The organism is Thioalkalivibrio versutus, assembly GCF_001999325.1.
Taxonomy (GTDB): Bacteria; Pseudomonadota; Gammaproteobacteria; order Ectothiorhodospirales; family Ectothiorhodospiraceae; genus Thioalkalivibrio; species Thioalkalivibrio versutus.
Genome location: NZ_MVAR01000022.1, coordinates 1 through 57,671, shown reverse-complemented (window position 1 = coordinate 57,671; position 57,671 = coordinate 1). Strand labels below are relative to the sequence as shown.

Below are 57,671 nucleotides of genomic sequence, written 5' to 3'. Positions count from 1 at the left end.
CGCAGTCCACCACCGGCCGTGGCTGTTCCCGCTGGACGCGATCCGGCACTGGAACCGAATCTATGGGCACAACGGCTTCTACCAGTACCAGTGCGTGCTGCCACCAGCGGCTTCAAAGGACGGCGTACAGGCCCTGCTGGATGCCATCGCCGCCAGTGGCCAGGGCTCGTTCCTCGCGGTGCTCAAGACCTTCGGCGACCGCGCCGCGCCGGGCCTGCTGTCCTTCCCGCGCCCGGGTGCCACGCTCGCGCTGGACTTCCCGGAAAAGGGCCGCGACACCGAACGCCTGTTCGCGCGCCTGGACGCGATCGTGCAGGAGGCCGGCGGTGCCCTGTACCCTGCGAAGGACGCACGCATGCCGGCCGACGTCTTCCGCCAGGGGTTCCCCCGCTGGGAGGCCTTCGCCGAGTATGTGGACCCCGAATTCTCCTCCGGCTTCTGGCGCAGGGTGACTGCATGAACCCAATGAACAACGTTGTCCTCTTTGGTGCCACCTCGGCCATTGCCTCCGCGGCGGCGCGGGAGTTGGTGGACACCGGTGCCCGGCTGTTCTGCGTGGCCCGCGACGGCGAGGCGCTGGAGGCCCTGCTGGCCGACCTGCGGGTGCGTGGCGACGACCCGGACGGCGCCCGCATCCTCGGCGCCACGGCGGATCTGGCCGACGTCGACGGCCACGCCGCCATCTGGCAACAGGCGCAGGAGGCCCTGGGCGAGGTGGACAGCGTGCTGCTGGCCTGGGGCACCCTGCCCGACCAGGCGGCCTGCAACGCCTCGGTGGACGAGACCCTGCAAGCGATCCACGTGAACGGCACCAGCGCCATCGCCCTGCTCGCCCGCATCGCGCCGGACTTCGAGGCCCGCGGCCGGGGCGTGATCGCCGCCATCGGCTCGGTCGCCGGCGACCGCGGGCGCCAGAGCAACTACGCCTATGGCACGGCGAAGGGCATGCTCGCGATCTACCTGCAGGGGCTGCGCAACCGGCTGTTCTTCAGCGGCGTGGACGTGGTCACGCTCAAGCCCGGCTTCGTGCGCACCCCGATGACCGAGGGCTTCAACCGCGCCGGCGCCCTGTGGGCCGAACCGGAAACGGTCGCCCGGGGCATCGTCCGCGCCATGCACCGTGGCCGCGACGTGGCCTACCTGCCCGGCAAGTGGTGGGTCATCATGACCATCATCCGCCTGATCCCCGAATACCTGTTCAAGCGCCTCAAGCTGTAACGACCATGTCCGCCCCCACCCGGCCCGGCCCCGCGCGGCAGATCGTGCTGTTCGACTTTGATGGCACCCTGACCCGGCGCGACAGCCTGTTCCCCTTCCTGCGCCACGCGCTGGGGACAGTGGAATTCCTGCGCCGCCTGCCGGACTGCCTCCCCGCGCTGACCGGCCTGGCGCTGAAGCGCCTCTCCAACCAGGACGCGAAGGAGGCCGTGCTGACCCGTATGCTGGCCGGCGAGACCCTCGCCCACCTGCAGGCAAAGGGCCGCGAGTTCGCCGAGGGCCGCCTGGACCGTCTGCTGCGCCCGGCGGGCATGCGTGCGCTCCAGGCCCACCAGACCGCGGGCCATGACTGCGTGCTGGTGTCCGCCTCGCTGGATCTCTGGCTGCAGCCCTGGGCCGAGCGCCACGGCCTTGCCGGCGTAGTCAGCTCGCGCCTGGCGGTCGATGACAGCGAACGCGTGACCGGGCGCCTCGACGGTACCAACTGCCGGGGCGCGGCCAAGCCGGCCGCCATCGCCGCCTGGCTGGCGACCCTGCCCCCGGAGGAGCCGGTGGACCTGGTCGCGGCCTACGGCGACAGCGACGCCGACCAGCCAATGCTGGAGCTGGCCCGCAGCGGCTACCGGCTGCGTCGGGGCCGCTTCCGGCGCGTCCACGGACCCGCCCTGGAGGGTGCCCCCGAGTGAGACCGACACCCAACTCGTGGCCGTGGCTCGCGCGCCACTACGGCGCGATCCTGCTGGCCGTCCTGCTGGTCAAGATCGGCATGGCATGGGCGCTGCCGATCACCGGCGACGAGGCCTATTTCCTCATCTGGGGCCATAACCCGGATCTGGGCTATTACGACCACCCGCCGATGATCGGCTGGTGGCTCGGCGCCATCCTGCCGCTGTCGGACCACCCGCTGGCGATCCGCGCACTGGGCATCTTCGCCTCCATGGCCCCGGCGCTCGCGGTCTTTCTCTGGTGGCGGCATACCGATCCGGTCCGGGCGCGCCTGGTCTCCCTGCTGGCGCTGTTCATGCCGCTGTTCTTCATCGCGGTCATCACCGCGACGGACACCCCGCTGATCCTGTTCGCCCTGCTCGCCACCGGCCTCGCCTGGCTGGCGCTCCGCACCGGGCGCGCGGCCTATTTCCTGCTCGCCGGGCTGGCCCTGGGGTTGGCGTTCCTGTCCAAGTACTTCGCGGTGCTCCTGGGCATCGCGCTGGGGCTGCACATCCTGCTGTTCGCGCGGCAGCACTGGCGCGGCCTCTTGCTGATCATCCTCGGCGTGGTGCCGGCGGTCGCCCTCAATCTGTACTGGAACTGGGACAACTGCTGGTACAACGTGATGTTCAACGTCGTGAACCGGCATGGCGACGGCGGCTTCGACCCGGGCAACTGGCTCACCTACGCGATCCTGCTCGTCTATCTGTTCACGCCCTGGCTGCTGTGGTTCTACGCCCGCCAGTGGCGCGCCCTGGCCGCCGGCATCCGCGAGTACCAACTGGGCGTGTTCCTCTCCGCCGGGCTGATCCCGCTGATCCTGTTTGCCCTGCTCGCCCCGTTCAAGAGCATCGGGCTGCACTGGCTCGCCGCCTTCGCGCCCTTCCTGCTGCTGCCCGCGCTGTTCCTGGCCCGACGCTCGCTGACGCTCGGCGTCTGGCTCTCCGGGGCCCTCGCGATGCTGCACGCCGTCGCGATCCTGACCCTCGCGCTGATGCCGGTGGAATGGCTGAAGGGCCAGGACCGCTACGCCGACGCCGTGTTCTACCTGGCCCCGGAATCGGTGGCCGGGGTGGTGGGCGAATACGACGCGGACTGGCACGTCTTCACCCGCAGCTACTCGCGCTCGGCGGTACTGGGCTACTACGCCGGCCGCGAGGTCGGGGTGTTCGGCCCCGGCTCGCACTATGGCCGCCAGGACGACCTGCTCACCGACTTCCGCGCGCTGGACGGCGCCAACCTGCTCTACGTCCCCACCCGCGGCGAGCTGGACCCGGCGCATGTGGAGCCCTTCTTCGACGAGGTGCGCGTACGCGAAGTGACCATCCGCGGCGTCGCCTGGGCCCTCGCCGAGGGCCACGGCTTCGACTACGCCGCCTACCACGACCAGATCCTGCAACCGGTACTCGAACGTTACTACGACCTCCCGGACTGGCTGCCCGAGGGCCGCTGCGACTTCGTCGAGCGCTATACCACCGGGCCATGAGAGGCTACGCGGGCACCACCGGAACCGAGACCGGTTCAAAGCAGTCCCTTGCCTGGCGCGCTAGAGTAGGACCACGTTTCAACATCGGAGACCACCCTGATCATGCCTATGGCCATCCAGTCTTTTCGACACGTCCGCCGCAGCCCATTCGTTGCCATTGTTGCGCTGTTGCTCACGGCCCTCGCCGCCCCGGGGGCAGCGCAGGACATGGGACAACCCGGCCAACCGCAGCAGCCCGTGCAGCAGGAGCCGGAAACCACCGTCTACCAGGACTGGGAGGTCGCCTGCATCGACACCCCGAACGGCGAGCGCTGCCAGATGCAGCAGACCCTGCAGATTCAGGACGAACAGGCGCAGGGACTGTTTCTGCAGGCCACCATCCGCCGTGACGGTGACCAGCATGTGATCGAGGTGCTGGTGCCGCTGGGCGTGGATCTGCGACCCGGTATCCGCATGCAGGTCGATGACGCGGGCGAGGAAATGGACGCCGGCTACGTGACCTGCGTGCAGCAGGGCTGTGTCGCCGGACGCGAACTGAACAGCCAGCAGATGAGCTCGCTGCGAGGCGGGCAGGCCCTGACCGTGGCCTTCCGCGCCCTGCACCAGGAGCAACCGTTCGTCTTTGACGTGTCCTTGATGGGGTTCACCGACGCCAGCAACGAGCTGAGATAAGAGCGCCAGGATCACCTCGGCACCTCCGCCAGTCAGCGACTCGATGACGCCCGCGTCTCGCTCCTCGCAACCGAACCCCGGCTTCCCGGGACGCGCGCGGTCACGTGGCAGGCGGGCGATCGGGACTGCGGCCGCGGCCGCGCTGCTGTGGTGGGTACTCGCGGGCCACGAGGCCCTGCTGGAACCGCTGGCCCTGCTGGCGATCGTTCTGGCCGGTAGCGCCAGCCTGCTGCTGCCGACCGGCCGGCCGCTCCCGTTACGCCTGCGCGCCCTGCCCGGCCTGCTGGGCTTTTTTCTTCGCAACTCGTTTCTGGGCGGCCTGGATGTCGCGCGCCGCGCCCTGGATCCGCGCCTGCCAATCCATCCGGCGTTCGTCACCTACCGAACCGAACTGGCCCATGGGCCGCCGCTGACCCTGTTCATGGCGGTCATTAGCCTGTTGCCCGGCACGCTCAGCATTCGGCTGGAGGGCCGGTTGTTGACCCTGCATGTGCTGGATCGCGACGCCGACACCCGGGCGGCGCTGATCGCTCTGGAACGACGCATCCGGGCCGCCTTCCGCGACCCGCGTGACCACCGCGACAAACGCAACGGGCAAACCTCGTGAGCGTCTTCTACCTGGCCGCGGCGCTGTTCCTGCTGGGCACCATCCTGCTGGGTCTCGTTCGGGTACTGCGCGGGCCGGGTTCCGGGGACCGGATGCTGGCCGCGCAACTATTCGGCACCACCGGGGTGACGATCCTGCTGCTGCTGTCGCTGGCACTGGAGGAATCCGCCCTGGTGGACGTAGCCCTGGTCTTCGCACTGCTGGCGGTGGTCGCCGCCGTGGCCTTCGTCCGCCAGCACGGCCTGCCGGAACCGCCGGATACCCCGACCCACCGCCAGCATCCCGAGTCCACGGAATCAAGGGAGTCGAACGATGATCGCTAATACCCTGACCGTACTCCTGCTCCTGGCCGGGCTTGTGTTCTTCGCCGCCGGCACCGCCGGGCTGCTGCGCTTCCCCGACGTCTACTCGCGCCTGCATGCGCTGACCAAGGCCGACAACGTCGGGCTCGGGCTGGTGGTACTCGGACTGATGTTCCAGGCCAGCGGTCCGGCGGACATCCTCAAGCTGCTGCTGATCTGGCTTCTGGTCCTGGCCGCGGGGACCACCGCCGCGCACATGGTGGCGCAACGAACCTGGACCCACGGGGAGTTCGAGTCGGATCGATGAACGGGCTGCTGGTCCTCTTCGATCTGGTCCTGCTGGCCGGCATCGTCGGGGTAGCCTGGCGCTGCCTGGCGAGTACCGACCTGTTCCGGGCCGTGGTGCTGTTCATTACCTTCGGATTGCTGCTGGCGCTGGCCTGGGTGCGGCTGGAGGCCCCGGACATCGCGCTGGCCGAGGCCGCGATCGGCGCGGGCATCACCGGGGCCCTGCTTCTGGTCACGCTGGAACGCCTGCGCAGCATCATGGCCGAGCGGCGCAGTGGCCGCCCGCATACGCCCCCGCCCGACCCCACCGGGCCGCATGCCCTGCTGCGGGCGCTGCACGACCCACCGCCCGAACGCCGGACCTTTATCCCCGCGCTGAGCTTTGCCCTGGTGGTCGGTGGACTGCTGGTCACGGCGCTGTGGCACCAGCCGCATTCCACCGGGCTGGAACCGGTAGTGGATGCCCACATGGACATCTCCGGCGTCGATCACCCGATCACCGCGGTGCTGCTGAACTTCCGCGCCTACGACACCTTCCTCGAGCTGGCCATCGTGCTGATCGCGCTGCTGGGCGCCTGGTCCCTTGGGCGACATGACCTGATCCCGGCGCGTCCGGCCCCGGGCCCGATCCTGCCCGGCACCCTGCGCCTGCTGGTCCCGGTCGCGATCGTCACCGGGGTGTACGTGCTGTGGGCCGGGAGCCACGCCCCCGGCGGGGCCTTCCAGGCCGGGGCCATCCTCGGCGCAGCCGGGATCCTGCTGGTACTGGCGCGGCCCCGCCAGCTGCCGATGGCGCCGGGGGTGCCGCTGCGCCTGGGCCTGACCGCCGGCGTCGCCCTGTTCCTGCTGGTGGGGCTGTACGGCCTCGTGGCCGGACACGGCTTTCTCGGCTATGCGGACGCCTGGGCCTACCCGCTGATCCTCCTGATCGAGGTCGCGGCGACGCTGTCCATCGCACTGGCCCTGGTGGCCCTGTTCGTGGCCGGGCGCCCGGCCGGGGACGACGCATGAACGGCCTGGCCGAAACGCTGGCCCACACGCTGGCACCGGGCCTGTTGTACCCCACCGCTGGCGCCATCCTGTTTGCCCTGGGGCTGTACGGGCTGATCCGCCGGCACCATCTGGTCCTGCGCATCCTGGCCCTGAACATCATGGGCTCGGGCGTGTTCATGGTGCTGCTGGGTGTGGCCGCCCGCGGCGAGGGCCCGCCGGACCCGGTGGCGCAGGCCCTGACCCTGACCGGCATCGTGGTCGCGGTCAGCGCGACCGCCTTCGCCCTGGCTTTGGTGGTGCACCTGACGCGGCTGACGGGCCATGCAGTGATGCTCCCCGGGCCACCGGACGACGACGCCCCGGTGGAAGACATCTCGCGCGGAGAACATCACGCCGACGGCGGCCCCGCCGCCTCGGACGAGGATCGGCCCTCGTGACCCCGGCAAATGCCGAGTGGCTCCCGGCGGCGATCGCCGGGCTGGTCGCGCTGTCGCTGGTAGTGGCCGTATTGGCGACGGCCTGGCCGCGCCAGGCCCATCGCGTCGGCCTGCTGGGGGCGCTCGCGATCACGGCCTGGGTGCTCGGTCTGAGCGCGCTGTTCCTGAACGCCGGACCGGATCCGGAGGCCGCCGCGACGCGGGTGGCACTGGGGGGCTGGGAGGCGCCACTGGGCCTGATGCTGCATCTGGACGGGCTGTCCATGACCCTGCTGGTGCTGACGGCCGTCGTGGGGCTTGCGACCAGCCTCTATAGCCTGGGCTATGTGCATGATCGCATCGAGCGGCGCCAATTCTGGCCCTTGTGGCTCTGGCTGTGGGCCGGCCTGAACATGCTGTTTCTCTCCGGCGATGCCTTCAACCTGTACATCACGCTGGAGGTGGTCTCGCTGTCGGCAGTGGCATTGGTCGCCTTCACCGGAACGGCCGCCGCGGTCTCCGGCGCGGTGCGCTATCTGCTGGTCAACATCCTCGGCTCGCTGAGCTTCCTGATGGGGGTGGTGCTGCTGTTCGGAGAGCACGGGGTCCTCGACCTGCTGCTGCTGGAGACGCGCACCGAGGCGGGCCCCACAGAACGCATGGCTGCCGTACTGATGACCGCCGGGCTCATGCTCAAGGCTGCGCTGTTCCCGCTGCATGTCTGGCTGGCGCCGGCCCACGGTTCGGCCCCGGCGCCGGTCAGCGCGGTGCTCTCAGGGCTGGTGGTCACCGGGTCGTTCTATCTGATCCTGCGTCTGTGGATGGGCGTGTTCGCCCCGCTGGCCACCCCGGCCTTCGGCATCCTCGTCGGGATGCTCGGCGTGGCGGCGCTGGTCTGGGGCTCGCTGCAGGCCCTGCGCGCCGGCCGCCTCAAATCGATTGTGGCCTATTCCACCGTGGCCCAGTTCGGTTATCTGCTGGTGGCCTTCCCGCTGATGCTGGTGGATCCGGGTGCCTGGCGGGTGGTGGTGTTCTTCGCGGTCGTCCACGCGCTGGCCAAGGCCTCGGTCTTCCTGGCGGCCGGCACGCTGCAGCACGCCGCCGGGCATGATCGGCTGGCCGATCTCGGCGATGTACTGCGGGCGCGGCCGCGCACGGTCTTCGCCCTGGGGCTGGCCGGCGTCAGCCTGATGGGGCTGCCGTTCACTGGCGGCTTCATCGCCAAGTACCTGCTGCTGGAGGCCGGTCTGGGCACAGTACTGGCCGGCAGCGTGATCGGCGTGCTGTGGGTGCTGGCGATCGCCGGCGGCGGCCTGCTCGCGGCGGCCTACATATTGCGGATGGTGGCCCCGGCCTTTCACCGCGGACACGAAGATGCCGGCGAGGCGGTCTCGCCGTGGATGGACTGGGTGCCACTGGGCCTGGCGACTGTCGCGGCGCTCGCCGGGCTGGCCGGGACGCTGACCCTCAACACGCTCGCGCTGACGCCGGGGGCCCCCTGATGGACGGCGGCTGGCTGCTGCTCGCGATCCTGTTCAGCTCCCTCGGGCCGGGGATCGCGATCTTTTTCCTGCCCGAGCATCGCCAAGGCCTGCGTACCGCGCTGAACCTGGGTGGCGCCGGCACCAAGCTGGCACTGGTCGGAGTCCTGCTGGCCGGGGTGCTGCGCGGCGACGAATACCGCTTCAGCCTGCCGCTGATGCCGGGCATCGACCTGGTCCTGGCCGCCGATGCGTTGTCGCTGCTATTCGCCAGTCTTTCGGCCGTGCTGTGGTTCGTGACCACCGTCTACGCGATCGGCTACCTGGAGGGTTCGCCCCGGCGCAGCCGCTTCTTCGGGTTCTTCTCGTTGTGCGTCAGTGCCACGGTGGGCATTGCTCTGTCCGGCAACCTGATCACCTTCCTGATCTTCTACGAGATCCTGACGCTGGCGACCTGGCCGCTGGTGGTCCATCGCGGTACGCCGGCGGCGCTGCGGGCCGGACGGCTCTATCTCGCCTACACGCTGACCAGCGGGCTGGTGCTGTTCACGGCGATTGTCTGGCTCACGCTCCTGGCCGGAGCCGAGGGCTTCACCCCGGGCGGGTACCTGGACGGTCTCGCGGAGACGCACGCGACCACCCTCCAGATCCTGTTCGTGCTGCTGATGATCGGCTTCGGGGTGAAGGCGGCGCTGGTGCCGCTGCATTCGTGGCTGCCCATTGCGATGGTCGCGCCGGCGCCGGTGAGCGCGCTGCTGCACGCCGTGGCCGTGGTCAAGGCCGGCGCCTTCGGCATCATCCGCGTCGTCAACGACGTCTATGGAACCGAGCTGGCCATCGAACTGGGCCTGACCGCCGGGCTTTTGGTGGTGGCCGCGATCACCATTGTCTACGGTTCCATCCAGGCCCTGCGCACGGACGACCTGAAACAGCGCCTGGCCTTCTCCACCATCAGCCAGGTCTCCTACATCATCCTCGGCGTGGCGCTGGCCGGGCCGCTGGGCATCATCGGCGGGCTGGTGCATCTGGTGCATCAGGGCATCACCAAGATCACCCTGTTCTTCTGCGCCGGCAACTTCGCCGAGACCCTCGGCATCCACCGCATCAGCGAGCTCGACGGGGTCGGCCGGCGCATGCCGCTGACCATGCTCGCCTTCACCCTCGGGGCGCTGGGTATGATCGGCCTGCCACCGCTGGCGGGATTCGTGACCAAGTGGCATCTCGGGCTGGGGGCGCTGGAGGCCGGCATGCCCTGGGTGCTGGGCGTGCTGGTCCTCAGCAGCCTGCTGAACGCCGCCTATTTCCTGCCGCCGGTGATCCGTGGCTGGCTCGGTGAGCGCCGCGAGCCGTGGCACGAACCGCTGCAGGCGCATGCCGGGCCGACCCGCTTCGAGACCCACTGGATGCTGCTGTTTCCGGTAGTCTTCACCGCTGCGCTGGGCCTGCTGGTGGGACTCTTCGCCGGGCTGGGGCTGAGCCCGCTGGGCTGGGTCAGCCTGATCGTGCGGCGCGACTATTCGCTGCCGGAGTTCGGGCTGTGAGCAGCATCCTCCTGCTCGCCGTCCCACTGCTGCCGTTGCTGCTGGCGGTATTCATCGGCCTGCGCCCGGGGCAGGCGCGGCTGAACCGCCTGGTCCCCTGGGCCGCGCTCCCCGGGCTGCTGCTCGCCGCCCTGGCCCCGACCGGGCTGGAGGCGACCTTCGATAGCCTGCTGATGGGGACCCACCTGGCCGTCGACCCAACCGGGCGGGCGTTTCTGGCCCTGACTGCAGGCCTTTGGCTGGCAGCCGGACTATTCGCCCTCGGCGAGCGGCGTGACGACGTCCGGCGCGAGCGCTTTTACGTGTTCTGGCTGCTGGCCCTGGCCGGGAATCTGGGCCTGGTCCTCGCGCAGGACGCGGCATCGTTCTACCTGTTTTTCTCCCTGATGAGCCTCTCCGCCTACGGGCTGGTGGTCCACTCCGGAAAGCCGGAGGCGTGGCGCGCCGGGCGGGTGTACCTGATCCTCGCGGTACTGGGCGAGGTCCTGCTGCTCGCGGGCCTGCTCCTGGCCGTCCACGCCGCAGGGCAATCCAGCCTGGCGGCGGTGGCAGCGGCCCGCCCCGAGGGCTGGGCGCTCGCACTGCTGGTCGTAGGCCTGGGGATCAAGGCCGGCATGCTGCCGCTGCACTCCTGGCTGCCCCTGGCCCACCCGGCGGCCCCCGTGCCGGCCAGCGCCGTGCTGTCCGGGGCGATGATCAAGGCCGGGCTGCTGGGCTGGATGCGGTTGCTGCCGCTCGACGCCACCGGGCATGCAGTGCTGGGCGAGACCCTGGTCCTGCTGGGCCTGGCAGCGGCCTTCCTCGGGGTCCTGGTGGGCGTCCTGCAGGTACGACCGAAGACCATCCTCGCCTACTCCAGCATCTCGCAGATGGGACTGATGACGGTCGGCATAGGCCTGGCCCTGTTGCTGCCGGAGGCGCGCGGCTGGCTGCTGGCCGCCGTCACGCTGTACGCCGTTCACCACGGCCTGGCGAAGGGCGCGCTGTTCCTGACGGCGGGGATGCAGAACCAATGGCCGGGTACGCGCCTGGCCCGGGCCGCGTTTGTCCTGTTCACCCTGTTGCCGGCCCTGGCGCTGGCCGGGTTGCCGTTCACCAGCGGCGCGCTGGCCAAGAACACGCTAAAGGGCCCGCTGGCCCCCGACGCGCTGCCCGGCTGGCTGGCGCATACGGAGTTGCTGCTGACCCTCGCCGCAGCGGGCACCACCGTACTGCTGCTGCGTTTCCTGTGGTGCTGGCAGGCCGGGCTGCGGGCACCCGCCAACGGACTTGACCGGCACCGGTGGTGGGCCTGGGGCAGTCTTGCACTGACGGGGTTGTTGCTCCCGTTCGGGGTCCTGGTCGTCGGGCCCGGCGGCCTGCCCGTCGAGCCACGGGATCTGTATGGCCTGGCCCTGCTGTGGCCGATCGCCCTGGGGCTCGTCCTCGCCGGCATCGCCTACCGGCTGATCCGTGACCGCGAGACCCCACGCGTGCCGGAGGGCGATCTGGCCGTGCTGGCCGAGGCCGCCTGGAGTGCCGCCCGCCGTACCCACCGAAGCCTGGCCCTGCGACCACCCCGGCCGCACCGGATGCCGGCACGCCTGCGGCTACTGCGCCTGAAACTGCGCCAGCGTCTGGAAGACGCCGAACGCGTCCTGACGCGATGGGAGACCATCGGGCTGCTGTTCTCCGCCGCGATGCTCGGGCTCTACCTGACGTTGCTGGTCGGATAGCCCCTAACACGGGCACGAAAAAGGCCGGCCCGGGGAATTCCCGGGCCGGCCTTGCACTAGCGCCGACTTGTTCTTGAGGGCTTACCGATCAGTTCTGATCGATGAAGTCCGCGGTGAAATCGGCCACGTCATCCGCGAAGAAGTCGCGGAAGAAGTGATCGGCACCGTCCACGGTCATCAGGGTGATGTCGCCGCTGTCCTTCACCGCCTCGACCTTCTGCGGCAGGTCCGGCACCACGTCATCCTCGGAGCCGACGATCACCAGCGTCGGAATCTGCATCCCGCGGATCACCGAAGGGGTATCGTTCTGGCGGGTCGGTTCGTAGTAGCCAAGAAAGGCGCGCGGGGTCACGTCCAGCTCCTCGCAATAGAGGAAGCGCACGTCCTCCATCAGGGTCTCTTCCTGGTTCATGCGCTGCAGTTCGCGGGCACGATCCAGCATCACCTGCAGCGGCAGGCCGCTTTGCTCCTCGAAATCCGCCGCAGCCTCATCCTCGTCAAAGGTGGAAGCCGCCACCAGCACCAGGGCGCGGATGCCGTCCGGGTCGTGCTCGATCAGGTAGCGGGCGACCTGATTGGCGCCACGGGAGTGCCCGAACAGGGTGACTGGACCGTAGCCTTCGTCCTGCAGCCATTCGTGCCACAGGCTGACCTCCTGCAGGTGATCGTCGACCCCGTGACGCACCGGGGCGTCACACTCGAACATCCCTTCACGTGCATCGATCCCGTAGCTCAGGTTGATCGACAGGGAGTTCAGTCCGTGCTCGGCCAGCAGGTCCTGCACCCCCGCCATCACCTCCATGCGCCCGTGCGCCAGGGTGCCGTGCAGCATCAGCACCACACCGTCGGAGGGGCTCGCCCCCATGCCTTCCTTCATATGCCCGACCAGGGTCAGATCATCGCGTTCCAGCGTGACCTTCTCCGCAGCCAGCGCGGCCGGGGCCACCAACAATGCTGCGGCCGCAAGGGCGGCCGTGGCGATCCAACGGGACATGGGGAACCTCCTGGGTGGTTAGCGTGATCCAATAGACTCAGTAGCGGTGGGAAAATTCCGCCCGAACGGGCGGGCGTAGTCCTGACAGCGCGACCTGCGCAGCGCATGATAGGCAAATCTGGAACGGCCCCGCCGCCGCCACCTTGACGGTAGACGCATGAGCAATCGTGACCCATCCCTCGACTGGCACGCCCTGAAGACCGACGAGGTCCTCAAGCGCCTGGAGGTGGACGAGCACGGGCTCAAGTCTCCGGATGCCGAACAAAGGCTGCAGGACGTCGGCCCCAATCGCCTGCCGGAAACCGCACGCACCGGACCCATCCGGCGTTTCCTGCTGCAGTTTCACAACGTGCTGATCTACGTACTGATCGCCGCGGCCATCGGCACCGCTTTCCTCGGGCACTGGTTGGATACCGGCGTGATCCTAGGGGTGGTACTGATCAACGCGATCATCGGCCACATCCAGGAGGGCAAGGCGGAAAAGGCGCTGGATGCAATCCGCCAGATGCTCTCGCCGAAGGCGCAGGTGCTGCGCGACGGCCAGCGCCGGAGTATCCCTGCGGAAGAGCTGGTCCCCGGCGACATCGTCTACCTGCAGGCGGGAGACCGCGTCCCGGCGGACCTGCGCCTGACCGGGGCGCACAACATGCGCATCGACGAGGCCGCGCTGACCGGCGAATCGGTCGCCAGCGAGAAGCAGACCGCCCCGGTGGAGCCAGAGGCCGACCTCGGCGACCGCGTCTCGATGGCGTATTCCGGCACACTCGTCGCCTTCGGCCAGGGGCGCGGCGTGGTGATCGGCACCGGGGCCGATACGGAGATCGGGCGCATCTCCACCATGATCGGCGAGGTGGAGACCCTGACGACGCCGCTGCTGCGCCAGATCGCGCAGTTCGGCCGCTGGCTGTCGGTGGCGATCGGCATACTGGCCGCGGCCACCTTCGCCTTTGGCTTCTGGGTGCGCGACTACGACCTGGTGGAGACCTTCCTCGCGGCGGTCAGCCTCGCGGTCGCGGCCATCCCCGAGGGCCTGCCGGCGATCATGACCATCACCCTGGCGATCGGGGTACAGCGCATGGCCGCGCGCCACGCGATCATCCGCCGCCTGCCGGCGGTGGAGACCCTCGGCTCGGTCACCACCATCTGCTCGGACAAGACCGGCACCCTGACCCGCAACGAGATGACGGTGAAGAGCATCGTCACCACCGCGGCGGAGTACGAGCTGACCGGGGTCGGCTACGAGCCGCACGGCGGGATTACCCGCGACGGCCAGGAGGCCGACCCAGAATCCGACCCGCTGCTCGCGGAGATCCTGCGCGGCATCCTGCTGTGCAACGATGCCGAGGTCTACCCGAAGGACGACGCCTGGACCATGGAGGGGGACCCCACCGAGGGGGCGCTGATCACTGCGGCGATGAAGGGCGGGCTGGACCCGAAGGAGGTCAACGAGCGCTATGTACGCGACGACGTGATCCCCTTCGAGTCGTCCTACAAGTTCATGGCGACCCTGCATCACGATCACGAAGGCGGGGCATTCGTCTTCCTGAAGGGCGCGCCGGAACGCGTGCTGGCCGTCTGCAGCACCCAGCGCACCGCCGACGGCGAAGAGCCCCTGGACGCCGAACACTGGCAGCAGTGGATGGACGGCGTCGCCGCGCGCGGCCAGCGCCTGCTCGCCCTGGCCACGCGGAGCATGGAGGATCATCGCCGGGAACTGGAGTTTGCCGACATCGAGGATGGCGGTCTCACCCTGGTCGCCGTCTGCGGCATCATCGACCCGCCCCGCGAAGAGGCCATCAAGGCAGTGGCCCACTGCCAGGAAGCCGGCATCCGCGTAAAGATGATCACCGGCGATCACGGCGTCACTGCGCGCGCCATCGCCGACGAACTGGGCATCCGCACCGAGGGCGGCGTGGTGGTGGGCCACGAGCTGGAGAACGCCACCGACGAAGAGCTGGAGGAGCAGGTCCGCCACGTGGACGTGTTCGCCCGCGCCACGCCCGAGCACAAGCTGCGCCTGGTGCGCGCCATCCAGAGCCATCACGAGGTGGTGGCGATGACTGGCGACGGCGTCAACGACGCCCCGGCGCTCAAACGCGCGGATGTCGGGATCGCCATGGGCATCAAGGGCACCGAGGCCGCGCGCGAGGCCTCCGAGATGGTGCTGGCCGACGACAACTTCGCCTCCATCGCCAACGCGGTGGAAGAAGGCCGCACGGTCTACGACAACCTGAAGAAGGCCATCCTGTTTCTGCTGCCCACCAACGGCGGCCAGGCCTTCACCATCGTCGCCGCCATCCTGCTCGGCCTGACGCTGCCGCTGACCCCGGTGCAGGTGCTGTGGGTGAACATGGTCACCGCCGTGACCCTGGCGCTGGCGCTGGCCTTCGAACCGACCGAACCCGGCGTGATGCAGCGCTCTCCACGCCCGCCGCGCACCCCCCTGCTGTCCGGCTTCCTGATCTGGCGCGTGGGGTTCGTCTCGGCACTGCTGGTCGCCGGCACCTTCGGCCACTTCCTGTGGCTGGAACAACAGGGCGTGGCCGACGAATTCGCCCGCACCGTGGCGATCAACACCCTGGTCATGGGCCAGTTGTTCTTCCTGTTCAACAGCCGCTACATCCTGGAACCGTCCTGCAATCGCGAGGGCCTGTTCGGCAGCCGCCCCGTGCTGATCGCCGTCGGCGCCCTGATCCTGCTACAGGGCCTGTTTACCTACGCCCCACCGCTGCAGTTCCTGTTCGGCACCACCGCCATCGGCCTGGAGGAATGGGGCCGCATCCTCGTGTTTGGGATCGTCCTGTTCACCCTCGTCGAGCTGGAAAAGGCCTTCCTGCGCCGCCGCGGCTTCAACCCGCACCAGTAAATCCCGGTGCTGCGCAGGAACGCCATAACCAGGGGAAATCCGATCTGGAGGGATTGCGGCTTCAACCCGCGCTGACTTCTACCCGGTTGCGCCCGCCCTCCTTGGCGGCATACAGACCCAGATCAGCACGCTTGACGATTCCGCGTCTCTGATCACCCTCCCGGTATACCGCCACGCCGAAACTGGCGGTCACACTGCCGTAGTCACGGATCTCCAGGCCCGCGATCGCCGCGCGCAACCGTTCTGCCAGGCGGGTTGCACCCTCGAGACCGGTATTGGCTGCCAGTACGAGGAATTCTTCACCGCCCCAGCGACCCGCAAGATCGGCATCGCGCATGAAGGTCGAGACGGTCCGCGCCACCGTGACCAGCACTTCGTCACCGGCATCGTGACCCCAGGTATCGTTGAAGCGCTTGAAATGGTCGATATCGAACATGACCAGCGCGCAAGGTCGCCCGTAGCGTTCGGCCACGGCGACCTCCTGGTCGATCGCCTCCTCCATGCGGTAGCGGTTCCACAGGCCGGTGAGATGGTCACGGGTGGCCAGGCGCTCGAGCCGCTGGTTAAGCTGACTGATTTCGCCGGCCGCGATCAGCACGGCCAGATCGCTGGCCAGGTCGGTCGCCGCACGCAGCTCCGCCGATTGCCACGGGACACTCTGTCCGCGCACGATTTCCTTCCAGGAGGCGAAGCTCTCGCGCGGCGAAATTCGCCCACTTTGTCGGTCGAGTGTCTTTTCGGGGTTGCCCGCCCAGATGCGCGTTTCGGCCTTCTCGGATCGAAAGAACAGCAGCCAGGCGTCACGCGGGTTCCGGATCGGCAGCGGTACCGCCAGCAAGCCCGAGGCCCGGGCGGGTTCGCAGAACCTTCCCAGTTCGGTCCGGCCGAGTTCTCGCGATGACCAGGCCAGATCGCCGGAGTGATGCCTGTTCAACCAGGCGACGATCCCGTCGATCGATTCCGCATCCGGCACCGTGCCCACGCCGGCGCTCTGATCACCGGCGGCCAGAACCGCACCACTGGCCCGGAAGATCCGCAACCATTCCTTGCCGTGGCTTGCCAGCAGTTCTTCCGGTTCGGGAAACTCCCCACGCTGATCGACCAGGACGTCACGACTGTCGTTGGCCCGTTGAATCAGCGCGGCCTCCTCGCGGGCCTGGACCAATTCGAGCTGAACACAGGTGGTCTGCACCATGGCGCGCAGGGCATCACGCAACGCCGGCGACAGGATATTGCGTGCCGCTGCATGGCAGGCCAGCAACCCCCACAACCGTCCATCGAGGTGCAGGGCGATCGACATCGAGGCAACCACGCCCATGTTGGCCAGGTAGGTGACATGGATCGGTGCGACCGCCCGCAGGATGCCGCACGAAAGATCGAGGGGAGAAGCGTCGGCCGGGTCGCTTGCCGGGACGAGCGGCACGGCTGCCGCCGAAGCATCCGGGATGTCGCGCACCCGCATGATGCTGTAGAGCTGCCGCACCTGGGCGGGAATGTCGCTGGCCGGAAAGTGGTGACCCAGGTAGGTGTCGGCACCGTCGGCCAGGCTTTCGGCGACGACGCTGCCGTTCCAGTCCTCGTCGAACCGATAGATCATCACCCGATCGTAGCCGGCCAGCTCACGCACCAGGGCGGTGAGCGCGCGCAGCAGCCCGTCACGGGTCGTATGGCCGGACAGCTCGGTCTGCCAGTCGGCCATCGCGCCGAACAGCCAGCGTTCGGGATTGCCGGAAATCGGTTCGAGTTCGACCACCACGCGCGCACCACTGCGATACGACAGCAGGCGAAAACGCTGCGACCGGCCACGGCTACGCAGCGACACGATCAGCGCACCGTAACGGTTCCGTGAGTCGAGCTGGATGCGGATCTGATCGAGCCAGCGGCGAGTGAACATCCGCTCGGGTGTCATGGCAAGGGCATCGGCCGGCGCCACACCGAGGATGGATTCGAGGTTGGCGCTGACCTGGCGCACTTCCTGGAGCTGCTCGTCCATGGCAACCAGCGCACCATGCGGCTGAATCGCTCCCGGGATATGCACCGGCTCGCGGTCGCAAGCCTCGAGCGCGGCGTCCAGTTCCGGCTCGTCCATATCCTTCGTCTCCTTCGCGGAGTGACAGCGGGCCGTTAATTTACCGCATTTCGACAGCGCGTTTCCTGCTGTCGAAGGCATCCAGCTCGGCCTTGTAGTCGGCGAACGCCTCTCGGGCGCCTGCTACAGCCTGCGCGAGAGCGTCCTCGACTTCCAGCTCGCGCTCGAGCGTCGCCAGCAAGCGACCAAAATCGTCGGGCACGATGGTCTCACCGAAAAAACGGCAAGGCACCGTATCGCCCAGGCTGGAATGGATGCACCGGGCAATCAACGCACTGCCCTGACGCGATCCCTCCAGTACGTAAACCCGGCCCCACCAGGCCGCACGTCCATCCGAAAGGTCCGGCGGCGTCTGCGAGACCGGGGGGACGGGCTGGCCCAACTCGACCAGGTCCGCTTCCAGTCGCGCGAGACGTGGTGACAGCTCAAGTCCCGACTCCGCATGATGGCGGCTTGCATGAACCTGCCGCTCCAATCGGGCATGCGGTCGGCACATGGCCGCAAGTAATTCGGCGTACTGCTCGCGGGTAAGATCACTGCCGGTCAGGCGTCGCATCAACCGGTGATGGTCCAGCGCCTTGTGCGCCGCCGCCGTGGCCCTACGCAAGGTCTGGTGCACGTATCCCCGCTGATGCCTGTTCATGGATTCAAGATACCCGTTTTGGCCGAACCTGTGCTGCCCGGCAGCCCCAGTGCTGGGGTTTTCCTTCCACCATGCCAACAGGATCATTCAGCCGCTCGCCAGAACAATGCCCAGTGCGACGGCGTAAACAGCCAGGACAAGTGCGCTTTCGAATCCGATTCGGCCGACCCCATAGGTCTCGCGTCGCACCATGCCCAGTAGCAGAATGGCGGTCATCAGAATGCTGATCAGGCCCCAGGTCATCTGCACCGGCGCCATGTCGTGGTAGATGGATCCACCGGGATAGCCACCGTCGGCGGCCGCCACCACCAGAATGTTGAAGCAGTTGGTGCCGAAGATGTTGCTCACCGCCAAAGTCAGCGCCCCGCGGCGGATGGCCGCGATGGTCGTCACCAGCTCGGGCGAGGAGGTGGCAAGCGCCGTCAGCAGGCCCCCGACCATGGTTTCGGAGAGCCCGGTCTGGTCACTGATGACCTTGGCGGCCTCCATCAGCACCCAGCCGGCGATTCCGGTCACAGCCGCCAGACCAATAAAGCTGATCCAGGCCCTGCCCAGTCCACCATGACGGTGGCGTTCGGGCTTATCCGGAACCGTCTGGCGGGTACGTCGGGGAAACCACATGGGTTTGTTTTTTGTGCTGCGAACCAGATACAGCCCGAACAGGTACGCGACGACGATCACCGGGGTAATCGGGTGCAGGCCCCACATCGACACAGGCGGGGAAGCAATAGCAAGCAACGGCAGCGCCAGCAGCACGATCAGTAATGCAGCCTGCATCAGGGTGGTGGGTGAGGCGACCGCATGTTCCAGGTTCGCCTTGCGGTAGACCACGTCCGCGATGCCCAGAAACGCGAGATTCGCTGCCATGCTGCCCATAGCGTTGCTCATCGCCAGGTCGGGCCGGGCATCCAGCGCAGCAGTCAGGGTCGCGGCAAAGTCGGGCACCGAGGTCACGCCCGCCAGCAGGAAAATTCCGAACAGTGCCTCGCCCAGGCCAGTGCGGTCGGCCAGTTCATCGGCCACCCGCGCCAGCCGACTCCCCGCAATGATGATGACCACGGCCGCGATGCCAAAGGCGATCATGCTGGGGATCAAGGATGAAAGCATTCTGGGCCTCGAACTCCTCTATCGCCAACACGGTCGCGACGAGGGCTAACGCGCGTCACAGGCGCAAAGTTGCAGCACAGTGGAACTCTTGTCCCCCGTGTCGTTGGAATGCCGGGGTCTACCTCCGAATCTAGCAGGCCGGCCGCGTCCGCGGAATTGACCGGGAATCGGCAGACGACGAAGTGGTTGGGCACGAATGTCCGGAAGCAGCGGCCGCCGAGGGGTACCGTGCCGACGTCGGCACGAGCCTGCACCCCCCTCGGGGTGGTAAAGTGCCGACCCAGCGCGGGCCACGAGTGGCCAGCCCCCTCATCCAAACCGAATTCGTCGCAGGAGCACCATGGCGCAGTACATCTTCACCATGAACGGCGTGGGCAAGATCGTCCCGCCGAAGAAGTACATCCTCAAGGACATCAACCTGAATTTCTTCCCGGGCGCCAAGATTGGCGTGCTGGGCTACAACGGCGCGGGCAAATCTACCCTGCTGCGCATCATGGCAGGCGTGGATACCGACATTGTCGGCGAGGCGCGCCCGCAGCCGGGCATCCACATCGGCTACCTGTCGCAGGAGCCGCAGCTCGACGAGAACAAGGATGTCCGCGGCAACGTGGAAGAGGCCGTGGCCCCGGTCAAGGAAGCCCTGGCCGAGCTGGATCAGGTGTATGCCGCCTATGCCGAGCCGGAGGCCGACTTCGACGCCCTGGCCGCGAAGCAGGGCGAGCTGGAGGCGAAGATCGAGGCCGCCGACGGCCACAACCTGGAGCGAAAGCTGGAGGTGGCTGCCGACGCCCTGCGCCTGCCGCCGTGGGATGCCGACGTGAAGAACCTCTCCGGGGGGGAACGCCGCCGTGTGGCGCTGTGCCGGCTGTTGCTGTCCAACCCGGACATGCTGATCCTCGATGAGCCGACCAACCACCTGGACGCCGAATCCGTGGCCTGGCTGGAGCGCTTCCTGCAGGAGTTCCAGGGCACCGTGGTTGCGGTGACCCATGACCGCTACTTCCTCGACAATGTGGCCGGCTGGATCCTCGAGCTGGACCGTGGCCAAGGCATCCCGTTCCAGGGCAACTACTCGCAGTGGCTGGAACAGAAGGAAAAGCGCCTGAAGCAGGAAGAAAAGTCCGAGGCGGCCCGCGTGAAGGCGATGGAATCCGAACTGGAGTGGGTGCGCTCCAACCCGAAGGGCCGTGGTGCCAAGAGCAAGGCCCGCCTGAAGCGCTTCGAGGAGATCGCCTCCACCGACTACCAGAAGCGCTCCGAGACCAAGGAGATCTACATCCCGCCGGGCCCGCGTCTGGGCGACAAGGTGCTGGAGGTGGACAACCTGTCCAAGCACTTCGGCGATCGCGTGCTCTACCAGGGCCTGTCTCTCTCCGTTCCGCGCGGTGCGCTGATCGGCGTGATCGGCCCGAACGGCGTGGGCAAGACCACCCTGTTCCGCATGATCGCCGGCCAGGAACAACCGGACGAAGGGACCATCGAACTGGGCGAAACCGTGCAGCTGGCGTATGTCGACCAGAGCCGCGATGCCCTGCAGGACGAGAAGACGGTCTGGGAGGAGATCTCCAACGGCCAGGACATCATCCAGGTCGGCAACTTCCAGATGCCGTCACGCGCCTACGTCGGCCGCTTCAACTTCAAGGGCACCGACCAGCAAAAGCGCATGAAGGATCTCTCCGGTGGGGAGCGCAACCGCGTGCACCTGGCCAAGCTGCTGCAAAGCGGCGGCAACTTCCTGCTGCTCGACGAACCGACCAACGACCTGGACGTGGAGACCCTGCGCGCGCTGGAAGAGGCGCTGCTGGACTTCCCCGGCTCCGTGATCGTGATCTCGCATGATCGCTGGTTCCTCGACCGCATCGCCACGCATATCCTCGCGTTCGAGGAAGACGGCAACGTGGTGTTCTTCGACGGCAACTACCAGGAGTACGAGGAGGACCGCCACAAGCGCCTGGGCGCCGCGGCCGACCAGCCGCACCGGGTCAAGTACAAGCGACTCGCCTCCTGATCCACCCCGAACGCCCGGCACCCGCCGGGCCTTCGCCTTTCCGCGCCCCGGCACGCCACGATCCGTTCACGGGCAATGCCCGTTTCATCGGGCGCCCGGCCCGGCTGGAGACTACGGGCCCTGCGGCCGGGTCTTCTCCTCGAATTCCGTGGTAAACGCTTCCAGCTCCGCATCCTCGATCAGCCCCTCGCGCCGCATGCACGTGAACTGGTCAAGCGCCTTCGAGCGGGCGTGGCCATCGAAGATGAACGCAAGCCGCTTGTCCGCTGCGCGCACTTGCTCGTACAGGTCCAGAAAGCGTTCGTGATTCGACCGGTCGTCCTGTTCCATAGTCGCCCGACAATCGGCCAGGGCTCGTTCGCAGTAACGATCCAGCGCGGTTTCCTTCAACCGGCTGAACCGCTTCCAGTCCGACTCCTTGATCATTCCGGCCGCCTCCTGAAACTCGACACGTCAGGTGGTCAGGCGAGTGCGCGCCCAACAGACCGAAAATAATGCAACGGCAGCGATAGGCCCGCCAACCCTATCGGTGATCGCAGGTTGCGGTCAGGCGCCCGTCCACCGGCTCCCCCGTCATCTCCATATCCACGAATCGGCCGTCGGCCTGCAGTTCGCTTCCGTCGATCTGGAGCAGCGGCTCGGCAGCCCCTCCGGCGGCACTAATCCACTGCTGGCCCATGCGGGTCCGATTGGCCTCCAGCACCTCGCCCCCCGCACGAAAGTCCCCAAACTGCAGCGACACCGAGTGCGTCAGCATCCCCGCAACCGCATTGCGCGAGGCAAATACCCGCAGCGGGCCGCGATCCGTATCCGCGCGCGCCACCAGCGTCTGGTAGCGGTCATCCGACTCACCCGAGAAATCACAGACCTCCATCTCCAGCACGTACTCATCGCCCTCCAGGACCAGTATCGCGGCCCCGGCCGCGTGGGCATTCCCGGAAACCAGCGCAACGGAAAACAACGAGACCAGACAGGCGGGCAGGACCAGCGCTCGACGCATACGGGAGCTCCTTCGCATGGGTGGGGGTATGCCGGAAGCTTACCCCATCACCCCGCGAAGCTCCTGCCTCCTGCCATGCGGTCCATCCCGACGGCCGTGCCCCAGTTTCTGGGCGTTGGCCGGCGATGCGGATTCCCTTCGTTCGGGATGTGGTCCATATTCGGGTTAGCGGTCGGATTGCCCGGCCGGTCTGCCTTCGGGACGGAGGGCGATGCAGGGATCCATCAGCAGTACAGGAAGCGCGGGGTCTGCGGACGGCCGCGAGAGGCGACAGGCCCAACCCGAGCGAATCGCGACTTGTCGCCTGCAGCTGCACCCGGGGTTCACGCTGGACGACGCTGCCGCGATTGTTCCCTATCTCGCGCGGCTGGGGGTTTCGCATGTCTATCTTTCGCCGATCCTGCAGGCGGTGCGCGGCAGCACCCACGGCTATGACGTGGTCGACCCCTCGCGCGTCAACGAAGAGCTTGGCGGCGAGCCAGCACGCCAGCGCCTGTGCGCGGCGCTGGCGGCGGCCGGGATGGGCCTGGTACTGGACATCGTGCCCAATCACATGGCGGTGGCCGGGGACCAGAACCCGTGGTGGTGGGATGTGCTGGAGAACGGCCCGTCCAGCCCGTTTGCGACGTACTTCGACGTCGACTGGGAGTCCTCGGAGGAGCGCTGGCCAAACAAGGTCCTGCTCCCGGTGCTGGGCGATCATTACGGCCGTGTCCTCGAGGCCGGCGAGATCCGCCTGCAATATGGCGCCGGGCTGTTCGACCTCGCCTATTACGAGCACCGCTTCCCGCTAGACCCCTCCTCGCTCAACGAGCTGCTCGCCCGCGCCTGTCGCGCCACGGGTATCGAACTGCTGGGCTTTCTCGCGGAATCCTGTGCACGCCTGCCACAGCCGCATCTGATCGCACACCATTCGGTGCAACGGCGCCACCGCGACCAGGACGTGATCCGCCAGCTTCTGGACGACACGACCCGCCAGAACCCGGCGGCCGCCGAGGCGATCGCGACCGAGGTCGAGCGGATCAACGCCGACCCCGATGCCCTGGATGCGCTGATCGAGAAGCAGAACTACCGGCTGGCCTGGTGGCGCACCGCCGGCCGCGACCTTGGCTACCGGAGGTTTTTCGACATCAACGACCTGGCCGGGCTGCGGCAGGAGAAGGAGGAGGTCTTCCAGGCCCTGCATGCGTTGCCGGTCCGCTGGGTGGCGGAAGGCTCGGTGCACGGCCTGCGGGTCGACCACCCGGACGGACTGCGCGACCCCCGGCAGTACTTCAGCCAGTTGCACCGCGCCTGTCCGGACACCTGGATCGTCGCCGAGAAGATCCTCGAGCCCGGCGAGCAGCTGCCGGACGACTGGCCAATCGCCGGCACCACCGGCTACGACTTCCTCAACCGCGTGCAGGGGCTGTTCGCGGACCCGGCCGGCGAGACCCCGCTGACACGGCTGTTCGCGGAGCTCACCGGCGAGGAGGCCGACTACCCGGGACTGATCTACGAATCCAAGCGACAGATACTCAAGGACCTGCTCGGCAGCGAACTCAATCGCCTGAGCTCGCTGTTCGTGGATATCTGCGAACGCCACCGCCGCCACCGCGACTACACCCGTCACGAGCTGTACCTCGCCCTGCTGGAGGCGGCGGCCTGCTTCCCGGTCTACCGCACCTATGTCACCCCACGCGAAGGCGGCGTGACGGCGGCCGACGTCGGCTGCGTGGAGACCGCGATCCAGCAGGCCGCCGAGCGCCGCCCGGAGCTGGACAGCGAGCTGCTGCAGTTCCTGCGCAACCTGCTCCTGCTACGCATCCCCGGCGAGCGCGAGACCGAGCTCGCCCTGCGCTTCCAGCAGCTGACAGGCCCGGCGATGGCCAAGGGCGTGGAGGATACCGCGCTGTACCGCTTCCACCGCCTGACGGCACTCAACGAGGTCGGCGGCGACCCGGGAAGCTTCGGGTTGTCGGTGGACGAATTCCACGAGGCCAGCGCCCGGGCCCGGGCGCTGCACCCCGAGGCGATGCTGGCCACCTCGACCCATGACACCAAGCGCAGCGAGGACGTACGCGCTCGCCTTCTGCTGCTCTCCGAGATGCCGGAGGCCTGGGCCAGGAGCGTGCGTCGCTGGATGCGTCACAACGCCCGCCACCGCAGTGGTGGGTGGCCGGACCCGGCCACCGAGTACCTGTACTACCAGACGCTGGTCGGTGCCTGGCCGATCGACGCCGAGCGCATGACGGCCTACATGGAAAAGGCCGCACGCGAGGCCAAGCAGCACACCAGCTGGACCCATCCGCAGGAGGACTACGAGCAGGCCCTGCGCGATTTCGTGGCCGGCACCCTGGACGACCCGGGGTTTCGCGAATCGCTGGAGTCGTTCCTGCAGCCACTGGTCGGCCCCGGCCGCACCAACAGTCTGGCGCAGACCCTGATCAAGCTCACCGCACCGGGCATCCCGGACATCTACCAGGGCAGCGAGCTGTGGGACCTGAGCCTGGTCGACCCGGACAATCGCCGCCCGGTGGACTTCGACACGCGGACCCGCCTGCTGGAGGAACTCGCGCACCTCTCGCCGGCACAGATCAACGCCCGCGGCGACGAGGGCCTGCCCAAGCAGTGGGTGGTGCACCAGGCCCTGGCCCTGCGCCGCCGCCACCCGGAGTGGTTCCGCCCGGACGCGGCCTGTACCCCGCTGCGCGCCAGCGGCGAACGCGCCGGGCACGCGGTCGCCTACCTGCGCGGCGAAGGGGCGCTGGTGCTGGTGCCGCGCCTGACACTCGGGCTGGCGGGCGACTGGGGCGGCACCCGGCTTGCGGTTCCACCCGGCACTTGGCACAACCGCCTGTCCGGCGCGGCGTTGCAAGGCGGCGACTACCCGGTCGCGGAGATCCTCGATGCGTTTCCGGTGGCCCTGCTCGAACGCGAGGAGGCCACGTCATGACCACCGTTAGCGTGTGGGCCCCCGAGGCGCATCAGGTCGAACTGGAGTGCGGTGGCAGCCGCATGCCAATGGACTGCCGCGCGGACGGCTGGTGGTCGCTGCAGACCTCGCGGGTGGTGCACGGCAGCGACTATGCCTTCCGCGTCGACGGCAACGGCCCGTTCCCCGACCCGCGCTCCGCCTGGCAGCCACAGGGCGTGCACGGCCCGTCGTGCTGGCTGGAGCATTCCCGCTTCGTCTGGAACGACGCCGGCTGGCAGGCGCCGCCGCTGGCCGCGGCGGTGATCCAGGAGATCCACGTCGGCACTTTTACCCCGGAAGGCAGCTTCGACGGCGTAATCGACCACCTCGATCACCTGGTCGACCTCGGCATCACCCACCTGGAGCTGATGCCGGTGGCGGCATTCCCCGGCGAGCGCGGCTGGGGCTACGACGGGGTCGACCTGTACGCACCGCACCACGCCTACGGGGGCCCCGATGGCCTGAAAAGGCTGGTGGATGCCTGCCACCGCCGCGGCATCGCGGTGCTGCTGGACGTGGTCTACAACCACCTCGGGCCGGACGGCAACTACCTGGCGCAGTTCGGCCCCTATTTCACCGACCACTACCAAACCCCCTGGGGCGACGCGATGAACCTCGACGGCCCGGACAGTGACCCCGTGCGCCGCTTCTTCGTCGACAACGCCCTGATGTGGCTGCGCGACTACCACATCGACGGCCTGCGCATCGACGCGGTACACGCGATTGTCGATACCTCGGCCACCCATTTCATCGAGCAGCTCGCCACCGAGGTGCAACGCCTCGGGCGCGCGCGCGGGCGGCACCTGGTGGTGATCGCGGAGAACGACCGCAACGACCCGCGCGTGGCACGGCCGGTCGAGGCCGGCGGCTACGGGCTGGACGCGCAGTGGAACGAGGACTTCCATCACGCACTGCATGCCCTGCTGACCGGGGAATCCGACGGGTACTACGCGGACTTCGGACGCCTCGCGGATGTCGCCCGGGCGCTGACGCGCGGCCTCGTCTATGACGGGCGCTACTCCCACTACCGCCGGCGTACCCACGGGCGACCGGCCTCCGACCTGCCCGGACGGCGTTTCATCGGCTGCCTGCAAAACCACGACCAGATTGGCAATCGGGCCCTGGGGGACCGAATCAGTGAAGGCGTCTCGCCGGGACTACTGAAGATTGGCGCAGCCCTGGTGATGACCAGTCCCTTCGTGCCCATGCTGTTCCAGGGGGAGGAATGGGCGGCCGCGACGCCGTTTTTGTATTTCACCGATCACACGGACACCGACCTGGGGCGCGCGGTGACCGAAGGCCGCCAGCGCGAGTTCGCGGCCTTCCGCCGGGGCACCGATCCCGGCAACGTCCCGGACCCGCAATCCATCGAGACCTTCGAACAATCCCGCCTGGACTGGGACGAGCTCGGACGCGAGCCGCATGCCGACATCTTGCAGTGGTACCGGGCCCTGATCGCCCTGAGGCATGCCCACTCGGCGTTCGGCGACGACCGTCTGGAGGCGATCGAGGCGCATTTCGACGAGGCGGCACGCTGGTTGATCGTGCACCGGCCCGGACTGCGGGTGGTGTGCAACCTGCACCCTGCCCCGCAACGGCTGGCCTGCCCGGGCGCCGCGGCCGGTCACCTCCTGCTCCAGTCCGATACAGGTATCGTGGTGGGTCCGGACACCCTGGAGCTGCCCGGCGAGTCCGTCGTGATCCTGGACGCGCCTGCCCCCTCCTGCCTGCCCTGCCAACCGTCCATGTCAAAGGAGTGATCCAGTGACCGTATCCGACCGCCCCGTACACCGCATTGACGGCTACCTGCCGATCGAGGAGCACGGCCTGATCGGGAACTGCACGACTGCCGCCCTGGTCGGTCGCGACGGGACCATCCCCTGGATGTGCGTCCCCCGCTTTGACTCCGAACCCTTGTTCTGCGCGCTGCTGGATCACCAGCGCGGCGGCGCCTTCACCGTGGCCCCGGAACCCCTGGTCACCTCGCACCAGCGCTATATTCCGGATACCGCCGTCCTGATCACCGAGATGACCGGACCAGAGGGGCGCGTCCGGGTGACCGACTGTCTGCCCCTGCGCGCAGGGGCAGACCTCTCTGAGGACGCACCCGCCGGACGGAATGAGCTGCTTCGCCGGATCGAGGTGCTGGAGGGCCGGGTACACCTGCGGGTCCGCGTCACACCCCGGGGCGGTGCGGATGTCTATCCGCACGGGGCCGGGCTGGGCCTGGCGTTGCACCGCCAGCCGGACCTGGAACTGGCCCTGAGCTCGTCCCTGCCGCTGGAGGACGCGGACAGCCTGCATGAACTGGAGGCCGGGGAGCAGCACCACGTGCTCCTCGGGTGGGGGCCGCATACGCATCGGTTCCAGCCCCGCACCCCGCAGGACCTGCTCGAGGCCACCCTGCTGGTCTGGCGACGCTGGATGACGCACTTCAGCTATGAAGGGCCTCGCGAGGACCTCGTCCGCCGCTCGGCTGTCACCCTCAAGCAGATGGACTACACCGCGACCGGGGCCATGATCGCGGCACCGACATCCTCCCTGCCGGAGGCGATCGGCGGCCCGCGCAACTGGGATTACCGCTACGCGTGGATCCGCGATGCGGCGTTCTCGGTGTATGCGATGAGCGATATCGGCATGACCCACGAGGCCGCCGGGTTTATCGGCTGGGCCCTGGACGCCGTCGATCGCGCGGGCTGGCCCCGGGTGCTGTACGACGTGGACGGCCACCTCCCGCAACCGGAGCGCAGCGATCCCGAACTGGAGGGCTACCGTGGTTCGGGGCCCGTGCGCTGGGGGAACGGCGCGGTCGAACAGCGCCAGCATGACGTGTTCGGGGAGATCCTCGATTGCGCCTGGCGCTGGGTACGCTGGGGCGGCACGCTGGACGATCACCTGTGGCAGCGCCTGCGGCGCCTGGTCGAGTCCGCCAAGACCGAATGGAAAAACCCCGACCACGGGATCTGGGAGGTCCGCACAGCCGGACGACCGTTTACCTACTCCGCCGCCCTGTGCGCGGTCGCGCTGGAGCGCGGGGCTGCGCTGGCCGAGAGCAACGGCGTGCAAGGCGACAGTGCGCTCTGGCGCTCCGAGGCGCGGCAGATCCACGAGGCGATCCTGGAACAGGCCTGGGACCCCGAACTCCAGAGCCTGACCGAACATCTGGGCGGCGGCGGCATCGACGCGAGTCTGCTGGCACTACCCGGACGCGGCGTCATCCCCGCGGATCACCCGAAGATGGTCGCCACTACCGAGGCCGTCGTCCGGCGCCTGGGTGCCGGCAACGGCCTGCTCTACCGCTATCTGCCGGAGGAATCCCCGGACGGACTGCCCGGGCACGAGGGTGCGTTTGTGCTGTGCAGCTTCTGGCTGGTCGACAATCTGGTCGGGCAGGGTCGACTGGAGGAGGCCCAGGCGCTGTACGACTCCCTGTGCGACCGCACCAATGCGCTGGGTCTGCTCCCGGAACAGATCGACCCCGCTAGCGGCGCTTTCCTCGGCAACTTCCCGCAGGCGTTCAGCCACGTCGGCCTGATTTCGAGCGGCATCAAGCTCGCGCGGGCGCTGGAGCGAAGCCGGGAGCGTTGAGAACAGTCAACTTACGTTAAGCGGTGCCCGAGGCCCGAAAGGCCTCCGTACTGGGGAGACACCCTCTTCAGGCGGTCGGCATCATCGAGGAGTGGTGATGGACGATCTTCCATCCCCCGTCACGGTTCTCGTAGACGAAGGTGTAGCGCGCGGGGACTTCCTTGGTCTCACCGCCATCCGTCACGCGAAAGGTGTAGGTGCCGGCATCGGTGAGCTTGTTGCAGCCAAGCTTCACGTTGCGGGTGTTGATCGTCCCAAAGGGCTTCTTCTCCAGGAAGTGCTCGAAGTAGTCCTGGATCTCGGCGTGCGTGGTGCGCGGGACGTTGGAGACGGTCGGGAGCAGAACAGCGTCCTCGGCATAGCGCTCGGCGACCTTGCGCGCGTCACCCGTCTGCAGGGCCGCGTTCCAGCCCTCGAACAGTTCCTCGGCCAGTCGGCGGGTCGCCGGCGCACAGACCACGCAGCTCTCGTTGGCTGGGGTATCGATCGCGCCGAACCGGGGATCACCGCCGGTCCCGGTCACCGGATGGTGCTGGTCGCGGTGCGAGGCGCTCAGGCTCAGGCGCGCGCGCGGCGCCTGGTCGGCGTTGATGAACTGGGTGCCGCTGATACGCGGTCGGCTGCTCGTGGTCACTGACTGATCTCCGAGTTCGGCCGTTAGCGGCCGGGTAATCCGTGAATTGTAAGGTACGCTCCCGGGCCTGTCATTCCGGGCCCGCCCCGAATGACTCCGCTGTCAGCGCCCCCTGCAGATTGGGCCGCTGCGCTTGCAATGGCCGTTTGTGGTCAGCTCGCCTGGGCCTTGAAGGCCGCAAGGAGATCCTCGACCTGGCCGCGCACGCGCGCCTCGTCCTGGATCGCGAAGTCGAGAAAGGTCTGCGCGACCACCGACAGGACCTTCTGCCTGGGGTGAACGATGTGCCACTGGCGGTGAATCGGGAAGTGCTCCACATCCAGCAGTGCTACCGGCCCGCCCGCCCCCTCCGCGCTGAGGGTGTGCAATGACAGCACCGCAATCCCCAGGCCGCCGATTACCGCCTGCTTGATCGCCTCGTTGGACCCGAGCTCCATGCGCACCGTCGGGCTGATCCCGTGCTCCTGGAACAGCTTGAGCGTTGCCTCGCGGATCCCGGAGCCCGGCTCGCGCATCAGGAACGTCTCCTGTTCCAGGCGTTCGATCGGGATGTTGCGCTGTCCGACGAGCGGGTGATCGCGGCTGGCCATCACCACCAGCGGGTTCGGTGCGAACGGATACACCGCGATGTCGGTCAGCCGCTCGGGCACGTGTCCAATGATGTACAGATCGTCATCGTTGTTGGCCAGGCGCTGCAGCACGCGATCGAAGTTGCTGACCTCCAGCGACAGTTCGATGTCCGGATAGCGCTTGGCGAACTGCCCGAGGATCGTCGGCGCGAAGTACTGCGCGGTGGTGATCACCGCCAGGCGCAGCCGCCCCCGCTTGAGCCCGTGCATTTCCGCGAGCTTCATCTCCAGGTTGGTCAGCGCGCCGAGCATCTCGCGACAGGTGTCGTACAGCAACAGCCCGACCTCGGTGGGGAAGGCCTTGCGCCCAACGTACTCGAACAGCGGCAGGCCGAGGGCGCCGGAGAGCTTCTTGATCTGGATGGAGACGGTGGGCTGGGTCAGGTAAAGCTCTTCCGCCGCGCGGGTAAAGCTACCCAGGCGCACGATCGCTTCGAACACCTGCAGCTGGCGCAGGGTGGCGTGCCGGATCAGGTGCGCCGGCAGTTCGGATTTCAGCATCACCTGCGGAAGGCCGGACTCCTTCTGCGGTGTCGTGCCGGTCCCTTTCCTGGCCATGCTAGTACCCGTGACCCCTACCGGGTGAGACCGGCGTACAGCATCGGCAGCTTTTCCGGGAGCCGTTCGATACGATCCAGCACCATGAAGTGCTGTGCCCCGAAGATCCGTTCGACGTACTCGTCGGCGTTCGGGTCCAGGCTGATACAGAAGCTGTAGACGCCGTTCTTTCCCACCTCTTCCACCGCACGTTTCGCGTCCTGACGCAGGTACTGCGGGTCGCGCACATCGGTATCCGCCGGCTCGCCGTCGGTCACGATCAGCAACAGCTTCTTCTGCGTCCCCTGTTGCTGCAGCAGATGCCCGGCATGCCGAACGGCCGCGCCCATGCGAGTGGAGAGCTGTCCCTTCATCCCGGCCAGTCGTGCCCGGGCGTGATCGTCGTAGGGGGCGCCGAAGTCCTTGAAGCGGTAGTACTCGACATCGTGGCGACCATCCGAGGCAAAGCCGTGGATAGCGAAGGGATCGCCAATCTTGGAGATTGCGCCGCCCAGCAGAGCGGTGGCCTCGCGCGCCAGCTGTACCACACTGGTATCCGTACCCTGGACCATCTCGTTGGTGGACTCGGACAGATCCAGCAGCACCAGCACCGACAGATCGCGCACCTGGCGGATATTGCGCACGTAGATGCGCTCGTCGGGCTGCCGCCGCATGCGCAGATCGATCTGTGCATCGACCAGCGCGTTCAAGTCCAGCTCGTCGCCCTCGGCCTGCTTGCGCAGACGCTGGACACCCTGCGGTTGCATCGCCTCGATCAGGAACTTCAGGCGCGAGATCAGCGGCTTGTGCTTTTCGTTAATCGCGTCGATCTCGGCCACGTCGCCCTTCTGCGGACGCCGCTCCAGCAGGGTGACCCAGTGCGGCCGTTCCAGCTGCATCTGGTAATCCCACTCATGGTAGTGATACGGCAGCGAGATCGGCTCCTTGCCCTCCTGCTGGTTGATGCTTTCCTCTTCGCCGTCCCGGAACCATTCGGTCGCCAGCACCATGATCATCTGGGCATCGTCCCCAGCGCCAGGGACATCGAGGGTGTTGATCATCTCCATGGGGGTCACGTAGACGCGTTCCTGGTTCGAACCGCTGGCCATCAGCGTCTCGAAGTCGTCTTCCTCGCGCCCGAACGCCCACATGTAGCGATTGTCGTCACGGTAGAGCACATCCGGCGCGACCTGCCGCGGGTTCATGTAGCCCTGCTCCGGAAATTCCGGCGCCAGGGCCTCGGCCAGGGCGCGCGCCAGGCCGGGGGCCTCGAGATCCTCCGTCCGTTCGGCCAGCGCCGCACGGGCCCTGGTCGCGAACGGATGGTCGTCGCGGTAGTCCGGGTCCAGCAGGGCCCGGGCGGTGCGGGCCAGCAGGGCCTGCGGCGCTTCACCGTCGTCCGGGGTCGCGGTATGCAGGGGTGTCCAGAGGTTGCGCAAACCCGGGAAACCCTGGCTTGCCAGGGCCTCCACGCGGGCATCCTCGAACAACTCGGTCAGCACGCCGGTCACGCCGCGCGGCGCCTCCTCTGGCTGCATTTCCCGCGTGTAGACCACATGGGCCGCGGCATGGGCCGCCGCCGCACGGTAGAGATCGAGCCCGGTCAGGCCTTCCCAGTCGTCGAAGGCATCCGGCAGGAAGATCGTGAAGCCCTCGATATAGGGCTTGTAGCCCTCGCGCGACTCGAAGTCGCCACTCGTCGGCCGCATGAAGAAATCGCGCGCCCAGAGCGAACGCAGGTAGAGGTTGATGCGCCGCTGCACATCCACGAACAGCGTGCCGCGTCGCTCCTTCTGGAATACTGAACGGGACTCGGGCGATTCCAGACCAAAATAGGCGATCTGTTCCTCGAGGTCGGTACGGTGGGCCTGCGCGCCCCAGGTCGCCCAACGGCGCAACCCGCCCAGCGTCAGTTGCGAAAGCAACTCGTCGAGGCGTTCCAGCATCGGCCGAACGCCGCGTGGCGCCTGCCCCAGCAGGTTGTCGACCAGGCGCAGATATCCCCCGAACAGGCGCAGGTCGCCCAGGCGTCGCGCCGCAATCGGGCTGGTGGAGATCAGCAGGGTAATGACCGCCCCACTCGTCTTGGAGTACATCTTGATCGCCGAGCTCACCAGCTCTCCGACCGCATCCTCGCCCAGCTCCTGCGCCAGATCCGGCGCCTCCTGGACGAAGGCCACGACCATCTCCGAACCTCGCCCCAGGGAGTGCAGGCTGCGTGCGCCTTCCAGGTAGTAGCGCTTCAGACCACCCGTACTGAAGGCCCGCGTCGCTTCCTGCCACGAGGCCTCGAGTACCTCGGCGGCCTGCCCCCCGAGGTCCTCGAGGAGGTCCTGGTATTCCTCCAGATGGATGCTCATCGTGTCCGGCGCACGCGCCTAGAAGAACGTCGTGACGGCGGAGTCGAGGGCGTCGCGCATGTCCGGATCGTCCGTGATCGGACGCACCAGGGCCATGCGGCAGGCGGCCAGCGGCGCGACTCCCTTCGCAATCAGCGACGCGGCGTACACCAGCATGCGGGTCGAGATCCCCTCGTCCAGCCCGTGGCCCTTCAGATTGCGCGCGCGCTCCGCGACGCTGACCAGCTTGCTGGCCATGTCCTCGTTGACCCCGCCTTCGTGGACCACAATCCGCGTTTCGGTTGCGTGATCCGGGTAGTTGAAGTCCAGCGCGCCGAAGCGCTGCTTGGTCGACTCCTTCAGATCCTTCATCAGGCTCTGATAGCCCGGGTTGTACGAGATCACCACCTGAAAATCCGGATGCGCCTCGACCATCTCGCCCTTCTTCTCCAGCGGGAGCATGCGACGATTGTCGGTCAGCGGGTGGATCACGACGGTCGTATCCTGGCGCGCCTCGACGATCTCGTCGAGGTAGCAGATCGCCCCGTGGCGTGCCGCCTGGGTCAGCGGGCCGTCCTGCCAGCGCGTGCCGTTGGCATCCAGCAGATAGCGCCCCACCAGATCCGAGGCGGTCATGTCCTCATTACACGAGACGGTAATCAGCGGCTTGCGCAGCTTCCAGGCCATGTGCTCGACAAAGCGCGTCTTGCCGCAACCCGTGGGGCCCTTGAGCATCATCGGCATGCGCACCGAATAGGCAGCCTCGTACAGCTCCACCTCATCCGCCGTGGACTGATAGTAAGGCTCCTCGGTGATCAGGTGATCGCGTAGTTCGTCCTGCATGTTTCGACTCCTCAATCAGAAAGGCCGGGGCGCAGGCCCCGGCCACCGGCACGCATCGGCGTCAGTCAGGCCAAACCCGATCCGGATGCAACGCGTTGCCGCCCTTGTTCGCCTTCGGCTCCTTCTTTGCAGCCGGCTTTTTCCGGCCCGGGGTTGCCTTGGCCTGGGTCGACTGGGCGGTCGTCCCCGTCTTCCTCGTCGCTGCCGGCTTCTTGCGCGCCGTGGCCGCCTTGCGGGCCGGAGCCTTGCGGGTCGTGGTCGCCGCCTTCTTGGTGGCGGCCGCCTTGGTACTCGCGGCAGCCCGCGGGCTGCTGCTCGCCGGCTCCTGGCTCGTGTCCTTCTGTGCCGCGGCCGGCGCGTCGGCCGTGGCCGTGTTGTCCGGGCTCTTGTCCTTGTCCTGGTCCTCGCGCGCACTGCGCACGCCGGCTGCCAGCTTGTCTTGCAGATTGCTCATTGCGACACCTCCTCGATGATGGCTTCGATCTCCGCCGCCGCCGCCTCGCCCGGCTTGCCCAGATCAAAGACGGAACAGCCTTCCAGCGCAGAACGCCGATATATGGCCCGCCGGCGGAGCGACTGCTCCAGGGCGGGGATGTCGATCTCCATCAGTGCGTGTTTCATCGCACGCGACAGCGCACTGCGGACTTCGAGCTGATTAATCACGATGTAGGGGCGCAGGGCGGGATTCCTGAGCTTGGCCTCTTCGAGCCCGCGCCCCATACGGACGCTACCCCACAGATCCACCGGCGACGGAAGCACCGGGATCAGGACCTCGTCCGCGGCCGCCAGGGCACCGGTGACGGCCCCGCCCTCGAGCGTCGGCGGGCAATCCACCACGATGTGGTCGTAGTCCTTGCGCAGGGCCTTCAACTCGCGGTCGAGGGGCCCGGCAACCGCAAACACCGACGCCGCAAACGGACGATCCTCGGAGGCCATGCGGGCCCATTGACCGGCCGAACCCTGAGGGTCAGCGTCGACCACCAGCGTGCGGCCCCGCCGGGCCAGCCCCGCGGCCAGGTTCATGGTCAGGGTGGTCTTGCCAGTGCCGCCCTTCTGATTGACTACCGCGATTACCCTCGAACCCACGCAACAGCCTCCTGCGGAAGGGGACCGGGCTCTCAACCCGGCCCATCAAGAATCCCCCGGCTCAGCCGGTGGTGGCATCGGCCAGGCGGTCGACTTCAAGGGCAAAGGCCTTGTCGCCTTCCCCAAGCTGTTCGCCATCACGGGCGTCGATCGTGATGTTCACGTAGGTCGTGCCGAAGCTGATGTTCGGATGATAACCATCCTGCTCCGACAGCTCGGCCACGTGGTCTAGAAACTTCCGCGTGATGCCGTAGCGGTCGAACGTGAACTGTTTGCTCATGGACGCCGAGGTCCCCTTGCCGGGTTCCCACCCGGCCGGAACCACGAGATCGGTATCCGCCATTGCCTACTCCGCTTGTGTTGCCGCGTCCGCGCTCGTCACGCGGTGCTGCCCTGGGCATCGATCTCGCGCACGTGTTCCAGTTCATCCTCGAGGATGCTCTCGAACAGCGCCGCATCATCCACCGCACCGACGCGCCGGCAATAGACGGCTGCTTCGTCGTACAGACGAATCGCCTCCATCTCCAGCTCGCGCGAGTGCGCCAAAAGCTCGGCCATGGAGCGACCAAGCCGCACCGGCGCCAGCTGGCTACCGTTCGGCGCCACCCCGTAGTGGAACATGCGAGTCATGAAGCGATCCGCATGATCCAGCTCTTCCTGGGCGTCCCGACGCAGGCAGTCGCTTACGTCAGTCATCCCCCACATCGCGGTCAACCGCGCCTGGGCCAGGTACTGCTGGACCGCCGACAGCTCGTGTGCCACCGCCCGGTTCAGGTACCCCACGATCCGTGGATCGGACATGGATGTCGCCTCAGCTGGCCGAACCGCCGGCAGTCGGTGCCGTCGGCAGGATCCCTTCCACTTCCGAATGCACGCGAGCAATGATGTGCGCAGCCACCAGGCCGTCACCCACACGCTCGCAAGAATCCGCGCCCGCACGCACAGCGGCGTTCACGGCACCGGTTTCACCACGGACCAGGACGGTCACGTAACCGCCACCGACAAATTCACGACCGATCAGGCGCACTTCGGCGGCCTTGGTCATCGCATCCGCGGCTTCGATCGCCGGGACCAGACCACGGGTCTCGATCATGCCAAGGGCCACACCAGAAATTTCGTTAGCCATCATCTACCTCTTCATGAAAAAGCCGTCGGGCCCGATCCGGGCCCGACGGGGTTCGGCCGCCGTGAGTTACGGCTTTTCCGGGAGGATGTTTTCCACCTCGGAATGGACGCGAGCAATGATGTGCGCGGCCACCAGGCCGTCACCGACACGCTCGCAGGAATCCGCACCGGCACGCACGGCGGCGTTCACGGCACCGGTTTCGCCACGGACCAGCACGGTCACGTAACCACCACCCACGAACTGGCGCCCGATCAGACGCACCTCGGAGGCCTTGGTCATTGCGTCCGCGGCCTCGATCGCCGGCACCAGACCACGGGTCTCGATCATGCCCAGCGCCACACCAAAACGTTCAGTTGCCATTGTCTTCTCTCCTGGATTTACGGTTTTTTAAAACAAAAATGACGCTCACGCCGCCTTGCGGGAACCAGCAGAGCGCTGTGCATCGGTCTGGTCTTGTCCTGCCACGTCCTTCGACCCTTCCGTCTTCTTACCACCATCGTCCCAGTGGTCGATGATGCCGCCGATCGTCAAATCGGTCTGGATAGTGTTGTCGTCCAGCGCGAGCCGCGCGGCCGACCCGCTGATGGTGAATACCCAGTTACCCGGATGCGCCCCGACCGGATCCACGGCCACACTGAGCGCGCCCTTCTGGTCGACCAGCACGCGCAGCGAAATGGTGCTCAACCCGTCGACGCGACGGGTCACCACCAGTTCATCCTGCACCTGCATGATTTCCATGGAGCTACTGCTCCTCCCAGTAATCGATGATCCCGACGATCGTCGCGTCACTCGGGTAGGACTTGTCACCGGCCGCTTCGCGCGCCGCCGAGCTGCCCACTACGATGACCCAGTCCCCGGGCACGCACCCGACCGCATCGACCGCCACGGTGCGCGGCCCACCCGCCTTTTCCTGAACCACCAGCAACGGCCGGTGCCCCAGATCGCGGATGCGGTTGGTCGAAACCAGCGTCTTCTCAACCTTGCAGATCTTCATTCCCGTTCCCGTGTGCGTCAGGCGGCCAGTGGTTCCAGACGGCTTCCGCTGCGTTTGTCGCGGATCACCATGTGGCAGCCGATCAGGCCCTTTTCAGCCAGGTCGCGATAGCGATCCATGATCGTGTTGCGAATCCGGCGACAACGCGCCTCGACCCGCTCCCGCGATCCCGGCACCTTGCGGTCGTAGCGGTAATGCACCACCACCGGAATTGGCAGGCCGCGCTCGACATTCAGCTTGCGAAAAATCTTGTTCACGCCGACATCCATCCCCTCGGCGCCCTCTTCCATCGTCTCCAGGTGAGCGAAGTACGCGAAGTTGCGAACCTGCATCTCCTCGATTTCCTGGCCGACGATGATCACACGCTCGCGGTGGCCGACATCGGCGTAATGGCCTCCGTGATAGCGCGCCACATAATCCAGCTGCGAAATATTGCTCAGCAGCAGCCGCGAGATCAGGCGCAGCATCCCTTCATGCGGCGCGCCGTTACCGCGCCCCCAGCCCTGCTGGTGAATCGTGTCCTGGATCGCCTGATACACCCGCAGCGATGCGGTCTGTTCGTCCAGCCCCTGCGTCGCCCGGTACAACTCCGCGCTTTCCACGAAGCGATACAGGCTCATCCGTGTGTCCGCGTCCGGGATGTGGATCTTGATCGCATCCGTATCGGTATCCACCCCGATTAGCAGCGTGTCGACCGAGGCCCCACAGCAGTAGGTGTTCTCGATCGCCTGACGAAACGCGCGCAGCTGGTGCAGGGCGCCGTCCGCCGCATCGCGCTCGCTGTTGCCGTGCGCCGCGCAGCCCTGATGCAGCGGATCCGCGCCACTGTAGTGGTAAGCCGCAATCTTCAGATAGCGGCTGGGGACATCGGCCGTGGTCGGCCGCCCCTCACGGAAGCGCAGCAGTTCGCGCTTGGTCCAGTGACGTACGTCCTCTTCGATGTCGAACTGCGCCCCGGCGTAACTCTTCACTCGCACCGCGAGATCAGGAAGCCGCAGGATGAAGCGGCGCAACCCCAGCAGTCGGCCGTCCGAGCACGGGGAGATGTCCACTTCGTGGAAGTCGCAGTCGAGGAAATACGCAATTGCGCTTTCCGCTTCGGCGACCAGGTCATCACGGCCGGCCCAGTATTCGTTGACCACCTGATCGAACAGCTCGAACGTCCCGTGCAGATACAGTTCGCGCGTATCCAGATCGTTGATCCAGGCATCTTCCAGCGCCTTTTGCGGCAGCTGATACCCCAGGCGCTCCTCGACGATCGCCTGCGCCCGCGCCTCGAAGTCCCGCTCGTGCTGCAGCGCATGCACCTCCTTGAGCACCGGAACCAGCTGCGCGAAGCGCTCCCGGAACCCCTGCTCGAAGGCGTGCAACCGCTCGTTCATCGGGACATCCGCCAACGCGTGACCCGCGGTCAGTTCACGCGCCATGTCCGGAGACGACGAGCCGCAGGCCGGCACCGCGGACACCGGGACCGCACTACTCGGCGCCGCGGCGCGCGCAGCCGCAATCCGGGACTTCGCGAAGCGCGAGCCCATGGAGCTGTTTTTGCGGCGACCACGCACCATGACGTTCTTCAGAGTCCTCGCCTGTCCTTAACCGCGCGCCCCGCCGGACAGCGTCACCAGAGAACCGGCGTCGCTGTTCCCGGAGGAACCCGTGATCCTGCTCGTGGGCGCTTCCTTGCGCTCGAGTTCCCGATTGATATAAGCGCTGCGGCCTTCACCACGCGGGTTACCCTTCTGCGTCTGGTTGCGGCGCGTCGAGAAGCCCTCGGTCCCGGTCACGTGGTCACCGCGCCCCCAGTCGTCGCCGGTAATGGAGACGCCATTGCTGCTGCCGTTCAGCGTCACCCGGTTGGCACCGACCTTCTCCGCTTCTTCCACCGGCTCCGCGGCCACGGACTGCTTGCTGGCGCCATAACGGAACTCTTCGGTGCCGGAGACCAGACCCATCGCCTTGTTAATGGAACCGGTCAGGCTTCCGCTACTGCCATAGGCCGTCCCCGTCACGCGCTCCCGACGCTCTGCGGCGACCCGCGCCGGGGTGTCCACGCTGAAGCCGGCGTTGGGCATCGGGCGAGAAGCGGCTTGCGCCACTGGCTGCGCCGGCGCGGCCTGCATGCCCATCCCTTCCGGGCGCAGACGCGGATGCAGACTGCTCGCGGCACTGGCGCAACTCTTGGCAAATTCGTTACCGCCCACATACGGGGAACCGGACACGTCCTGACAGGCGCCCCGTTCGGTACCGGTCACGCGCTTGTCGTAGCCCGGTTGGCTGCCGGACAGCGAGTGCCCCGGCGTGGACTGGCGCTCGGCCACACGGGTCCCGGCCTCCTTCGAATCCTGCGTATCGCAGAACTGGTCGTACTGATCCGGACCGATATAGGCCGTGCCGCTCACCGGCTTGCAGGCGCCATATTCGTCACCGGTGACCCGCGAGGAACGCCCGATCGCCGAGCCGGACACAATCTGCTGATTCCAGGTACGGCCCACAGTCACTTTCTCCGGGCTGGCTTCCGGGCGCTGACCGCCACAAAAGGCGTCATAGTGCTCGGAGCCGGCATATTCCGTGCCGGTGATCGGCTTGCAACCACCATATTCGTCACCCGTCACGTGGATCGAATGATCCACCTGGGTACCGGAAACCTCGCGACCCCGCAGGGTGTGCATTACACCGACCTTGGGGACGCCCCCGGCGTCCGGGCGCTCGCACAGTTCACCAAAGTCGGACTTGTTGTAGTACGGCGTACCGGTCAGCGAGGCACAGGAGCCGCGCTCGTCGCCGGTTACATGCCGGCTACGCCCCACGGCCACACCCGTCACGCTCTGGTCTTCCATGGTGTGCGACTCCTGGACCTTGGCCGGGGCCGGCTCCGGGCGAGTACCGCAAAAGCCCTGGAACTGCTCGGTGCCCAGATACTCGGTCCCGGTCACCGGTTTGCAGCTGCCATATTCGTTGCCGGTTACGTTCACGGAGCGCCCGACTTCGGAACCGGTCAGCTCACGACCGCGAAGCGTATGCATTACGCCAACCTTCGCCGGCGCCCCGTTCGACTTTCCCGTGTTACAGGGAACCTCGCTGGCCGCGGTGTTCAGGTACTCAGTACCGGTCACATCGCGGCAAGAGCCGGCTTCGTCGCCGGTAACGCTCGGGCTACGCCCGACCGAGGTGCCCGATACGCCTTCCCCTTGACGGGTGACCATCACGCTGGTTCGGGCCGGCCCGGCCTGCGGACGCGTGCCGCAGAAGCCTTCGTATTGTTCGGTACTGAGATATTCGGTGCCGGTGATCGTCTCGCAGGACCCACGCTCGTCGCCGGTCACACGGTTCGACCGCCCTACTTCGGTGCCACTGACGGACTGGCCGTGCGCCGTGTGCGAAGCGCCCACCTTAGGCGGATTACCTGCGGGGGACACGCCACAGTAACGCTCGTAATGTTCCACCCCAAGGTATTCGGTCCCGGTGACCGACGAGCAGCTGCCCGCCTCGGTGCCGGTAACGCCGGAGCTCCGCTCGACTTGCGTGCCACTGACGTGGCTGCCGGCGAGCGTGGTGCCCTCTTCAACCTTCGGCGGCACATCGCCCTCGACGGGGCGTGGCCGGCCACAGGGACGCCCCGGCTCGGAGGAGCCACGGCCCAGCTTGCACAGTTCTTCACGGCGCTGCCGAGCGACTTCGCGGGCGGACATCCCTTGGCGCTTGGCGGCCTTCCAGGCGCCTTCCTGCGGCATGGTGCCGCGGGCCTGACCGCCGTTAAAACGCCGACGCTGGGCCTTCTTGCCGCTCTGCGCCATGGCATCCCGGCGCGCCATACAGATCGCGCGAACCTCCGAGATCATCGGATGCGGACCGGCGGCTTCGCCCCCGGACTCGACCTTGTGGCACAGCTGGTCCAAGCCGCTTTCGACCACCGCGGCGTCGCGGCTCGGGGCGCTGTTTACCGACGCATCGCGCTCGGCCTTCTCGCCCTTGCAGCCGCAGCCGCAATCCTTCTTGGATTCCTGGGTCGCGGCAGCCACCGGTTCCGATCCCTTGATGCGATCCCCACGGCGCGGTTCCGGCGCAACGGCCTTCTTGCCTTCCGTGGAAAGCGCCTGACGCCGCAGGCGGCAGATCTCGCGACCGCTCATGTTCGAGCAATCGACCTCGACGTTCTGCGACTGGGCCAGCGCTTCCAGCTGGCGCGAACGTTCGGCGCCGGCGGGGGCCATGCCACCCGCGGCCTGCGCACGCGTGTTGGTTCGGCCCACAGCCTTCTTGCCCTGGCGCGCCATCTTCTGGCGGCGCTCAAGGGCGGCCTGGCGGCCATTCGAGATACCCGTGTGCGCGCCCGGTTCCGGGCGGCGCTCGGGGGTGGTGTCGCGAGTCTCGACGGAGACCTGCGACGAGGATTCACTGGAGTGCATCTCCGGCTCCCGCGCCTGGGGTGCCGGGGCAGGGTCCGCCTTCGCCTGGCGCGCATCTCGCGCAGCCCCAGCGGAGCGGCTGCTCCCTTTGGTTTGGTCGGTCGACTTCACGGCAGCCTTGCCATTGCGAGACATGGCTTTGCGCCGTTCCAGGGCACGTTCACGCCCCGAGAGACCTTCAGACGCAGATGTCGGATTACTCATGGCACTTCCTTACAGTTGGCGGCAGCAACGGTAAATAACGCTTTACTGAACTGCCGGGCCCGAAGGCGGACCCGGCAGGTACCGGGCCCTAATTAGCGACCGCGATCGACCACGAAGGCCGTGCCCTGACTCTGGGCGTAGTTATCGTAGGCGAGGAAGCGAACCATCATGCCGGGGTTGGCACGGCGGCACTGCTCGATCTCGCTCAGCACGGTCTCGACGGACTGCTCGCCGAACATCGGGAGCTTCCACATGTACCAGTAGTTGGACATGGCGTGTTCTTTTTCGCTGTACTCGACCGCCGGATTCCAGCCCTGGGCAATGGCGTATTCGATCTGACGGCGAACCTGATCGGCGTTCATCTCGGGCAGGTAGGAGAAGGTCTCGTACTTCTGCACCGGCTTGAAGTTCTGAATATCGGACATGTCGTTAATCCTATGCGCTTGTTCTCTGAAGGTGCGGGCGGCCATTCAGGCCGCCCGCACACGGACGATCACTTGTGTTGGACGTCCAGCTTGTCGGTGGTGTCGAACTCGAACTTGATTTCCTTCCACGTTTCCATGGCGATCTTCAGTTCGGGACTGTGCTGGGCGGCCTGGGTCAGGATCTCCTTGCCTTCCTTCTCGATCTCGCGACCCTCGTTGCGCGCCTGGACGCAGGCCTCGACGGCCACGCGGTTGGCGGTCGCGCCCGGAGCATTGCCCCACGGGTGGCCCAGGGTGCCGCCACCGAACTGCAGCACGGAGTCGTCGCCGAAGATGGAGACCAGGGCCGGCATGTGCCAGACGTGGATACCACCGGAGGCCACGGCGAACACGCCCGGCATGGAACCCCAGTCCTGATCGAAGAAGATGCCGCGCGAGCGGTCTTCCGGGATGAAGGATTCACGCAGCAGATCGATCCAGCCAAGCGTCGCGGCGCGGTCGCCTTCCAGCTTGCCGACCACGGTGCCGGTGTGGAGGTGGTCGCCGCCGGACAGACGCAGGATCTTGGCGAGCACACGGAAGTGGATACCGTGCTTCGGATGACGGTCGATAACCGCGTGCATGGCACGGTGGATGTGCAGCAGCATGCCGTTGTCGCGGCACCAGTTGGCCAGGCCGGTGTTGGCACAGAAACCGCCGGTGATGTAGTCGTGCATGATGATCGGTGCGCCAATTTCCTTGGCGTACTCGGCACGCTTGTACATTTCTTCCGGGGTCGGCGCGGTGACGTTCAGGTAGTGACCCTTGCGCTCGCCGGTCTCGGCTTCGGCCTTTTCGGTCGCTTCCTGGACGAAATCGAAGCGGTCACGCCAGCGCATGAACGGCTGGGAGTTGACGTTTTCGTCGTCCTTGGTGAAGTCGAGACCGCCACGCAGGCACTCGTAGACGGCACGGCCGTAGTTCTTCGCGGACAGACCCAGCTTCGGCTTGATGGTGCAACCCAGCATCGGGCGGCCGTACTTGTTCAGGCGATCACGCTCGACCTGGATACCCATGGGCGGACCGCCACAGGTCTTGACGTAGGCGATCGGGAAGCGCACGTCTTCCAGGCGCAGCATACGCACGGCCTTGAAGCCGAACACGTTACCGACCAGGGAGGTGAACACGTTCACCATGGAGCCTTCTTCGAACAGGTCGATCGGGTAGGCGATGAACGCGTAGAAGGACTCGTCGTCACCCGGGACGTCCTCGATCATGTACGCCCGACCCTTGTAGTAATCCATGTCGGTCAGGAGGTCGGTCCACACCGTGGTCCAGGTACCGGTGGAGGACTCGGCTGCCACAGCGGCGGCAGCTTCTTCGCGGTCGATACCGGGCTGCGGGGTAATCTTGAAACACGCCAGCAGGTCAGTATCCAGCGGCGTGTATTCGGGCATCCAGTATGTTTCGCGGTAATCCTTGACGCCCGCGGAGTACTTCTTGGCGGCAGACATGTGGCCTTCTCCTACGCGTTGGTTAATCGTGATGGTCGCCTAGATTAGGGAGGGCAATCACTAATAACAAATAAATAATCTAGATGCGACCGATAGACAATCGTTTATATAAAAGCCGGGCAGCGGGAGGGCCGCTGACCGGCAGGGGTTCGGGTTCGCAAGGATGCAGTCAGGCGCCGAAACGCCGACCGCGACCCATTGCGGACGTCGATTGTAGTCGAAGACCGTAGCCGTTGCATGCCTTCGGCGCGACCCGCCGCACAGGCCCTGTGACGGGCCGCCGGGAACGCCCCGTCACGCAGCAACGACCCCGGGTATCAGGACGTGGAGGCAGTGGCGGGCTCTCCGTCACCGGCGGCATGGTGATCCCGCGCCAGGTAGAGATAGATGGCGGGCACCACGAACAGGGTGAACAGTGTCCCGATCGCCATGCCGCTCGCGATCACCAGGCCCATCGCGAAACGCGAGCCGGCACCGGCCCCGGCGGCCATCAGCAAGGGCACCATCGCCACCACGGTCGCGGTGGTGGTCATCAGGATCGGCCGCAGGCGCAGGGCCGACGCCTCCTCGATGGCTTCGCGCAGCGTCCGGCCCTGGCGTTGCAGCTGGTTGGCGAACTCCACGATCAGAATGCCGTGCTTGGCAATCAGGCCGATCAGGGTCAGCAGGCCCACCTGGGTATAGATATTCAGCGAAGTCACCCCAAGGCTGATGAAGATCAGTGCCCCGGCGATCGACATCGGCACCGTGGTCAGAATGATCAACGGGTCGCGGAATGACTCGAACTGAGCAGCCAGGACCAGGAAGATCACCAACAGGGCAAAGAAGAAGGTGACCACCAGCTCACTGCCCTCGGCCTTCAGCTGACGCGACTGTCCGGCATAGTCGACACTGACATCCGGTGGGAGCACGTCGGCGGCAATCTCGTCGACGATGTCCAGCGCCTCGCCCAGGGTCACCCCCGGCCGCGGCACGCCCGACAGGGTCACGGCATTGAGCTGCTGGAAGCGCTTGAGCGAGCGCGGGGTCACCGTTTCTTCCAGTGTCACGATGCTGGATAACGGGATCGGCTCGCCGTCACGGGTACGCGTGAACAACTCTTCCAGCTGCTCCGGATTCAGGCGCTCGCTGCGCTGCACCTGGGGGATCACGCGATAGCTGCGGTTCTCCATCGCGAAGCGCCCGGCAAACCCGCCAGACAGCATGGTTGCCAGATCGGCATTGAGCGTGGCCATGTCGATCCCGAGCTGGGCGGCGCGTTCGCGGTCGATCTTGAGATCCACCTGCGGCTGATCGAAGTCGAGATCGGAGTCCATGAAGATAAAGCGCCCGGTCGCCATCGCCCGCTGCATGATCTCGCTGGCGAACTGCTCCAGCTCCTCGAACGAACCGGTGGAGCCGAGGACCACACTGACCGGTGCACCGTCGCCCGGAGTGGGCAGCTGCGGCGGCTGGATCGCGAACACCTCCAGCGCCGGGATGCGGTCCAGGCGTGGCTGCAGCTCCTCCTGCAGGATGGTCTCGGTATCCCGATCACGCTGATCCCAGGGTGCGAGGACGAAACCGCCCAGGGCCTGGTTGCCGGCACCGGCGATGCCCGGGCCTCCGCCAAAACCGTTCACGATAAAGATGTTATCGAGCTCCGGGATTTCGTCGAAGAAGCGGTCGGTCAACTCGGTGTTGCGTTCCAGCCAGTCCAGGCCCATGTAGGCGTCGCCTTCCATGATGGAGAACGCGAAGCCCTGGTCCTCCGGCGGCTCCAGCTCGCTCTGCGAGGTGACGAACAGGAAGTAGCAGGACACCAGCACGATGGCACCGAACACCGCGATGGTGAAGCGGTCATTCAGCGCCCCATGCAGGCGCCGACGATAGCGTTGCTGGAGGGAGTCGAAGCGTGCATCCAGCCAGCCTTCGATCCGTCCGCGCTTCTCGGTGGCGCCATCGCGCAGGATCTTCGAGCACATCATCGGCGACAACGTGATCGCGACAATGCCCGAGATCACGACAGTCGCCGCCAGGGTGAACGCGAACTCGATGAAGAGCGTCCCGGTCAGCCCGCCGATGAAGCCCAGCGGCAGGAACACCGCCACCAGGGTGGTCGACATCGCCACGATCGGCCAGGCGAGTTCGCGCGCCCCCTGGATCGCCGCGTCCATGCGCGACATCCCCTCCTCGATATGGCGGGAGATGTTCTCCAGCATGATGATGGCGTCATCCACCACGATGCCGATGGCCAGCACCATCGCCAGCAGGGTCAACAGGTTCAGCGAGAACCCCATCAGCAGCATCAGCATGAAGGTGCCCACCAGCGACAGCGGCACCGCTACGGCCGGGATAATCACGCTGCGCAACGAGCCGAGGAACAGGTAGATCACCACCAGCACGATCCCCAGCGCCAGGCCGATGGTCACCAGCACCTCGTCGATCGCACTCTGGATGTAGTCCGTGGAGTCGTAGACGATCTCCCCTTCCAGCCCCGAGGGCAGGCGCGGCAGGATGCGCTCGTCGAATACGTCGCGGACCTCGGCAATCACGTCCAGGGCGTTGGCATCCGGCGCCATCTCGATACCGACGAAGGTGGCCGCCTCGCCATTGAAGCGCACCGAGGTGTCGTAATTCTCCGAGCCCAGCTCCACCTCGGCCACGTCGCCCAGGCGCACCAGGTCGCCGTCGGTCTCGAACAGGATCAACTGCTCGAACTCCTCCGGACGACTCAGATCGGTATCCGCCGTCAGGTCCAGCCCAACCATGGAACCCCGCGTCTGGCCCACGGCGGACAGCACATTGTTGCGCTCCAGGGCCTCGCGCACGTCGCGCCCGGTCACACCGAAGGCGGCCATGCGATCGGCATCCAGCCAGGCGCGCATCGCAAAGCTCTGGGCACCCAGGATCTCGGCTCGCTGCACGCCGTTGATGGTCGCCAGTTCCGGCTGCACCTCGCGGATCAGGTAATCGGTGGTCTGGTTGTTGGACAGCCGTTCGGAGTAGAACGACATGTACATTGCGGCCACGTCCTGCCCCACGGACAGATCCACCACCGAGTCCTCGGCCTCCGCCGGCAGGTCGCTGCGAATCTTGTCCACCTGGGCCGCGATCTGCGTCAGGGCCACGTTGGGATCGTAGTCCAGCTCCAGATGGGCCTCGACGATGCTGATCCCCGCGCGGCTGGTGGAGACGAGGTAATCGATCCCCTCGGCCTCGGCCACCTCGCGCTCCATCGGCGTGGTGATGAAGCCCTGCACCAGATCGGCATCCGCGCCGATATACGCGGTGCTGACGGTCACCACCGCGTTCTGCACCTCGGGGAACTGGCGCACGTTCAGGTCAAATACCGCGCGCACCCCGAACAACAGGATGAACAGACTCACCACCGTGGCGAGCACCGGCTTCTGGATGAAGATATCGGTAAAGCGCATGCCAGCGACCCCGCTCTAGCGGTTCGCCGGGCGCGGGTCGCGCTCGGCATCGGGCTGGGCATCCTCGGTGATCTCGACCGGGGAGTCGTTTTGCAGCTTGAGCAGGCCACTGGCCGCGATACGCTCACCCGGCTCCAGCCCGTCAAGGACCTGCACCAGATCACCGCGGCGCGCGCCGGTCTCGATCAGGCGTTGTTCCACCCGCAGCTGGCCTTCGTCGTCCTCCGCGATCACGAATACCGATTGCCCCCAGGGCGCAAAGCGGATCGCGGTCTGCGGCGCGACCACCGCCTCCTCGGACTCCCCGCGATCCAGCGTCACCCGGGCGAACTGCCCCGCACGCAGGCGACCCTGTTCGTTTTCCAGCAGGGCCTGCACGCGGAACATGCGCGAGGCCGCGCGGACCCGCGGCTCGATGGCCGTGACCTCGCCGGTGAACTCTTCGCCAAAGGCATCCACCTCCACACGGACGTCCTGACCCAGGGCGATCTCGCCCAGGCGGCGCTCCGGCAGGGTGAAATTCACATACAGCGGCTGCAACGCCTCCAGCACCACGATCGGATCCCCGGGCCCGACGAACTGCCCGACGCTCACCTCGCGGATACCCAGCTCGCCCGCGAACGGCGCGCGCAGGCTCTTCTGCCGGATGCGCGCCTCCTGCGCCTTCACCGAGGCCTGGGCCTGCTCGGCCTCGGCGACCCGGCGCTGAAATTCCGAATCCGAGATGTCGTTGCGCTCGATCAGGCCCCTGGCGCGCTCCAGCTCGCGGCGCGCCAGGCGCTCGCCGGCCCGCAGGTTGTCGAGCTCGGCCTCGTCCAGGGTGGTATCCAGGTCCACCAGCGGATCGCCGGCCTCGACCCGCGCCCCGTTCTCGAAGTGGATCGCCTGGACAATGCCCTGCGCCTCGAAGCTCAGGGTCGCGCCCTGCACGGCCTCCAGGCTACCGATCGCACGCACCTGCGGAGTCCAGGAGTCCGTCGACACCTCTGCGGCGTTGATGGTCACCACGGGCTCCGGCATATCTTCGAAGTACTCTGCGATCTGCTGATCGACAAAGGCCTTGAAGCCGAAAATACCGCCGAGCACGATGGCCACCGCCACCAGCATGAGGATAAAACGCTTCATCAGGGTCTCCTGGAGACACCGGCGGGGGCATTCCCACCGGCATCATGAAATGAGTTCAACAGACTCGCCCGTCGCCGGACTCTAAACAGCGCCCGGGTCGCAGAGACCTGCATCGCGCAGGGCGGCACGCACGCGCGCCGTCTCCGCCCGAACCACCGTGGGCTCGTCCGGATCCAGCCGCGGCTCCCAGCGCCAGCCGGTCATCAGGGCATGGAAATGCCGGATGAGGTGGTCATAGGGCCGATGGATGTCGTAGGCATCCAGCAACCCCTGCGCATTGGCAAGGCTCTGCATCCCCACGTTCAGCGCCCAGGGGCCCAGCCCCATCTCGTCTTCGGAGATCTCGCGGGCCGGCGGCAGGTCGCCGCGGTCACGCGCCTCGGCCACCACCGCATGCACCGCCTCGCTGATCGGCTTCCCGGCCTCCAGCAATGCCATGCGGCGCGGAGCCGACACATTCGCCCAGACCACCTCGGTCACCAGGTACTGGGTCAGGCGATAGTAGTCGGGGTTTTGCGCGGCAAAATCGATGTCGGTCAGCACGATCGCCAGCATGCGCGAGCGCGTGCCCAGGGAGAGCTCGGGGATGGCCCGGAAAAGCGCCGCCCGTTGCAGCGTGGTGCGTGCCGCGACCGCCGCCAGCAGATCCTCTTTCGACTCGAAGTGCTGGTACAGCGTACCGGTCGCATACTCGCAGTCCGCCGCCAGCTTCGACATCTGCAGGGCCAGCAGGCCCTCCTCGCGGATGCGCTCGTGCGCCCGCTCGATGAACAGCGCCTCGCGCGTCTCGCGCTCGCGGCGTTTGCGATCCCCGGTAGTCATGGCGCTCAGCATATCGAACCCACTACGTTTTTTGAACCCGATTCGAGTTAGGTCCCGAAAAAGGCCGGGGACAGCATGCCCCGGCCCCCCGATTCGAGTATTCAGCCCGTCTCGCGCAACAGCCGCACGATCGCGTCGGCGACACTCTTGCTGGACTGCGGGTTTTGCCCGGTCACCAGCTTGCCGTCCACCACCACGTGATCGGCCCAGTCGTCGGCGGTATCCACCTCGCCGCCGAGCTCCTGCAGCTTGTCCTGCAGCAGGAACGGCATCGCAGTGTCCAGCTGGACCGCCTTCTCCTCGCTGTTGGTGAAGGCCGCCACCTTGCGCCCCTTCACCGCGGAAGTGCCATCCGCCAGCATCGCACCGACCAGACAGGCCGGCCCGTGACAGACGGCGCCAACCACCTTGTCGTTGTCCATGAATTCCGCGACCAGCCGCTGGACATGCGGGTTGTCCGGCAGATCGAACATGGTGCCGTGACCGCCGGGAAAGAAGATCGCGGCATAGGCCCCATGGTTCGTGTGCTCAGTCAGCGCGATGGTGTCATCCAGGGCCTCCTGCGCGGCCACCGCCGCGGGGCCCGCATGACTGGCCTCCAGGCTTTTCGGATCCAGCGGCACGGGGCCGCCCTTCGGACTGGCCACCTTGACCTCGAAACCCGCCTTGCGAAAGCGATCATAAGGCTCGGCGAACTCGTCGAACCATACGCCCGTCGCCTGGCCTGGAGCGATCTCGCCGTGACTGGTTACTACCATCAGAATCGTCTGGCTCATCCCTTGTCTCCTTGCATCCATGTCTCCGGTGGACTCGCCGGCCGGCTACAGGTTCCTGGTGTGCAAGGCCTGGGTGAACGAGCAGCGAGTCTGACGGCGAAAAACAGACGCGGAAGGATCAAGCAAACGAGAGACCCGAAGAACCGCGCGGCCGGATAGCCGCGGGCTGGGCATCAGACGCGGTAGTACTCGCGATACCACTCGACGAAGCGGGCGATGCCATCTTCCACCGCGGTCGCGGGGGCATAGCCCACGTCCTGACGCAGGGCCTCGACATCGGCATAGGTGTCCGGCACATCCCCCGGCTGCAGCGGCAGGAGGTTCTTCTCGGCCTTCTTGCCCAGGCACTCTTCGAGCACCTCGATGTAGCGCATCAGCTCCACCGGCTCGTGGTTGCCGATGTTGTACAGGCGGTAGGGGGCTGCGCTGGTGGCCGAGTCGGGCTCGGCCCCGTTCCAGTCGGGGTTGCGCGGGGCCACGTGATCCAGGGTGCGGATCACACCCTCGACGATGTCATCGATGTAGGTGAAGTCGCGCCGGTGGTGGCCGTAGTTGAAGACGTCGATCGGCTCGCCCGCCAGGATCTTCTTGGTGAACATGAACAGCGCCATGTCCGGGCGGCCCCAGGGGCCGTAGACAGTGAAGAAGCGCAGCCCGGTCACCGGCAGATCGTAGAGATGGCTGTAGGTATGCGCCATCAGCTCGTTGGCCTTCTTGCTGGCGGCGTACAGGCTCAGCGGGTGATCGACGTTGTCGTGCACCGAGAACGGCATGGTGGTGTTGGCGCCGTAGACCGAGCTCGAGCTGGCATAGACCAGGTGCTCGACGCCGTTATGCCGGCAGCCTTCCAGGATGTTGCCGAAACCGACCAGGTTGGTGTCGACATAGGCCGCCGGGTTCTCCAGTGAATAGCGCACGCCGGCCTGGGCCGCCAGGTTCACCACCCGCTGCGGGCGGTGCTCGCGGAACACCCGCTCCATCGCGGCGCGATCGGCGATGTCCTCGCGCACCTCGGTGAAGTTCGGGTGGTCCTGGGTGCGCGCCAGGCGCGCCTCCTTCAGCGAGACGTCGTAGTAGTCATTCAGATTGTCGACGCCGACCACCTGGTCGCCACGCTCCAGCAGGCGCAGGCTCAGGGCGCTGCCGATGAAGCCGGCCGAGCCGGTCACAAGAACTTTCATCGCGTTAGTCCTGGTCGTCCGGCAGGGTAATGTTCAGCTCGAGGACCTCGCAGTCCCCTTCGCGGTCCACGTTCATCTGCACGGCCTCGTCGTCTACCTGAACGTATTTGCGGATCACCTGCAGCAGCTCCTGCTGCATGGCCGGGAGGTAGTCGGGCCCGGAGCGCGCCGCACGCTCGCGCGCCACGATGATCTGCAGGCGCTCTTTGGCAACGCTGGCGCTCTTCTGCCGCGGCTGACGGAAGTAATCGAAAATCCCCATGATCAACCCTTGAACAGGCGCCCGAAGAAGCCCTTCTTCGGTACATCGACAAAGCGCAGCGGGCGTTCCTCGCCCAGGAACCGGTCCACCGCGTCCTGGTAGGCCTGCCCGGCGTCGGATTCCTCGTCCAGCACCACCGGCTGTCCGGCGTTCGAGGCATTCAGCACCGCCTGGGATTCCGGGATCACGCCCAGGAGTTCGATCGCCAGGATCTCGCCGACATCCTCGATGCTCAGCATCTCGCCGCGTTCGGCGCGCTCGGCGGAGTAACGCGTCAGCAGCAGCTTGCCCTCGATCGGCTCACCGCCTTGCTCCACCTTGCGCGTCTTGCTCGCCAGGATGCCGAGGATGCGGTCGGAGTCGCGCACCGAGGAAACCTCGGGGTTGGTCACCACGATCGCCTCGTCGGCAAAGTAGGCGGCCATCAGTGCGCCGCGCTCGATCCCGGCCGGGCTGTCGCAGACGATAAAGTCAAAGTCGCCGGACAATTCGTTCAGCACGCGCTCCACGCCATCCTGGCTCAGGGCGTCCTTGTCGCGGGTCTGCGAGGCGGGAAGGATGTAGAGGTTGTCCACACGCTTGTCGCGGATCAGGGCCTGCTTCAGGTTCGCATCGCCGTTGATCACGTTGACGAAGTCGTACACCACGCGCCGCTCGCAGCCCATGATCAGATCGAGGTTGCGCAGACCGACGTCGAAATCGATCACGACGGTCTTGTGACCGCGCTGGGCCAGGCCAGTGGCAATCGCGGCCGAGGTGGTGGTCTTGCCCACCCCGCCCTTGCCGGAGGTAATCACTACGATACGTGCCATGTTGGCGGTAGCTCCTTGTCGTCTTGCACGCGCCCGGTGTTCCCGGGGCGTGCGGACGGGTTCCTGTCATTCGTGACCGGCAGGTGGCCGGTCAGATCTCCGCGATCTTGAGGCTTTCGTCGTCCAGTGTCACCAGCCGATTCTCGCCGCGTTCGGCTTCCGTGATGTCTTCGGCGATCCGGTAGTGTCCGGCGATGGACAACAGCTCGGCGTCCAGGCGCCGACAGAAGATACGCGCGGTCACCAGACCGCGCACCCCGGCCAGCGCACGCCCACGTAACGGACCCAGCACATGGATATGCCCGTCCGCCAGCAGTTCGGCGCCCGGCGAGACTGCGCCGGTCACGATCAGGTCCCCCCCGCGGGCGTAGATCTGCTGCCCGGAACGCACCGGTTGATCGACGATACGAGTCGCGCTGTGGACCGCCGCCACGGCGGTCGGCGGGCGTTCCTGCTCGGGCTCGACGGCCTTGTCCTGCGCCGGGGGCTCGTCTTCCAGCGGCACCTCGCCGGAGGGTGCGCCGCCACGCCCGCCCAGTTGCAGCACCGGCAGGACGTCGAACAGTTCGGCATAGCTCTGCAGGCGCTCGGCGGCGGCGCCTGCCTGCAGGCCGATCAGCTTGAAGCCCTCGGCGCGTACGCGCTCGATGGTTGCCTGCAGGTCGGACTCCGGGCTCTCGGCCACTGCCTCCAAATCGAGCACGATGGGCATGTCGCGCATCAGATCCGGGGCCTGGTCGCGCCGCGCGGCCAGCACCTCGCCCAGAACCTGCGGATCGGTCTGGTACACGCGCAGCACAGAGACCAGCATCATGCGGCCTTTCAATTCAATGGCCTGGACAGAACTCGGGGACGCGCTCATCGGATCGGCTGGCTCGCTGGCGGTGACGTGCACAAAACAGGGGCGGCGTCCGGCATCTGGAGCGCCGGACAGGACGTGCGCTTTATAGCGCGGACAGGGAAAGCACAGCAAGGGTGCGGGATCACTCCTGCCGCCACATCAGCTGCGCGGCGGGCCCGGGATCAGCGTGTTGGTGCGGCGCACGTAGTCGGCATAACCGGGGCGGGATTCATGCAGACGACTTTCCAGCAACGTGACACCGGACACACGCAGGATCAGCAGGATCATCAGCACCGCCGAGGGAACGGCCCACCAGCCGCCCGCCGCCAGGGCGAGCAGGCCGAACCCGACCCAGACCACAATCTCCCCGAAATAGTTGGGGTGACGGCTGTAGCGCCACAGGCCACGATCCATCACCTGCCCGCGATTGCCCGGATCGGCGCGAAAACGTGCCATCTGCGCATCCGCCACCGTCTCGAAAAAAAGTCCCACCGCCCAGAACAGCAACCCGGCGACGGCCAGCGGCCACCACACCACCTCGGCCCGCACCACGGCCAGCATGGGCAGACCGATCACCGCCACCAGTGCGCCCTGCAACCAGAAGATCGTGACCAAACTGCGCGCGGCAAAGGCACCCTCGCTTCGGCCCGCACGCATGTCCGTGTAACGCCCGTCCTCGCCGTGGTCCCAATTGCGCCAGGTAATAAAGGCGGACAGCCGCAGCCCCCACAACAGCACCGGGATCACGATCCACAGCCCCAGCAGAGGCCACCCGGCCAGCCCCCACCACACCAGCGTGACCAGGACGAAACCCAGACCCCAGTAGCGGTCCACCAGGCTCGCGTCGCGCCGCAGCACGCTCGTCGCCCAGACCCCCGTCATCAGGGCCAGCGCCGCGCCGAACCCGACCAGGAACATCACCCAACCGGCCATCCGCTAGGCCTCGGGCCGGCGAAACAGGATATGCGACACGAACCACTCGTTCCCGCCGCGATAATCGAACAATTCGGCGCAGGCCATGTAGAACATGCGCCAGCGCTGGAACCACAGCGCGGCATCCTGTGCGCCGTAGGTCTGTTCGAACAATGGCATCAGCTCGTCCCGCGCGGCGTCCTGGCGCGCCAGCCAGGCGTTCAGGGTGCGCGCGTAGTGGTGGCCGTTCACCCGCCACTGGCGCACCACGCGCAGATCCTCCTGAAAATGCCGCGCCAGATCATCCGATGGCATCAACCCGTCGCGGAAGAAGTACTGCCCCATCCAGTCGTGTTTGCCCTCGCTCTCGAAGAAGTAGGCGAACTCGCGATGGGCGAAGACATGCATGAACAACTGCCCGCCCGGACGCAACCAGGTCGCCACGCGCCGCAACAGCTCGGGCCAGTTGCGCATGTGCTCGAACATCTCCACCGACACCACGCGGTCGAACCCGGTCTGCTCCGGCGCAAAGGTGTTCATGTCCGCGGTCATGATCGTCAGGTTTTCCAGCCCGCGCGCATCCCGCCGGGCCTCGATCGAGGCCCGCTGGGTCGCCGAGTTGGACACCGAGACGATGCGCGACCGCGGGTATTGCTCCGCCATCCAGAGCGACAGCGAACCCCAGCCACAGCCCAACTCCAGGACCTGCTGCCCATTCTCGAGGCCTGCCCGTTCGCAGGTCAGCTGCAGCATGGCCGCCTCCGCCCCGCGCAGGTCATCCACGCCCTCTGGCCACCAGGCGCAGGAGTATTTCAGCCACGGCCCGAGGCAACGCTCGAAATATTCGGTCGGAACCTCGTAGTGCTGCTCGTTCGCCACCTCGGTGGACAACGCCACGGGCGCGGCGCGCATCGCCTCGATCAACGCATAGCGCCGCTCCATCGCCTCTTCGGCCGGGGCACCACTCGCGCGCAGCCGCTCGGCCAGCAGCCGACGAATCCCCGCCCGCACGAGCGGGTCCGGCACCCGTCCCTGTTCCGCCCATTCGATCATCCGCTGCATCTGTCGGCCTCTGTTGCAATATTCAGGGAGACACTGACCCGTTCGCACTTTGGCGTTCGAGTCGGCCTTGCGTGCTAGCTCCGGCACCCGCCGCGCCGGGGCTTGTAGAAAGATAGAAGGATCAACGCCAACGTGCGAATGAATCAACATCAACCTCGTTGACCCGGGGCCCAACATGCGTTTCCCCGTCAAGCCAGGGACACGTCGCGGGTGACTGACACCTTTGCTTGCCGGGGTGCTAGATTGGCAACCTTGATCTCAGCTACTGAACCGACATGGCGCAACCCCAACGGATCCCGGCCCGCACCCTCCACCGCATCTGGGCACCTTTTTTCAAGGCGGTCCAGGAGCGACACGACGCCTTTCTGAATGACCTCGACGACCGCCTGATGGAGGCCTCCGAACGGGCCATCGATTCGCAGCGGGCGGCCCAGAATTTCGCCCTGTCGCGACAGGTTCGAATGGGGAGCTCGACGATCAGGCAACACTTCCGCGAGCGACTACACGCGGCCCTGATCTCTGTTGACGAAACAGAGGGCGCAGGCGACCTCACCGGTGACGGCCTGGAATTGTCCCTGATGGATGACGCCGACACCGAACGTGAAGTTGCCCTGCGCAAGCTCGTCACCAGCGCGCGCTCCAGCCTGTCCGAGGAGATCGACGCGCTGGAGACGGTCACTCGGGATTATGACCTGGCCACGCCGCCCGAAGCCGCGCCCTGGCACCCCCACGCACTGGGCGAGGCGTTCCTCGAGGCTATGGAGGCCGTCCCGCTGTCCGCCGACGAATGCCTGCTGCTCCTGCACTGGTTCGATCGTGACATGCTCCGGGAAATGCAGCCCGAAATGCAGGCGCTGCTGCAGGACTTCCGCGAGGCCGGCTTCACGGTTCCCCAGGTGCGCCAGACGACACGCAGGCCGGCCGGTCGCAGCGACCCCAACGCGGGACAAACCGCCCCCACCGGCGCCCCGCCGGGGACCGACTTGTGCGGGACCGGCACCGCATCGGGCCACTGGGGCCAGTTCGGGTACCAGGTACCGCTCGCCGGCCAGGTAATGACTGCAACCGGACAGGTGCCCGCCGGCAGCCCGGTCGAGGCCATCACGACCGTGTTGAACACATCCCCGGCCAGCACGCTGGAACCGTTCATCATGGATCTGCTGCAGGGTCTGTTCGACCTGATCCTGAAACGGGACGACCTCAACCCGGCCCTGCGCGAACCGCTTGCCGACCTGCAGCTGCCACTGGTGCGTATCGCGATGCGCGAAACCCACTTCTTCCGCGATCGCACACACCCGGCGCGCCAGATAACCGGCCTGCTACTGAACATCGCGCTGCGCATCGACCCCGACCTGCCCCTGGACGAGGCCCGACAGCTGCCGCTCACCCGCCTGGTGTTCGAGAACGTGGAGCGCGTGCGCAACGGTGGTCTTAGCGACAGCGCTGCCTTTGACGAGGCCCTGAACCGACTGCGGGACGAACTCGCGACAGCCGAGGAGCAGATCGTTCACCAGGCAGCAAGCGAGCAGGCCGAGGCACAGCAGGAAGAGCGCACGCTGGAGATCCGTTACAGCGTCGAATCCACGGTGGAGCGCACCGTGATCTCCATGGGCCAGGACATCCCCGACGAGGCGCGCGAGCAGCTGATGGATGCCTGGGTACCCCTGATGACGGCCCAGAAGACCGCAGACGCCGAGACTTCGGCGTCCTCTGATGCCCCCGCGGACCCGGCGAACCCGGACAACGATGGGATGGCTCTGCTGCACGAACTGCTGGCGCTGATGCAGAAGGAGCCGGACTTCCAGTCCTCCGCCCCGCTCCTGGCCCGCATCCGCGCCTTCCTCGATCGCGCCCCGCTGTCGAAGGAAGAGCGCGCCCGCATCAAGCAGGACCTGGTCAGTGCCCACCTGGTCGCCGCCGGGAAACGCCGTTCCGCCACCGCCGATCGGCAGTCGCCAGCCGAACAGGCGCCGACTGGGCCAACCGGCGAGTCTGGCACCAGCGAAGAACGGTCCGAGCAGCCGGCGCGCAAGCGAGCCAGCGCCCGCCCGGGTTCCATCTTCGGCAGTTCACCGCGCCATCCGGACGACGACCCGTCCCTGATGCGCGACCATGACGACGAGCATGTCGAGCATGCCGACAACCTGATCTCCGGCACCTGGATCCAGTTCACCTCCCCCGCCGGCACCAAGGTCACGCGCATGAAGCTGGTCTGGCGCGGCAGTCACGCCGGACGCCTGCTGTTCACTGATGCCGCCGGACGGGCCAAGCGCCAGCACAGTATTCAGGGTCTGGCGCACGAATTCCGCAGCGGTCGCGCGCAGATCATTCCGGAAGAATCGCTGTTCGATCACCTGATGGACCAGCGCCTCGGCCAGACCGCCTGAGTCCAACCCTGGCCCGGTTCGGCACGCGACCTGCCACCCCAGCCGGACCTTTTCCGCCGCGACGCGGTCCATCTCTCGAACCCCTTTGGGATGCATCGATGACACGCACACTGGCGGCCCTGTTCGCGGGCCTGGTACTGGGGATCCTGATGACCGGATGCAGCAGCCCGCAGAAGATGCCGACCGTGGACCACGTCGACCTCGATCGCTACATGGGCGACTGGTACGTGATCGCGAATATCCCCACCTTCCTCGAGCGCGATGCCTACAACGCGCTGGAGCAGTACGCGCTGAACGACGACGGCACCATCGCCACCACCTTCTCGTTCAACAAGGGCGGCTTTGACGGGCCGCGCCGCGAGTACAACCCCACGGGCTTCGTGCAGAGCGAGGACAACGCCGAATGGGGCATGCGGTTCCTGTGGCCGTTCAAGGCCGAGTTCCTGATCATCTATCTCGACGAGGCGTACAGCCAGACGGTCATCGGCCGCAGCAAACGCGACTACGTCTGGATCATGGCGCGCGAGCCGGAGATGCCCGAGGACGACTACCAGGCCATCCTCGCCTACCTGGACGAGCTCGGCTACGACACCGACGAGATCCAGCGCGTACCCCAGCGCTGGGACGACTGACGTCCCCTTGGGAAACACTGATCAATGCACACGCTCGCGCTCGAGTCGC

The 57,671-nt window shown here is 66.8% G+C and carries 52 protein-coding genes (1 of these 52 running past the window's edge); 20 read left to right on the top strand and 32 right to left on the bottom strand.

Features of this window, described 5'->3' with window-relative positions:
- The 13 genes from B0684_RS08475 to B0684_RS08415 form a co-directional block, all read left to right on the top strand.
- A protein-coding gene (locus B0684_RS08475) for an FAD-binding oxidoreductase (protein ID WP_018649850.1) crosses the window boundary here: on the top strand, positions 1–460 show its end. The gene continues 839 nt to the left of window position 1, outside the view; only the last 460 of its 1,299 coding nucleotides appear in the window; its start codon lies beyond the left edge, outside the window; the stop codon is at positions 458–460.
- Between the two features lie 5 nt (positions 461–465).
- Complete coding sequence (locus B0684_RS08470; protein ID WP_018649849.1) at positions 466–1,218, top strand: SDR family oxidoreductase; 753 nt, start codon at positions 466–468, stop codon at positions 1,216–1,218.
- 5 nt (positions 1,219–1,223) lie between these two features.
- Positions 1,224–1,904: an HAD-IB family hydrolase gene (locus tag B0684_RS08465; RefSeq protein ID WP_018649848.1), complete on the top strand. Its 681-nt coding sequence runs from the start codon at positions 1,224–1,226 to the stop codon at positions 1,902–1,904.
- Positions 1,901–3,412 carry an ArnT family glycosyltransferase gene (locus tag B0684_RS08460; RefSeq protein WP_018649847.1) on the top strand — a complete coding sequence of 504 codons (1,512 nt, stop codon included), beginning with the start codon at positions 1,901–1,903 and terminating at the stop codon, positions 3,410–3,412. Before B0684_RS08465 ends, B0684_RS08460 begins: the two co-directional genes overlap by 4 nt.
- 102 nt (positions 3,413–3,514) lie before the next feature.
- Entirely contained in the window at positions 3,515–4,084 is a 570-nt protein-coding gene (locus B0684_RS08455) for an invasion associated locus B family protein (protein ID WP_026313027.1), read from the top strand.
- Positions 4,085–4,127: 43 nt separating this feature from the next.
- Positions 4,128–4,691 carry a Na+/H+ antiporter subunit E gene (locus B0684_RS08450; protein WP_018649845.1) on the top strand — a complete coding sequence of 188 codons (564 nt, stop codon included), beginning with the start codon at positions 4,128–4,130 and terminating at the stop codon, positions 4,689–4,691.
- Positions 4,688–5,014 (top strand): MrpF/PhaF family protein, encoded by a 327-nt coding sequence (locus B0684_RS08445; protein ID WP_018177035.1) that lies wholly within the window; start codon positions 4,688–4,690, stop codon positions 5,012–5,014. The genes B0684_RS08450 and B0684_RS08445 overlap by 4 nt, the downstream gene beginning before the upstream one ends.
- On the top strand, positions 5,004–5,300 hold the full coding sequence (locus B0684_RS08440; RefSeq protein WP_018649844.1) for a monovalent cation/H(+) antiporter subunit G: 297 nt from the start codon (positions 5,004–5,006) through the stop codon (positions 5,298–5,300). Before B0684_RS08445 ends, B0684_RS08440 begins: the two co-directional genes overlap by 11 nt.
- Positions 5,297–6,292, top strand: a complete 996-nt coding sequence (locus B0684_RS08435) for a hydrogenase subunit MbhD domain-containing protein (protein ID WP_018649843.1) — start codon at positions 5,297–5,299, stop codon at positions 6,290–6,292. Before B0684_RS08440 ends, B0684_RS08435 begins: the two co-directional genes overlap by 4 nt.
- Positions 6,289–6,711, top strand: coding sequence for a cation:proton antiporter subunit C (locus B0684_RS08430; RefSeq protein WP_018649842.1), 423 nt, complete (start codon positions 6,289–6,291; stop codon positions 6,709–6,711). The genes B0684_RS08435 and B0684_RS08430 overlap by 4 nt, the downstream gene beginning before the upstream one ends.
- Entirely contained in the window at positions 6,708–8,192 is a 1,485-nt protein-coding gene (locus tag B0684_RS08425; protein ID WP_018649841.1) for a complex I subunit 5 family protein, read from the top strand. Before B0684_RS08430 ends, B0684_RS08425 begins: the two co-directional genes overlap by 4 nt.
- Positions 8,192–9,712, top strand: a complete 1,521-nt coding sequence (locus B0684_RS08420) for a complex I subunit 5 family protein (RefSeq protein WP_018177031.1) — start codon at positions 8,192–8,194, stop codon at positions 9,710–9,712. The genes B0684_RS08425 and B0684_RS08420 overlap by 1 nt, the downstream gene beginning before the upstream one ends.
- Positions 9,709–11,427 (top strand): complex I subunit 5 family protein, encoded by a 1,719-nt coding sequence (locus B0684_RS08415; protein WP_018649840.1) that lies wholly within the window; start codon positions 9,709–9,711, stop codon positions 11,425–11,427. The genes B0684_RS08420 and B0684_RS08415 overlap by 4 nt, the downstream gene beginning before the upstream one ends.
- 88 nt (positions 11,428–11,515) lie before the next feature.
- Here B0684_RS08415 and B0684_RS08410 read toward each other — a convergent pair whose 3' ends face one another.
- Positions 11,516–12,421: an alpha/beta hydrolase gene (locus B0684_RS08410; RefSeq protein ID WP_018649839.1), complete on the bottom strand. Its 906-nt coding sequence runs from the start codon at positions 12,419–12,421 to the stop codon at positions 11,516–11,518.
- Between the two features lie 157 nt (positions 12,422–12,578).
- Between B0684_RS08410 and B0684_RS08405 the strand changes: the two genes are divergently transcribed.
- Positions 12,579–15,287, top strand: coding sequence for a cation-transporting P-type ATPase (locus B0684_RS08405; protein ID WP_018649838.1), 2,709 nt, complete (start codon positions 12,579–12,581; stop codon positions 15,285–15,287).
- A 61-nt stretch (positions 15,288–15,348) separates the two neighbouring features.
- On the opposite strand, the gene B0684_RS08400 is transcribed toward B0684_RS08405, so the two are convergent.
- The 3 genes from B0684_RS08400 to B0684_RS08390 all read right to left on the bottom strand — a co-directional run bounded on the left by B0684_RS08400 (position 15,349) and on the right by B0684_RS08390 (position 19,102).
- Complete coding sequence (locus B0684_RS08400) at positions 15,349–17,376, bottom strand: sensor domain-containing diguanylate cyclase (RefSeq protein ID WP_018649837.1); 2,028 nt, start codon at positions 17,374–17,376, stop codon at positions 15,349–15,351.
- A gap of 40 nt (positions 17,377–17,416) precedes the next feature.
- Positions 17,417–18,019, bottom strand: coding sequence for a biliverdin-producing heme oxygenase (locus B0684_RS08395; protein WP_143592454.1), 603 nt, complete (start codon positions 18,017–18,019; stop codon positions 17,417–17,419).
- Positions 18,020–18,106: 87 nt separating this feature from the next.
- Positions 18,107–19,102, bottom strand: coding sequence for a sodium:calcium antiporter (locus B0684_RS08390; RefSeq protein WP_018649835.1), 996 nt, complete (start codon positions 19,100–19,102; stop codon positions 18,107–18,109).
- A 364-nt stretch (positions 19,103–19,466) separates the two neighbouring features.
- Here B0684_RS08390 and ettA point away from each other — a divergent pair, with 364 nt between their 5' ends.
- Positions 19,467–21,134, top strand: coding sequence for an energy-dependent translational throttle protein EttA (gene ettA / locus B0684_RS08385; RefSeq protein WP_018168610.1), 1,668 nt, complete (start codon positions 19,467–19,469; stop codon positions 21,132–21,134).
- Positions 21,135–21,245: 111 nt separating this feature from the next.
- Here ettA and B0684_RS08380 read toward each other — a convergent pair whose 3' ends face one another.
- Both B0684_RS08380 and B0684_RS08375 read right to left on the bottom strand, forming a co-directional pair.
- Positions 21,246–21,560, bottom strand: a complete 315-nt coding sequence (locus B0684_RS08380) for a hypothetical protein (protein ID WP_018649834.1) — start codon at positions 21,558–21,560, stop codon at positions 21,246–21,248.
- A 97-nt stretch (positions 21,561–21,657) separates the two neighbouring features.
- On the bottom strand, positions 21,658–22,134 hold the full coding sequence (locus B0684_RS08375) for a hypothetical protein (RefSeq protein WP_018177025.1): 477 nt from the start codon (positions 22,132–22,134) through the stop codon (positions 21,658–21,660).
- 211 nt (positions 22,135–22,345) lie between these two features.
- On the opposite strand from B0684_RS08375, the gene treY reads away from it, so the two are divergent.
- Genes treY through B0684_RS08360 form a run of 3 tightly spaced genes read left to right on the top strand, consistent with a single transcriptional unit; the run spans position 22,346 to position 28,678 of the window.
- Positions 22,346–25,069, top strand: coding sequence for a malto-oligosyltrehalose synthase (gene treY / locus B0684_RS08370; protein WP_018177024.1), 2,724 nt, complete (start codon positions 22,346–22,348; stop codon positions 25,067–25,069).
- On the top strand, positions 25,066–26,850 hold the full coding sequence (gene treZ / locus B0684_RS08365; protein WP_018649833.1) for a malto-oligosyltrehalose trehalohydrolase: 1,785 nt from the start codon (positions 25,066–25,068) through the stop codon (positions 26,848–26,850). The genes treY and treZ overlap by 4 nt, the downstream gene beginning before the upstream one ends.
- Before the next feature lie 4 nt (positions 26,851–26,854).
- Positions 26,855–28,678, top strand: a complete 1,824-nt coding sequence (locus B0684_RS08360) for a glycoside hydrolase family 15 protein (protein ID WP_018649832.1) — start codon at positions 26,855–26,857, stop codon at positions 28,676–28,678.
- 67 nt (positions 28,679–28,745) lie between these two features.
- On the opposite strand, the gene B0684_RS08355 is transcribed toward B0684_RS08360, so the two are convergent.
- The 26 genes from B0684_RS08355 to B0684_RS08230 all read right to left on the bottom strand — a co-directional run bounded on the left by B0684_RS08355 (position 28,746) and on the right by B0684_RS08230 (position 54,603).
- A complete protein-coding gene (locus B0684_RS08355) occupies positions 28,746–29,312 on the bottom strand; it encodes an SgcJ/EcaC family oxidoreductase (protein WP_018168604.1) in 567 nt (188 codons plus the stop codon).
- A 152-nt stretch (positions 29,313–29,464) separates the two neighbouring features.
- Entirely contained in the window at positions 29,465–30,442 is a 978-nt protein-coding gene (locus tag B0684_RS08350) for a LysR family transcriptional regulator (RefSeq protein ID WP_018168603.1), read from the bottom strand.
- A 74-nt stretch (positions 30,443–30,516) separates the two neighbouring features.
- On the bottom strand, positions 30,517–32,838 hold the full coding sequence (locus tag B0684_RS08345; RefSeq protein ID WP_018177020.1) for a nitric oxide reductase activation protein NorD: 2,322 nt from the start codon (positions 32,836–32,838) through the stop codon (positions 30,517–30,519).
- Between the two features lie 18 nt (positions 32,839–32,856).
- Positions 32,857–33,660, bottom strand: coding sequence for a CbbQ/NirQ/NorQ/GpvN family protein (locus tag B0684_RS08340; protein ID WP_018144344.1), 804 nt, complete (start codon positions 33,658–33,660; stop codon positions 32,857–32,859).
- A 61-nt stretch (positions 33,661–33,721) separates the two neighbouring features.
- Positions 33,722–34,114, bottom strand: coding sequence for a hypothetical protein (locus tag B0684_RS08335; RefSeq protein ID WP_018168601.1), 393 nt, complete (start codon positions 34,112–34,114; stop codon positions 33,722–33,724).
- Complete coding sequence (gene parA, locus B0684_RS08330; protein ID WP_018168600.1) at positions 34,111–34,746, bottom strand: ParA family partition ATPase; 636 nt, start codon at positions 34,744–34,746, stop codon at positions 34,111–34,113. Before parA ends, B0684_RS08335 begins: the two co-directional genes overlap by 4 nt.
- 61 nt (positions 34,747–34,807) lie before the next feature.
- The gene (locus B0684_RS08325) at positions 34,808–35,089 is read right to left on the bottom strand and encodes a 4a-hydroxytetrahydrobiopterin dehydratase (protein ID WP_018168599.1); all 282 of its coding nucleotides are present in this window, start codon (positions 35,087–35,089) and stop codon (positions 34,808–34,810) included.
- A gap of 35 nt (positions 35,090–35,124) precedes the next feature.
- Positions 35,125–35,547 carry a ferritin-like domain-containing protein gene (locus tag B0684_RS08320; protein WP_018168598.1) on the bottom strand — a complete coding sequence of 141 codons (423 nt, stop codon included), beginning with the start codon at positions 35,545–35,547 and terminating at the stop codon, positions 35,125–35,127.
- Between the two features lie 10 nt (positions 35,548–35,557).
- Entirely contained in the window at positions 35,558–35,872 is a 315-nt protein-coding gene (locus B0684_RS08315) for a BMC domain-containing protein (protein WP_026289304.1), read from the bottom strand.
- A gap of 66 nt (positions 35,873–35,938) precedes the next feature.
- Positions 35,939–36,232, bottom strand: coding sequence for a BMC domain-containing protein (locus B0684_RS08310; RefSeq protein WP_077277010.1), 294 nt, complete (start codon positions 36,230–36,232; stop codon positions 35,939–35,941).
- A gap of 45 nt (positions 36,233–36,277) precedes the next feature.
- On the bottom strand, positions 36,278–36,610 hold the full coding sequence (locus B0684_RS08305) for a carboxysome peptide B (protein WP_018168596.1): 333 nt from the start codon (positions 36,608–36,610) through the stop codon (positions 36,278–36,280).
- A 4-nt stretch (positions 36,611–36,614) separates the two neighbouring features.
- Positions 36,615–36,866, bottom strand: coding sequence for a carboxysome peptide A (locus B0684_RS08300; RefSeq protein ID WP_017940626.1), 252 nt, complete (start codon positions 36,864–36,866; stop codon positions 36,615–36,617).
- Between the two features lie 17 nt (positions 36,867–36,883).
- Complete coding sequence (locus tag B0684_RS08295) at positions 36,884–38,293, bottom strand: carboxysome shell carbonic anhydrase (RefSeq protein ID WP_018168595.1); 1,410 nt, start codon at positions 38,291–38,293, stop codon at positions 36,884–36,886.
- A gap of 165 nt (positions 38,294–38,458) precedes the next feature.
- On the bottom strand, positions 38,459–41,407 hold the full coding sequence (locus tag B0684_RS08290; RefSeq protein ID WP_026304847.1) for a CsoS2 family carboxysome shell protein: 2,949 nt from the start codon (positions 41,405–41,407) through the stop codon (positions 38,459–38,461).
- 161 nt (positions 41,408–41,568) lie between these two features.
- On the bottom strand, positions 41,569–41,901 hold the full coding sequence (locus tag B0684_RS08285; protein ID WP_018168592.1) for a ribulose bisphosphate carboxylase small subunit: 333 nt from the start codon (positions 41,899–41,901) through the stop codon (positions 41,569–41,571).
- A 68-nt stretch (positions 41,902–41,969) separates the two neighbouring features.
- Complete coding sequence (locus tag B0684_RS08280; protein ID WP_018168591.1) at positions 41,970–43,394, bottom strand: form I ribulose bisphosphate carboxylase large subunit; 1,425 nt, start codon at positions 43,392–43,394, stop codon at positions 41,970–41,972.
- A 317-nt stretch (positions 43,395–43,711) separates the two neighbouring features.
- Positions 43,712–46,810, bottom strand: a complete 3,099-nt coding sequence (locus tag B0684_RS08275) for an efflux RND transporter permease subunit (protein ID WP_018168590.1) — start codon at positions 46,808–46,810, stop codon at positions 43,712–43,714.
- A gap of 15 nt (positions 46,811–46,825) precedes the next feature.
- The gene (locus tag B0684_RS08270) at positions 46,826–47,935 is read right to left on the bottom strand and encodes an efflux RND transporter periplasmic adaptor subunit (protein ID WP_018168589.1); all 1,110 of its coding nucleotides are present in this window, start codon (positions 47,933–47,935) and stop codon (positions 46,826–46,828) included.
- Positions 47,936–48,016: 81 nt separating this feature from the next.
- A complete protein-coding gene (locus tag B0684_RS08265; RefSeq protein WP_018168588.1) occupies positions 48,017–48,769 on the bottom strand; it encodes a TetR/AcrR family transcriptional regulator in 753 nt (250 codons plus the stop codon).
- Positions 48,770–48,858: 89 nt separating this feature from the next.
- Positions 48,859–49,533 carry a type 1 glutamine amidotransferase domain-containing protein gene (locus B0684_RS08260; RefSeq protein WP_018168587.1) on the bottom strand — a complete coding sequence of 225 codons (675 nt, stop codon included), beginning with the start codon at positions 49,531–49,533 and terminating at the stop codon, positions 48,859–48,861.
- A gap of 173 nt (positions 49,534–49,706) precedes the next feature.
- On the bottom strand, positions 49,707–50,714 hold the full coding sequence (locus tag B0684_RS08255; RefSeq protein WP_018168586.1) for an NAD-dependent epimerase: 1,008 nt from the start codon (positions 50,712–50,714) through the stop codon (positions 49,707–49,709).
- Positions 50,715–50,718: 4 nt separating this feature from the next.
- On the bottom strand, positions 50,719–50,976 hold the full coding sequence (gene minE / locus B0684_RS08250) for a cell division topological specificity factor MinE (RefSeq protein ID WP_018937842.1): 258 nt from the start codon (positions 50,974–50,976) through the stop codon (positions 50,719–50,721).
- Positions 50,977–50,978: 2 nt separating this feature from the next.
- A complete protein-coding gene (minD, locus tag B0684_RS08245; protein WP_018144362.1) occupies positions 50,979–51,788 on the bottom strand; it encodes a septum site-determining protein MinD in 810 nt (269 codons plus the stop codon).
- A 91-nt stretch (positions 51,789–51,879) separates the two neighbouring features.
- Positions 51,880–52,602: a septum site-determining protein MinC gene (minC, locus tag B0684_RS08240; RefSeq protein WP_018168585.1), complete on the bottom strand. Its 723-nt coding sequence runs from the start codon at positions 52,600–52,602 to the stop codon at positions 51,880–51,882.
- A gap of 186 nt (positions 52,603–52,788) precedes the next feature.
- Positions 52,789–53,562 (bottom strand): DUF1295 domain-containing protein, encoded by a 774-nt coding sequence (locus B0684_RS08235; RefSeq protein ID WP_018168584.1) that lies wholly within the window; start codon positions 53,560–53,562, stop codon positions 52,789–52,791.
- Between the two features lie 3 nt (positions 53,563–53,565).
- Positions 53,566–54,603: an SAM-dependent methyltransferase gene (locus B0684_RS08230; protein ID WP_018168583.1), complete on the bottom strand. Its 1,038-nt coding sequence runs from the start codon at positions 54,601–54,603 to the stop codon at positions 53,566–53,568.
- A 275-nt stretch (positions 54,604–54,878) separates the two neighbouring features.
- Between B0684_RS08230 and B0684_RS08225 the strand changes: the two genes are divergently transcribed.
- Positions 54,879–56,990, top strand: coding sequence for a DUF1631 family protein (locus tag B0684_RS08225; RefSeq protein WP_018168582.1), 2,112 nt, complete (start codon positions 54,879–54,881; stop codon positions 56,988–56,990).
- 98 nt (positions 56,991–57,088) lie between these two features.
- Positions 57,089–57,622 (top strand): lipocalin family protein, encoded by a 534-nt coding sequence (locus B0684_RS08220; protein WP_018649831.1) that lies wholly within the window; start codon positions 57,089–57,091, stop codon positions 57,620–57,622.
- Positions 57,623–57,671 lie beyond the last annotated feature (49 nt).

Excerpts from the sequence above, each read along its gene's own strand:
- B0684_RS08470 (WP_018649849.1), top strand. The coding sequence starts at position 466 with ATGAACAACGTTGTCCTCTTTGGTGCCACCTCGGCCATTGCCTCCGCG.
- B0684_RS08465 (WP_018649848.1), top strand. The coding sequence starts at position 1,224 with ATGTCCGCCCCCACCCGGCCCGGCCCCGCGCGGCAGATCGTGCTGTTC.
- B0684_RS08455 (WP_026313027.1), top strand. The coding sequence starts at position 3,515 with ATGCCTATGGCCATCCAGTCTTTTCGACACGTCCGCCGCAGCCCATTC.
- B0684_RS08450 (WP_018649845.1), top strand. The coding sequence starts at position 4,128 with ATGACGCCCGCGTCTCGCTCCTCGCAACCGAACCCCGGCTTCCCGGGA.
- B0684_RS08440 (WP_018649844.1), top strand. The coding sequence starts at position 5,004 with ATGATCGCTAATACCCTGACCGTACTCCTGCTCCTGGCCGGGCTTGTG.
- B0684_RS08435 (WP_018649843.1), top strand. The coding sequence starts at position 5,297 with ATGAACGGGCTGCTGGTCCTCTTCGATCTGGTCCTGCTGGCCGGCATC.
- B0684_RS08430 (WP_018649842.1), top strand. The coding sequence starts at position 6,289 with ATGAACGGCCTGGCCGAAACGCTGGCCCACACGCTGGCACCGGGCCTG.
- B0684_RS08420 (WP_018177031.1), top strand. The coding sequence starts at position 8,192 with ATGGACGGCGGCTGGCTGCTGCTCGCGATCCTGTTCAGCTCCCTCGGG.
- B0684_RS08410 (WP_018649839.1), bottom strand. The coding sequence starts at position 12,421 with ATGTCCCGTTGGATCGCCACGGCCGCCCTTGCGGCCGCAGCATTGTTG.
- B0684_RS08405 (WP_018649838.1), top strand. The coding sequence starts at position 12,579 with ATGAGCAATCGTGACCCATCCCTCGACTGGCACGCCCTGAAGACCGAC.
- B0684_RS08400 (WP_018649837.1), bottom strand. The coding sequence starts at position 17,376 with ATGGACGAGCCGGAACTGGACGCCGCGCTCGAGGCTTGCGACCGCGAG.
- B0684_RS08395 (WP_143592454.1), bottom strand. The coding sequence starts at position 18,019 with ATGAACAGGCATCAGCGGGGATACGTGCACCAGACCTTGCGTAGGGCC.
- B0684_RS08390 (WP_018649835.1), bottom strand. The coding sequence starts at position 19,102 with ATGATCGCCTTTGGCATCGCGGCCGTGGTCATCATCATTGCGGGGAGT.
- ettA (WP_018168610.1), top strand. The coding sequence starts at position 19,467 with ATGGCGCAGTACATCTTCACCATGAACGGCGTGGGCAAGATCGTCCCG.
- B0684_RS08380 (WP_018649834.1), bottom strand. The coding sequence starts at position 21,560 with ATGATCAAGGAGTCGGACTGGAAGCGGTTCAGCCGGTTGAAGGAAACC.
- B0684_RS08375 (WP_018177025.1), bottom strand. The coding sequence starts at position 22,134 with ATGCGTCGAGCGCTGGTCCTGCCCGCCTGTCTGGTCTCGTTGTTTTCC.
- treY (WP_018177024.1), top strand. The coding sequence starts at position 22,346 with ATGCAGGGATCCATCAGCAGTACAGGAAGCGCGGGGTCTGCGGACGGC.
- treZ (WP_018649833.1), top strand. The coding sequence starts at position 25,066 with ATGACCACCGTTAGCGTGTGGGCCCCCGAGGCGCATCAGGTCGAACTG.
- B0684_RS08350 (WP_018168603.1), bottom strand. The coding sequence starts at position 30,442 with ATGCTGAAATCCGAACTGCCGGCGCACCTGATCCGGCACGCCACCCTG.
- B0684_RS08345 (WP_018177020.1), bottom strand. The coding sequence starts at position 32,838 with ATGAGCATCCATCTGGAGGAATACCAGGACCTCCTCGAGGACCTCGGG.
- B0684_RS08340 (WP_018144344.1), bottom strand. The coding sequence starts at position 33,660 with ATGCAGGACGAACTACGCGATCACCTGATCACCGAGGAGCCTTACTAT.
- B0684_RS08335 (WP_018168601.1), bottom strand. The coding sequence starts at position 34,114 with ATGAGCAATCTGCAAGACAAGCTGGCAGCCGGCGTGCGCAGTGCGCGC.
- B0684_RS08325 (WP_018168599.1), bottom strand. The coding sequence starts at position 35,089 with ATGGCGGATACCGATCTCGTGGTTCCGGCCGGGTGGGAACCCGGCAAG.
- B0684_RS08320 (WP_018168598.1), bottom strand. The coding sequence starts at position 35,547 with ATGTCCGATCCACGGATCGTGGGGTACCTGAACCGGGCGGTGGCACAC.
- B0684_RS08315 (WP_026289304.1), bottom strand. The coding sequence starts at position 35,872 with ATGGCTAACGAAATTTCTGGTGTGGCCCTTGGCATGATCGAGACCCGT.
- B0684_RS08310 (WP_077277010.1), bottom strand. The coding sequence starts at position 36,232 with ATGGCAACTGAACGTTTTGGTGTGGCGCTGGGCATGATCGAGACCCGT.
- B0684_RS08305 (WP_018168596.1), bottom strand. The coding sequence starts at position 36,610 with ATGGAAATCATGCAGGTGCAGGATGAACTGGTGGTGACCCGTCGCGTC.
- B0684_RS08300 (WP_017940626.1), bottom strand. The coding sequence starts at position 36,866 with ATGAAGATCTGCAAGGTTGAGAAGACGCTGGTTTCGACCAACCGCATC.
- B0684_RS08295 (WP_018168595.1), bottom strand. The coding sequence starts at position 38,293 with ATGGCGCGTGAACTGACCGCGGGTCACGCGTTGGCGGATGTCCCGATG.
- B0684_RS08290 (WP_026304847.1), bottom strand. The coding sequence starts at position 41,407 with ATGTCTCGCAATGGCAAGGCTGCCGTGAAGTCGACCGACCAAACCAAA.
- B0684_RS08285 (WP_018168592.1), bottom strand. The coding sequence starts at position 41,901 with ATGTCCGATATTCAGAACTTCAAGCCGGTGCAGAAGTACGAGACCTTC.
- B0684_RS08280 (WP_018168591.1), bottom strand. The coding sequence starts at position 43,394 with ATGTCTGCCGCCAAGAAGTACTCCGCGGGCGTCAAGGATTACCGCGAA.
- B0684_RS08275 (WP_018168590.1), bottom strand. The coding sequence starts at position 46,810 with ATGCGCTTTACCGATATCTTCATCCAGAAGCCGGTGCTCGCCACGGTG.
- B0684_RS08270 (WP_018168589.1), bottom strand. The coding sequence starts at position 47,935 with ATGAAGCGTTTTATCCTCATGCTGGTGGCGGTGGCCATCGTGCTCGGC.
- B0684_RS08265 (WP_018168588.1), bottom strand. The coding sequence starts at position 48,769 with ATGCTGAGCGCCATGACTACCGGGGATCGCAAACGCCGCGAGCGCGAG.
- B0684_RS08260 (WP_018168587.1), bottom strand. The coding sequence starts at position 49,533 with ATGAGCCAGACGATTCTGATGGTAGTAACCAGTCACGGCGAGATCGCT.
- B0684_RS08255 (WP_018168586.1), bottom strand. The coding sequence starts at position 50,714 with ATGAAAGTTCTTGTGACCGGCTCGGCCGGCTTCATCGGCAGCGCCCTG.
- minE (WP_018937842.1), bottom strand. The coding sequence starts at position 50,976 with ATGGGGATTTTCGATTACTTCCGTCAGCCGCGGCAGAAGAGCGCCAGC.
- minD (WP_018144362.1), bottom strand. The coding sequence starts at position 51,788 with ATGGCACGTATCGTAGTGATTACCTCCGGCAAGGGCGGGGTGGGCAAG.
- minC (WP_018168585.1), bottom strand. The coding sequence starts at position 52,602 with ATGATGCTGGTCTCTGTGCTGCGCGTGTACCAGACCGATCCGCAGGTT.
- B0684_RS08235 (WP_018168584.1), bottom strand. The coding sequence starts at position 53,562 with ATGGCCGGTTGGGTGATGTTCCTGGTCGGGTTCGGCGCGGCGCTGGCC.
- B0684_RS08230 (WP_018168583.1), bottom strand. The coding sequence starts at position 54,603 with ATGCAGCGGATGATCGAATGGGCGGAACAGGGACGGGTGCCGGACCCG.
- B0684_RS08225 (WP_018168582.1), top strand. The coding sequence starts at position 54,879 with ATGGCGCAACCCCAACGGATCCCGGCCCGCACCCTCCACCGCATCTGG.
- B0684_RS08220 (WP_018649831.1), top strand. The coding sequence starts at position 57,089 with ATGACACGCACACTGGCGGCCCTGTTCGCGGGCCTGGTACTGGGGATC.